The following is a 55,231-nucleotide window of genomic DNA, read 5'->3' on the forward strand; positions in this document are numbered from 1 at the left end:
ATCGCGCCGGCATGCGGCCCGCCCACATGGTTGTGGTACTCGCTCTGGTCGGGCAGCGAGAGGACGGCCTTCTCCGGAGTGGTCTCGAGATACTCCAGCTTCAGGGTCCGCACCATCGGAACCGTGGCGGCGAGCATCTCGCCGATCGACATCTGGTCTGCGCTCATGGCGGGCACGTTACCCGCGAGTAGCCAGCCGTGACCAGTGGCGAAAAGTGATCGCCGCGAACACCGGGGAACTCGCCCGCGGGGCACGGATGTTCGCGTTCGAGAATGCCGCAGGGGCTTCGTTCGTACGGTACGTCTCCATAAGGACCCATCTGAACCCGGATCCGGTACGTCCCTGACGAAGGGCGGTGACCCAACCGTGTCCGGGGCGGCACTAGGGTTACTGCCCATGTGGCCAGGAAACCAGCCGCCCGGGGGCGAGCAGAACCCGCAGGACCCGAACCAGAACCCGTACCAGCAGCCGGGGTACCAGCAGCCGAATCCGTATCAGCAACCCGGATTCCAGCAGACCGGACCCCAGACGCCGAACCCGTACACGCAACCGGGGCAGCCCGGCTGGAGTGCGCCCGGTGTGCCGCAGACCCCTCAGCCGCCGCAGGGCGGCGGCGGTGACGGGAACAGGACGAAACTCGTCGCCATCGTGGCGGCCACGGCCGTCGTGGTCGCGGCGGGTGTGACGGGCTTCCTGGTCCTGGGCGGCGACAAGGACGACGAGGCCGACGGCGACAAGGGCGGCAAGACCAAGCAGTCACCCTCGGCGAGCGCGTCGAAGGACCCGAGCGCCTCCCCGTCCACCGGCGAGGACAACCCGCGCGGCACCGACGGCGAGAAGGCGACCATCGCGGGCTGGAAGGTCGTCATCAACCCCCGCTTCGGCACGATGTTCGACGTGCCCTCCGACTGGGAGATCGAGAGCACCGACACGAGCGTGGGCTTCGAGTGGGAGGAGAAGGGCAAGACCGACCGCACCACGGTCACCGCCCCCGCCTACCTGAAGTCCAAGTGGTGCACCACGGACAGCGACAAGGACGGCCGCGCCGAGGACACCGCGCTGGCCACCGCCGGAACGCGCGGCGAGAACGGCGCCAAGGACTCGGCCGAGGCGGCCGAGACCCGTGTCCCGTGGTGGATCTTCGGCGGCTACACGCAGCCGGACAAGAAGAGCGTGAAGTTCGACAAGGCGAAGGCGTACACCACGAAGTCGGGCCTCCAGGGCAGCATCGCCACCGCGTACTCGAAGAACACGCCGCAGAACGGCAAGTGCGACAGCGAGGGCAAGGCCATCACCTTCGCGTTCAAGAACGGCGCGGGCGACTTCGTCACCTGGAACCTCTACGGCGCCAAGGGTGTCGGCGACGAGATCCCCGAGGCGACCGTCCAGAAGATCCTGAGCACCGTACGCCTCACCGAGGCCGCGCCCACGGACACGTGACGTCCGACGCGCGACAGCCGACGCGGGCGGAACGGCCTGAGCGGGCGGCACAGACTGAGCGGGACGAGTCGGCAGAACAGGCTGAACAGGCTGAACAGGCGGCAGGAAGAGGCCGATAAGTCGTTTGGCAAGCCGGTCCCGCGGCGGGGATAGTCGCCGGGTGAACCCCGCCAGAGACTCCCCCGCCCGCCTGCGCCGCCCTTCCTGGGCGGGCCGCAACTACACCCTGCTGACCGCCGCCGCGGTGGTGACGAACCTTGGCAGCCAAGGAGCGTTGATCGCGGCGGCGTTCGCCGTCCTGGACGAGGGCGGCGACGGCGGCGACGTGGGTCTGGTGGCGGCGGCCCGCACCCTCCCGCTGGTGCTCTTCCTGCTGATCGGCGGCGCGGTCGCGGACCGGCTCCCCCGGCACCGCGTGATGGTCGCGGCCAACACCCTCAACTGCCTCTCCCAGGCGGCCTTCGCGGCACTCGTCATCGCCGGCGAACCGCAGCTCTGGCAGATGATGCTGCTGACCGCGCTCGGCGGCACGGGTCACGCGTTCTTCAGCCCGGCCGCCGAGGGCATGCTGCTCTCCTCCGTCAGCGGCAAGCAGGCCGGCCGTGCCTTCGCGCTGTTCCGCCTCGCGATGCACGGCGCCGGCCTCGGCGGCGCCGCGCTGGGCGGTGCCATGGTCGCCGTGGTCGGCCCCGGCTGGGTACTCGCCGTGGACGCGCTGGCGTTCGCGGTCGCGGGAGCCCTGCGCGCCTTCCTCGACGTGAGCCACATACCGTCCCGCGCACCCGGTGGCGGAATGCTCGCCGACCTCCGCGACGGCTGGCGGGAGGTCATCGGCCGGCCCTGGCTGTGGTCGATCGTCGCCCAGTTCTCCGTCGTGGTGGCCGTCGTCGGTGCCGCCGAGGCGGTGTACGGCCCCCTCGTCGCCCGGGACAGTCTCGGCGGCGCGGCACCGTGGGGCCTGGCCCTCGCCGCGTTCGGCGCGGGCACCGTCGGCGGCGCACTCCTGATGATGCGCTGGAAGCCCCGCAGACTCCTCCTCGCGGGCACCCTCTGCGTCTTCCCGCTCGCCCTCCCCTCGGCCGCGCTCGCCGTCCCGTTCCCGGTGGGCCCCCTGTGCGCGGTGATGTTCGTGACCGGCGCCGCGATCGAGGTCTTCGGCGTCTCGTGGATGACCGCGCTCCACCAGGAGATCCCCGAGGACAAGTTCTCCCGCGTCTCGGCGTACGACTGGTTCGGCTCGATCGCCATGGTGCCGCTCGCCACGGCGCTCGCGGGCCCGGCGGAGTCCGCGTTCGGGCGTTCGGCGTCCCTGTGGGGGTGCGCGGTCCTGGTCGTGGTGGTGACGGCGGCTGTGCTGTGCGTTCCCGACGTGCGGAATCTGACGCGGCGTACGAAGGAAGTGGCCCAGGGAGTACCGGCCAGGAGCGAGCCGGCGCACTCCGAAGGCTGAGCCGAGGCCGACCGCCGCGCGCGTACCGGCAAGGTCCTCAGCCGATCCGGATCAGTCCTCAGCCGATGCTGAACGCCCCGTCGGGCGGCTCGGGCGACGGCACCGCGTCCTCGTCCCGTACGGGCCGTGCGTCGCCCACGAAGACCCGCAGTGTGTCTCCGCACTCGACCCGGGCCGGAAAGGCGTCGGCGGCCGTACGGCGAGTGAGGGCGGGGGTGTCGAGCGGGTGGTGCGAGGCGACGAGCACCGCGTTGCCGAAGCGGCGGCCGCGCAGCACGCCCGGCTCGGCGATCAGCGCCAGCTCGTCGAAGACCGTGGAGAACGTGGCCAGTTGGGAGCGCAGAAAGGCGAAGGGCGTGGCGTCGGCGAGGTTGGCCAGGTACACGCCGTCTGCGCGCAGGACCCGCTCGGTCTCACGGGCGTACGCCACCGAGGTCAGGTGCGCGGGGACCCGCGAACCGCCGAAGACGTCGGCGATCAGGACGTCGGCGGAGTCGGCGGGCGCGGCTTCGAGCCAGGCGCGGGCGTCCGCGCCGTGCACCGTGATGCCCGCGTCGGCGGGGACGGGCAGATGCTCGACGACGAGGTCGAGCAGCCCGCTGTCGGCCTCGACCACGTCCTGCCGGGACCCCGGCCGGGTCGCCGCGAGATACCGGGGCAGGGTGAGCGCGCCCCCGCCGAGGTGCAGCACGTCCAGTGGCCGCCCCGGTTCCGCGAGGGTGTCCAGGACGTGCCCGAGGCGTCGCGCGTACTCGAACTCCAGGTGCGTCGGCGCGTCGAGATCCACGTACGACTGGGGTGCCCCGTCGACCGTCAGGAGCCACGCCCGCTGCCGGTCGACGTCCGGCATCAGCTTGGCGGTCCCGTGATCCACGGCTCGCGTCACGGGTATCGGCTCGTCCACGGGTCCATTGTGCCCGTACGGGCACGGCCGGGCCGGGCTCCGGCCGATCCCCGCCCCGTGCCACTCGCCCTGCCCATCGCCCTGCCCATCGCCCCGCGTCGCCGCCTCACACGCCGATCGCTCCGTCGACGCGCTCGCGGAGCAGGTCGGCGTGGCCGTTGTGGCGGGCGTACTCCTCGATCATGTGGATGAGGACCCAGCGCAGCGACACCGGCCCGCGCCAGGGGTCCTCGCCCGCCAGGTCCAGATCGGGCGCTTCGGCGACGAAGCCGTCGGAGAAGGCCACTTCGGCGCGCCAGGCCCGCCAGGCCTCGGCGATCACGGCGGGGTCGGCGGACGCGCCGTCGAAATCGTCGTCCGGGCACGCCTCCGAGGAGAAGAGCGCCGGCGCGTCCTGCCGGGCCAGCGCCCGCCGGAACCAGCGGCGCTCCATGTCGGCGAGATGCCGGACGATGCCGAGCAGCGAGAGCGTGGAGGGTTCGACGGACCGACGGGCCAACTCACCTGTCAGACCAGCGCACTTCATCTCCAGTGTCACCCGCTGGGCGCCCAGGATGTCGACGAGGAGTGTGCGTTCGTCGGCGGTGGCGGAGGTGCTGAAACGAAGGTCCTCCGCCTCGTCGACGGCGAAAATCTCGGCTCTTCGGCGGGGCTGCTGGGTCGTCATGGTCCCCATCCTCGGCCGCCGCCGGGCGCGGGCGCACCCACGTTTCGGCAGCTTGCCGGTGCCCGCGGACACGCGAGTGCCCGCCTCCCGTGCAGAGCGAGAGGCGGGCACTCACACCATCCGCGCCGGAGTCAGCCCACAGCCGTCACCGTCCCGGCGCCGACCGTGCGGCCGCCCTCGCGGATCGCGAAGCCGAGCCCCGGCTCCAGCGGCACCTCGCGTCCCAGCTCGACCGTCATGGTGACGGTGTCGCCGGGCCGCGCGACCGCCCGCTCGCCGAGGTCGACATCGCCGACGACGTCCGCGGTGCGGATGTAGAACTGCGGCCGGTAGCCGGTGGACACCGGTGTCGTACGACCGCCCTCGCGCGCCGACAGGACGTACACCTGCGCGGAGAAGCGACGACTCGGTACGACGCTGTCGGGCGCCGCGACGATGTGTCCGCGGCGCACCGCGTCACGTGGCACGCCGCGCAGCAGCAGCGCCACGTTGTCGCCGGCCTGCGCCTCGTCCATGGGCTTGCCGAAGGTCTCCAGGCCGGTGACGACGGTGTCCACGGCGGCGCCGAGCACTTCGACACGGTCGCCCACGCGAATGGTGCCGCGCTCGACGGCGCCCGTGACGACCGTGCCCCGGCCGGTGATGGTGAGCACGTTCTCCACCGGCAACAGGAACGGGGCGTCCAAGTACCGCTCGGGCATGGGCACATACGTGTCCACGGCGTCGAGCAGCGCGCCGATCGCCTCGGTCCACCGGGGGTCGCCCTCCAGCGCCCTGAGTCCGGAGACCCGTACGACCGGTACGGAGTCGCCCCCGTAGCCGTGCGCGGAGAGCAGCTCGCGGACCTCCAGCTCGACGAGGTCGGTGAGCTCCTCGTCGCCCGCGTCGGCCTTGTTGAGCGCCACCACGATGTGGTTCACGCCCACCTGCCGGGCGAGCAGCACGTGTTCGGCGGTCTGCGGCATGATCCCGTCGAGCGCGGAGACGACGAGGATCGCCCCGTCGAGCTGCGCGGCCCCGGTGACCATGTTCTTGACGTAGTCGGCGTGGCCCGGCATGTCCACGTGCGCGTAGTGCCGGGTGTCGGTCTCGTACTCGACGTGCGCGATGTTGATGGTGATGCCGCGCGCGGCCTCCTCCGGGGCGCGGTCGATCCGGTCGAAGGGAACGAACGTGCCGGAGCCGCGCTCGGCGAGGACCTTGGTGATGGCGGCGGTCAGGGTGGTCTTGCCGTGGTCGACATGACCCATGGTGCCGATGTTCAGATGCGGTTTGGTGCGCACGTAAGCCGTCTTGGGCATGGCAGTACCTCGAAGCCTCTTCGGTGTCAGCGGAGCTGAGTGATGGCCCCGGCGTCAGAACGGCCGGGACAGGGACCCCAAGGACTTGCCGACCCTCCCCCTGCGGGGTCCGCCGGACGATCCGGGAAGGGTCAGCTTCGGGCGCCGTCTGCGGCGGCCAAGTTGATCAGGACGGCAGCCTTCGGCGCGTCCGCGACTGCGGATGCTGCGAGGTGGAAGGCGTACCGGAACATGAGGAGATCATCGCCGACGCGCATGACCGCGTCGAATGGTTTTTCGCGGCCGTGGCCCGCGGTGAGCCGGGTGTTTCCGCTGGTGCGTGAGGTGCAGATGTTCCGGTGTGCGAGGTGCCGATGACCGGGTGCGTCAAGGGCCGGCGATCCGGTGTGTCAGGGGCCGACGTTCTTGAGCGCCTCACGCACGGACAGCGGTGAGAGCCGGTCCCGCTCGCCTGCGACGAAGTCCCGTACCGCCTGCGGATCCGTCTTGGCGTACTCGCGCAGACACCAGCCGATCGCTTTACGGATGAAGAAGTCGGGGTGCGCGGACTGGCGGACGCAGTACCCGAAGAGGCGTTCGGTGTCGGTGGCGTCCTTGAAGCGGAGCTGGTGGAGGAGGGCTGTCCGGGCGACCCACAGGTCGTCGTCCTCGATCCAGCTGTCCATGTCGGACTTCAGCTTCGGGTCGGCCGCCACGAGGCCTCCGACGACATGGGCGGCGAGTGCGTCGACGGTGTCCCACCAAGGGACCGTGGACACGAGATGGCGTGCCACGGGAAGGAAGCCGGACGAGAGACGCCTCACATGCCGGCGCAGATAGTCGACGGCGAAGTACTGGTACTCGCGCTCCGGCAGCCGCCAGCAGCGCAGCGCCACCGCCGTGCAGTCGGCCTCGTCCGGACGGGGGGTTCCGTCGAGGACACCGCGGGAGAGCGCGCGGCGATCGGGCGTGGTCAGGCCCAGGAAAGGAGCGATGTCCTTCATGTACGCGCGCATCTCGCCGGCCCGCCGCGGATCGGCCGCCGCGGCGTAGGTGACGGTGAGCCGCTCCAGCACGGTGTCCGCGAGGGCGCTGCGCGGCAGCTCCAAGTGGCCATCTGACGTTCCGGAAGCTGTGACGCCCATGAGACGAACCATACGGCGATCACACACATTGGTCAGTTAGTGTCACCGGATGCTCGATGCCACCACCCGCTCTGGGGGCACCGCCACGGCCGTTCCCCCGGTCCCCGCAACGGAACTCGTCCCCACCGAGTTCACCACCGAGTTCGCCACCGCGCCGAGAGGTCTGGCGGCCCGCTGCACGAGAGCACTGCTCTCTCCGTGGTCCCGGCTCTCGCTGCTGGTGTCGCTGCTGGTGTCGGCGGGCGCGACGGTGCTGCTGTTCGAGCCCCAGAAGCTGCTGGCCGACGGCTGGCCGCCGCAGCTGAACGGCGCGGCTGCCTCCGTGGTCTTCGCCGTGGCGTACGGGCTGTGCACGGTCGCGTTCGTGCCCCGGCCGCTCCTCAATCTGGCGGCAGGCGCCCTGTTCGGCTCGCAGCTCGGGCTCGGCGCCTCGCTCGCCGGTACGGTGCTCGGGGCCGGGATCGCCTTCGGACTCGGCCGGATACTCGGGCAGGACGCGCTGCGGCCCCTGCTCCGCGGCCGGTGGCTGCTGGCGGCGGACGGCCAGCTCAGCCGCCATGGCTTCCGCTCGATGATGGCGGCGCGGCTCTTCCCGGGAGTGCCTTTCTGGGCCGCGAACTACTGCGCGTCCGTCTCCCGCATGGGCTGGTTCCCCTTCCTCCTCGCCACGGGCCTCGGCTCGATCCCCAACACCGCGGCGTACGTGGTCGCCGGAGCCCGTGCCTCGGCCCCGACGTCCCCCGCCTTCCTGATCGCCATGGCCTTCATCGCCCTCCCCGCCCTCGCGGGAGCGATCGTCGCCTGGCGCAAACGCCACCACTTCCGGGACCGCTGAATCGGCCCCTTGAGGTCTGCTCCTTGGGGTCTCCCCTGAGGGGCTGCCCGGGGGATGTCCGCAACCGCGCGCGCCTACGTACCTGCCTGCAGCCCCTCCAACACCATCGCGTTCGCCAGGCCGCCCGCCTCGCACATCGTCTGGAGTGCGTAGCGGGCGCCGCGTGCCCGCATCGCGTGCACGAGCGTGGTCGTGAGCCGTGTGCCGCTCGCGCCGAGCGGGTGGCCGATGGCGATCGCGCCGCCGTGGACGTTGACCTTGGAGAGGTCGGCGCCCGTCTCCTGCCGCCAGGCGAGGACGACACTGGAGAAGGCCTCGTTGACCTCGAAGAGGTCGATGTCGTCGAGGGTGAGCGAGGCCCTGCGGAGCACCTTCTCCGTGGCGGGAACGACACCGGTGAGCATCAGCAGCGGGTCGGATCCGGTGACGGCGAAGCTGTGCAGGCGGGCCAGGGGCCGCAGCCCCAGCCGGGCAGCGGTCTCGCTGGAGGTGATGAGCACGGCGGAGGCGCCGTCGTTGACGGGGCTGGCGTTGCCCGCGGTGACGTTCCAGTCGATCTGCGGGAAGCGCTCACCGAAAGCCGGGTCGTAGTAGGCGGGCTTCAGACCGGCCAGGACCTCCGTGCTGCTGCCGGGCCGGACGCACTCGTCCCGCGTCACGCCGTCGAGAGGCGCGACCTCGTCGGCGAACAGCCCGCTCTCCCACGCTTCGGCGGCCTTCCGGTGCGACTCCACCGCGAAGGCGTCCATCTCCTCGCGCGAGAGCGACCACTTGGCCGCGATCAGCTCGGCACTGATCCCCTGCGGAATCAGCCCTTCGGGGTACCGCTCGGCGACTCCGGGCCCGAAGGGGTCCTTGCCCGCCGGCACGTTCGACCACATCGGCACACGGCTCATGGACTCCACGCCACAGGCCACGACCAGGTCGTACGCCCCCGAGATGACGCCCTGCGCCGCGAAGTGCACCGCCTGCTGGGAGGAGCCGCACTGGCGGTCGACCGTCGTCGCGGGCACCGACTCGGGGAAGCCCGCCGAGAGGACCGCGTACCGCGTGGTGTTCATGGCCTGCTCGCCGACCTGGTCGACCGTCCCGCCGATCACGTCGTCGATCAGCACGGGATCGACGCCGGAGCGCTCGACGAGCGTACGGAGGGTGTGGGCGAGGAGTTCCACGGGATGGACGTGGGCGAGCGAACCGTTCGGCCTGCCCCTGCCTATCGGGGTTCGTACGGCTTCGACGATGACTGCGTCACGCATGGTCCGGCCCCTCGAAGTCATAGGGTTTGCTTTCCAAACCCACCATGTGACTCCACGGTAACCCAGTGGGTTGGAAGAACCAACCCACCCCCATAGACTGGTTCGCATGAAGGACGCCCGCCCCTGCTCGATCGCCGACACCCTCGCGCTCGTCGGCGAGAAGTACTCCCTGCTCGTCCTGCGCGAGGTGACCCTGGGCGCCACGCGGTTCGACCAGCTGGTCCGCAACATCGGCGCCCCGCGCGACGTGCTGACGAGCCGCCTGAAGCGGCTGGTGGACGCCGGAGTGCTGGAGAAGGTCGCGTACAGCGGGAAGCCGCCGCGCTTCGAGTACCGGCCCACACGGGCCGGTCTGGAGCTGGAGCCCGTGCTCCTCACGCTCATGGCGTGGGGCGACCGCCATCTCAACGACGGCGATCGCCCCATGGTGCTCGAACACGTCGGCGGCCCCGGACACGCGGGCGGCCACGAACTGGTCCCGGTCGTCACCTGCGCCGAGTGCGGCGAGGCGGTCCGGCACGACGACCTGACGGCCCACCCGCAGGCCCCGGGCTGGACGGCGACGGGCCCCGCGGCGGCGTAGCCCGAACACCGCCACTCACGTGCCCCGCCGGAACCGGTGCTACGCCCCCCGGTACACGTCGAGCCGCCCGCACATCCCGAACTTCCCGTACGCGGAAGGCTGTTCGGCCCGCACGACGGCGTCGGCGAGGTGGGACACGTCCCCCCGCTCCAGCCGGTCGAGCTGTTCCCCGGTCACCGCGGCCGCCGCCTCGGCACCCCGCCGCCACCGCTCGCGCCACTCGGCGAGCCGGGGGCGTACGAGCTCGGCGGCGGCCCGCTGGAACGCGGCGAGCGGCTCGGGCCCGTCCGCCCCGCGCAGCGCCCGGTAGCCCTCCAGGGCGAGGTCCCGCCGGGCGCGGGCGAACCGCTCCTTCTCCTCCTCGGGCGCGTCCGCCGGAATGACGGTCGCGGCGGCGTACGTCTCCGGGTCGGTCAGGTACTTCGGCGGCAGGGTGAGCACCGCGTCCCCGGCCTCCGGAAGCCCGCTGTTCTGCATGAGGACGGTGATGCGCAGTTCGTCCTCGTTGACCAGCCGGTGGATCGTGCCGGGCGTGAACCAGGCGACCGTGCCGGGCGCGAGCGGCGTGACCTCGTACCCGGACGTGGTCAGGGTCTGCACCGCGCCCCGCCCGCCGGTGACGACGTACGCCTCCGAACAGGTCAGGTGCAGATGGGGAGTTCCGCCGCACACCCCGTCGTCGGCGGGCCAGTCGTAGACCGACAGATGCGAGACGGCGACGCCCCCGGGGAGTCCGGCGAAGCCCTCGGCCGCGCTCACCACGGGTGCACCGCCAGGTACTTTGCGATCTCCTCGCGCTCCCAGGCACCGTCGGCGACGACGACGCGGTAACGACGGGTGAGGGTCTCGCCCGGCGCGAGTTCCAGCTCGTCGAAGAAGGCGAAGGAGGGGGCGACCGCCGCGAACGGTTCGTTGCGTACGAACCAGTGGGCCGGGTGTGTGCCGCCCTCACCCGTGTGGTCGTTCTCGGGGGCGTGCGCGAAGACCAGCGTGGCGTACCCGTCGGCGACGTCGTGCTCCGCCGAGTACGCGAGCCAGGGCGCCTGCTCGCCCATCAGGTCGGGACCCTCGCCGTCGGGCCCGATGATCCGGCCGTCCCGGAAGCCGCGCGGGCCGCGCCAGAACAGGCCCGTGTAGCCGGCCATCTCCCGCCCCGCCGTCGTGGGACTGCCGAACCGCAGGGGCTCGTCGCGGCGGTTGGTGACGGAGGTCGAGAAGGTCAGCGCCCAGGATCCGGACACCGGGTCCACGTCGTGCACCTCGACGCGGCGCTCCTCGTCCGCCCAGAGCGAGCCGTCGTACGGATGCCAGGTGAGCCGCTCGGCGATGACCACGCGGTCGCTGTCGGCGCGCACCTCGTCAAACTTGACGTGTGTCATCGACCCGACACGCTCAGGGAGTTCGAGATACCCCTCTCCGTGAACGTATGTGTTGCCGCCCCACAGGTTCGCCCCCGACAGATGCGAGGCGGTCATCTGCAGACCCTTGTGCCAGCGGTGGTCGTTGGGCCGGTAGTCCGTGACAACGTTGCCCGCGAGCGTCCTGAGCGGGTGCAGATACGGCTTCGGGGCCTCCCAGGCCGCCTCGGGGCCGTACACATAGCTCAACAGGTCGACGCCGGTGGTGGGTTCGGTGATCGTGATGCGGTCGCCGTGGGCGTGGACGATGCGCAGGCCGTCGTGTGCGGTCATGCCGATGCCTCCTCGTGCGTCGTGGGTGCCCAGCCGGGCGCGCCGCCGTGCAGGGCGGTGTAGTAGGGGTCGCCGGGCCCGATCTCGCCTGCGCGGACGGTGACGTCCGTGAACGCCGACTTGTAGAGCGCGGTGATCAGCTCCAGGCTGGTGCGCCCGTCGGCGCCGCTGCTGCGCGGCCGCTCGCCCGCGCGCATGCTCGCGACCAGGTCACGCAGCTGGGCAAGGTGCGAGCTCGGCACGTCGGCGCCGAAGTTCTGCCAGGCCGCCACGTCCTCGAGTGGCGCGTCCGGTGCCGGGGTGATGCGCCAGTTGTCGTTGCTGTGCCCATAGAGGTGGGTGAGTTCGACCGTCGCGTGCTCGCAGTCGATGCGGATCCGGCTGACCTCGTCCGGGCTGAGCACGCTGTTGACCACGGTCGCGAGCGCGCCGCTCTCGAAGCGTACGAGCGCGGTCGAGACGTCCTCCGTCTGCACGTCGTGCACCAGCCGCCCGGCCATGGCCCGCACCTCGCTCCACGGCCCGAGCAGATCGAGCAGCAGGTCCATCTGGTGGATGCCGTGTCCCATGGCGGGCCCGCCGCCCTCGGTCTCCCACTTTCCGCGCCAGGGCACGGCGTAGTAAGCGGCGTTGCGGTACCAGGTGGTCTGGCAGTGCGCCACGAGGGGCCGCCCCATGGCCCCGTCGGCGATCAGACGCCGTACGTGCCGGGCGCCCGAGCCGAACCGGTGCTGGAAGACGATGGAGGCGTACGGACCGCCCTCGGTCCCCTCCTCCGCCTCCACGGCGTCGAAGTCGGCGAGGGTCGGCACGGGCGGCTTCTCGCACCACACCCAGGCGCCGGCGCGCAGGGCGGCGACGGTCTGGTCGCGGTGGAGGGTCGGCGGGGTGCAGATGGAGACGAGGTCCGGGCGCTGTTCCGCCAGCATCCGGTCGAGGTCGGTGTAGCCGTGCGGAACACCGCCGTCCGCGCAGAAGCGCTTCACCGCGTCGGCGTCGATGTCGACCGCGGCGACGATCTCCACCTCGCCCTCGGCGGCAAGCGCGGCGAGCGCGGGCAGATGGCTGCCGGAGGCGATGGCTCCGGTGCCGATGACGGCGGCCTTGATCCGGCGGCCGTCCAGCGGAACGGCCGGCCGGCTCTCGCGCTCGGTGCTCTCGTACTGGTTGCTCGGGTGCTCGATGTCCTCGTGCTCGGTCGTCTTGCTGGTGGTGGCGTCGCGTGAGGTACGCATGGACGTGATCAGCACTCCATCGGACGTGACAGCGGTTCTGGCGGACGCCTGCCTCCTCGGTGGCCATGAGATCGCCATCGATGGCAGCAAGCGCTTTCACTCCTCGCGGAAACGTAAGCGTCGGCATCGCGGCGGGTCAACACCCTGGTCACTGTGGCGAGGTCCGTGAGGGGGAGGCCCTGTCGTCGCGCGCTCCCCGGGGGGCGCTACGCTGCCCCGGGCGCGCCTGATCACCGCAGACGACAACACGGCACGTCCGTCCGGCCATTCACTCCGCTCCCGCCATCAGCACTTGGATCACGTAACTTCATGTCTTGGTTTGAATCCCTCATCCTCGGACTCGTCCAGGGGCTGACCGAGTTCCTTCCCGTCTCCTCCAGCGCGCACCTGCGGCTGACCGCGGCGTTCGCGGGTTGGGAGGACCCGGGAGCGGCCTTCACCGCGATCACCCAGATCGGTACGGAGACGGCGGTACTGATCTATTTCCGCAAGGACATCGCCCGGATCGTCTCGGCGTGGTTCCGCTCGCTCACGAACAAGGCGATGCGGAGTGATCACGACGCGCAGATGGGCTGGCTCGTGATCATCGGCTCGATTCCGATCGGCGTGCTGGGCGTCACGCTCAAGGACCAGATCGAGGGGCCGTTCCGCGATCTGCGCATCACCGCGACGACGTTGATCGTGATGGGCATCATCCTCGGTGTCGCCGACCGCCTCGCGGCGCGCGACGAGACGGGCGGGAAGCACCGGGCCGCCAAGGAGCGCAAGTCGCTCAAGGACCTGAGCGTGAAGGACGGCCTGATCTACGGCGTCTGCCAGGCGATGGCCCTCGTCCCCGGCGTCTCCCGCTCCGGCGCCACCATCAGCGGTGGCCTCCTCATGGGCTACACACGCGAGGCGGCGGCCCGCTACTCGTTCCTGCTCGCCATCCCGGCGGTCCTCGCGTCCGGCGCCTTCGAGCTGAAGGACGCGAGCGAGGGCGGCCATGTCTCGTGGGGCCCCACGGTCTTCGCGACGATCGTCGCTTTCCTGGTGGGTTACGCCGTTATCGCCTGGTTCATGAAGTTCATCACGACCAAGAGTTTCATGCCGTTCGTCTACTACCGCATCCTGCTCGGCATCCTGATCATCGTGCTCGTGAGCATGGGCGCACTGAGCCCGCATGCGGCCGAGTCGGCGGGCTGACCACCGCCGTCCGCACAGACGCTCCCGGCATCCAGACATGACGAAGCCGCCCGCCTGATTTCCCCCGTGGCGGGCGGCTCCGTGCTCGGCGTCCGGAGATCGGTCTCGGCGGCGGCGACGTAAGTGTCCTCGGCCGCTGGACGACACCGGCTCGCGCCGGCGACGGGATTCGAACCCGCGTCTCTCTCTTGAGAGGAGAAGTAGCCGCAGCCTTCGCACCTGGACGTGAACCACCGTAGCGGGGCGGGCTGTTGAGGGCACTCGTTTATCCGCGGGGGTCAGCGGCTGCCGGCGGGGTTCCACGGCTGTCCGCGGCGGTCGCGGCCCCGGTCCGGCTCACCCCTCCGGGAACGCCCGCGCCCACGGCTCCTGTTCGATCTCCAGCCCGTTGGCCACGTACGCGATGGTCCGGTACCAGCCCGCCAGGACCAGGAACTCCAGGGCTTCGAGTTCGTCGAGATGGGCGCGGAGGGCGGTCCAGCCGTCGTCGGACAGGCGGGCCGTGTCGTGGAGTTCGTCCACGGCCCGGAGCAGGGCGCCCTGCCGGGGCGTCCAGGCCGGATCGGCCGGGATCCCGGTCACCGTCAGGGGAATCCGCTCCGGCCCCAGACCCGAGGCTTCGGCGTACGCGGCCATGTGGACGCCCCACTCGTACGCGCAGCCGGAGCGGGCCGCGACCCTGGCGATGACCAGCTCGCGGTCGGCGTCGGAGAGCCGACCGTGGACGAGCAGGCCCGCACCGAGGGTCCGCATACGGGAGGCGAGGTCGGGGTGGCGCTGCAGGACCTTGAAGAGCATCAGGGGTTCGTGAGTGACGCCGGGCGGCATCCAGCGGCGCAACTCGCGTTCGGATTCGGGGTCGTAGGGCGGCGTGACGCCCTCGATGCGTTGCTTCATGCCTTGCGACTCTTGCGCTTCTGAAATCGAAGCGCAAGGGTGGGAACGCAAAGGAACGCACCGGCAGTTGTCGGTTCGGTGAGGAACAGTCGCCGGTTCGCCGAGGCACGCCGAGCTATGCGAGGGCTGCGAGTCGTGGCGAGGCAACCGACGGGGAGGAAGGCACTTTGGGCACGGAACCCCGTCCCGGCCGGCCCGTGCGCGGTTCGGCCACCGGCCGTCCCGTCATGGCCGCTTTGGACCTCCTGGGCCGCCGCTGGACGCTCCGCGTGATCTGGGAGCTTCACCGGAGCGGTGCGCCGATCGGCTTCCGCGACCTCCAGCGCCGCTGCGACGCCATGTCGTCCAGCGTCCTGTCCGCCCGCCTCACCGACCTCCGCGAAGCGGGCATCGCGGCGCCCACGGACGAGACGACCTGGCGCCTCACACCCCTCGGCGAGGACCTCGTGACGGCGATGGGGCCCCTGCTCGACTGGTCCCGCACCTGGGCCGAACAGCGGTGAAGCGGAGCGGCGGCCAGCTCTTTTCCCAACCCACCGGCCCTCAAACGTTTTTGGCGTGACCAACCACATACTGCATGGGTAGCCGTTTGGTAGCGCACTGTCAGTCCTTGGCCCTACGCTTGTGCGCATGTCCCCCAATTCCGTGAGCCCTGGTTCCGCGCGGTCTGCCGCCGTGCTGAATGAGCAGATCCGCGCGTTATGGATACGCGCCGGCGGTTCCCTGTCGGCCCAGGAGAGGGCCGAGTACGAACTGCTGGTCGTGCAGTGGGCCGCGGCGATACGTCACGAGGTCATCGAGGCGGCGTGAGGCCCGTGGAGTGACGCCCGAGAAGTGACGCCTGCGGTGTGACGCCCGCGGAGTGAGGACTTCCTGAGCGTGCGGGCCCGCCTCGGCGGCCGGATCCACGACTCGGCAGAGGCCACCCGAGCCCCACGCTCCGCGGCAACGGCAACGGCAACCGCAACGGCCGCACCAACCACCCGGCCGCCGGCTCCCCTCGCCTCACCGACCCCCTGCCACCCGCAGCACCGCCCCCGTCGCGTACGACGACTCCGGTGACAGCAGCCACGCCACGGCAGCCGCGATCTCCGAGGGATCCCCCGGCCGCCCCAGCGGAATCGACGGCGCAAGCCGGGCCGGGCGGTCCGGATCGCCCATCGCCGCATGCATCTCCGTGTCGATGAGGCCCGGGGCGACGGCGTTGACGCGGATGCCGTCGGGGCCGAGTTCCTTCGACAGACCCACCGTGAGCGCGTCCACCGCCGCCTTCGTGGCCGCGTAGTGGACGTACTCCCCGGGACTGCCGAGTGTGGCCGCCGCCGAGGACACGTTGACGATGACGCCGACGCCCCGGAGCGCCATGTCTCGCGCGGCCCTGCGCGAACACAGCAGCGTGCCCAGGAGGTTGACCTCCACGACCCGGCGCAGTTCGGCGGTGTCCGTGTCGGCGAGCCGGCCGAGCAGGCCGGTCACGCCCGCGTTGTTCACCAGGCCCGTCACCGCCCCGAGCCGCTCCGCCGCCGTGTCGAAGAGCCGCTCGACGTCCGCCTCCTCAGAGGTGTCCGCACGTACGGTCACGCATCGCGCCCCGGCCTCGCGCACGGCGGCCGCGGTCCGCTCGGCGGCCTCGTCGTCGCGTGCGTACCCGACCACCAGGTCGTGACCGTCCGCCGCGAGCCGCAGACAGGTCGCGGCACCGATCCCCCGGCTGCCACCCGTGACGACCGTGACGGGACGAGACATGTTTGCTCCTTCATGATCCTTGATGCGTGATCCGCAGGTTCTGCCCATGTCGGGACGGGACAGGACCGCTGATCGTCTCCCGGGACCGGGTTCGTACGTCCATACGGCGCACGACCGGTGAATATCACTGCACGCCCCTTGGCTCGGACCTCCCCGTGGCCAACACTGAGCCGATGACGCAGCGCGTGGAACTGGCTACGGTAATGGACCGGCTCGCGGTCGACGGACTGGTCACCGAGTACGCGGTGGCGGTCGACGACGGGGACTGGGAGGCGTACCGCGGACTGTTCGCGCCGGACGGGCGGGCGGACTACCGGTCGGCGGGCGGTATCGAGGGGGACGCGGGGCAGATCGCCGGATGGCTCGCGCAGACCATGGAGCTGTTCCCGATGCGGCAGCATCTGATCGTCAACCGGCGGGTGCGGTTCGGGGCGCTGGAGCAGGACACGGGCGACACGGCCCGGATCCAGGCGGACTACGTCAATCCCATGCGGTTCGCGGGACACGACGGCGGATCGACGGAGCCCGACTTCGTGTGCGGCGGCCGGTACGACTTCGGGCTGGTGCGTACGTACAACGGCTGGCGGCTGCGTGAGGTGGTCGTCCACGAGAAGTGGCGCCGGACCACGCAGGCGCGGCAGGAACCCGCCGCCCATTGAGCCCACGGTCGGCCTGTTCGCGCGTGCCACCTGAGTGGATGCCCCCTTACGTAGATCGTCCCGGTGCGCGCACACTGGAGTCACGCACCGTGCTTCGGGGGTCGAGGGAGGCGCTGCATGAAGCTGTCCGCCGCTGACTGGCGCCGACGCCTCGACTCCCGCTGGTGGCGCGGCCTCGCGGCCGTGCTCGCCGGTGCGCTGCCGATGCTGAGCTTCCCGGCGCCGTCCCTGTGGTGGTTCGCGTACGTCGCGCTGGTGCCGTGGATCCTGCTCGTCCGCTCGGCTCCGACGGCCCGGCGGGCGGCGTACGACGGCTGGCTCGGCGGGCTCGGTTTCATGCTGGCCGTGCACCACTGGCTGCTGCCGAGCCTGCATGTCTTCACCATCCTGATAGCGGCGCTGCTCGGCGCGCTCTGGGCACCGTGGGGCTGGCTGACCCGCAGGTTCCTGGCCGGTGTGCCCTCGGCGGGCCAGGTCGTCGCCGCCCTGTTCGTGCTGCCCTCCGCCTGGCTGATGGTCGAACTCGTGCGCTCCTGGGAGGGGTTGGGCGGCCCCTGGGGGCTGCTCGGTTCGAGTCAGTGGGACGTGGAGCCCGCGCTGCGGCTGGCCTCGGTGGGCGGGGTGTGGCTGCTGAGCTTCCTGCTCGTCGCCGTGAACGTCGCGGTCGCCGTTCTCGTCGCCGTACGGCAGTCCCGTGTCCCCGCGCTCGCCGGCCTTGTCGCGACGGCCGCGGCCACCTCGGCTGCCTGGGTGTGGTCCCCCAGGCCGGACGTCGACGGCAGGGTCCGCATCGCCGTCGTGCAGCCCGGCGTGATCGACGGCGTCGGCGGCGCGGAGAAGCGGTTCGCGCGCGAGGAGACGCTGACCCGGCAGCTGGCCGGGCAGGACGTGGACCTCGTGGTGTGGGGCGAGAGCAGCGTCGGCTTCGACCTCGCCGACCGGCCCGACCTCGCGGACCGGCTCGCCGCGCTCTCCCGCCAGGTGGACGCGGACATCCTGGTCAACGTGGACGCGCGCCGCTCCGACCGGCCCGGCATATACAAGAGTTCGGTGCTCGTGGGGCCCGAGGGTCCGACCGGCGACCGCTACGACAAGATGCGGCTCGTGCCCTTCGGCGAGTACGTTCCGGCCCGTTCCCTCCTCGGCTGGGCCACGTCCGTGGGCAAGGCGGCGGGCGAGGACCGGATGCGCGGCGACAAACAGGTGGTGATGAACGTCGGGGACGGGCTGCGGATCGGCCCGATGGTCTGCTTCGAGTCGGCGTTCCCCGACATGAGCCGTCATCTCGCGCGGGACGGCGCCGAGTTGCTGCTCGCCCAGTCGGCGACCTCGTCGTTCCAGCAGAGCTGGGCGCCCGAGCAGCACGCCTCGCTGGCGGCACTGCGGGCCGCCGAGACGGGCCGGCCGATGGTGCACGCGACGCTCACCGGCGTCTCCGCGGTCTACGGCCCGAGCGGCGAGCGCGTCGGCTCCTGGCTGGGCACCGATGCCAGCGCCTCCGAGGTGTACGACGTACCGCTGGCACACGGTGTCACCCCGTACGCGCGGTTCGGGGAGTGGCCGGTGTACGCGGCGCTGCTGATCCTGGCCGCCCTGGGCGCCACGGAGGGTGCCCGGTCGCTGCGGGTCAGGCGGGCCGGTCCGTCACCGCGCGTACCACCCGCTCGCACAGCTCATGGGTCGCCAGCGCGTCCCGGGCGCTGAGCACCTTTCCCGCGCGCACCGCGTCGAGGAACGCGAGTACGACCTGCTCGATGCCGCGCTGCCTGGCCACGGGCACCCAGTCGCCGCGCCGGCGTATCGTCGGCTGGCCCTTGTGGTCGATGACCTCGGCGAGGTTGACGACCTGACGCTTGGTGTCCTGCCCGGAGACTTCGAGGATCTCCTCGTTCGAGCCGCTCAGCCGGTTCATCACGCCCAGCGCCGTGAACCCGTCCCCGGCGAGCTGGAGCACGACGTGGTGCAGCAGTCCGTCCTCGACGCGGGCCCGCACGGTCACGTCGTCGACCGGCCCCGGCGCCAGGAACCGCAGGGTGTCCACGACGTGGATGAAGTCGTCGAGGATCATCGTGCGGGGCTGTTCCGGCAGGCCGATGCGGTTCTTCTGCATCAGGATCAGCTCGCGCGGGTGGTCGGCGCACTGCGCGTACCCGGGTGCGTAGCGCCGGTTGAAGCCGACGGCCAGGCTGGTGTTCCGCTCCTCCGCGAGCTTCACCAGGCGTTCGGAGTCGCCGAGTTCGTACGCGATCGGCTTGTCGACATAGGTGGCGACACCCGCTTCGAGGAGGCGGGTCACGATCTCGGGGTGCGCGTGCGTGGGGGCGTGCACGAACGCCGCGTCGAGGTCCTGTGCGAGCAGCTCGGAGAGGTCGGTGTGGCGCTGCCCGGCCGGGAGATGGAGGCTGTCGGCGACCCTGGTGAGGGTGGCGGGCGTCCGCGTCTGCAGATGCAGTTCGAGCCCCGGCCGGGTGGTGAGCACCGGCAGATAGGCCTTCTGCGCGATGTCTCCGAGTCCGATGCAGCCGACCTTCACAGGGGTCTCCTCCGGGGAACCGACATGTCCAGGGCGCGCTCACCCGTGTCTCCTCGGAAGCATACGGCGCCTGTGGCGGCCGCCAGGATTGGGTCGCCCGGGCGGTGCTCCGCGATGATGCGGGCATGACGATTGAACGCAGTGAACCCGCGATCGACGCCGACGAACGCACCATGCTGGAGGGCTGGCTCGACTACCACCGCCAGACCCTCGCCTGGAAGTGCCAGGACCTGGACGACGCCCAGCTCAGAACCGCCTCGGTGCCGCCGTCGGAACTCTCCCTGATGGGGCTCGTCCGACACATGGCGGAAGTGGAGCGCAGTTGGTTCCGCAGGGTGCTGGTGGGCGACGAATCCGGCCCGATCTACTACAGCGACGAGGACCGCGACGGCGAATTCCACCTCACCGAGGAGGACACCTGGGAGGAGGCGTACGGCACCTGGCAGCGGGAGATCGAGGTCGCCCGCCGGAACGCGGCACGCCTCGCACTCGACGACCTGTCCGCGGGCAGGAGCAGGTCCACCGACAAGCCCTTCAACCTGCGCTGGATCTACACCCACATGATCGAGGAGTACGCACGCCACAACGGTCACGCCGACCTGATCCGCGAACGGATCGACGGGGGCACGGGCGACTGAAGCGCGTGGGTGCGCCCCTTCAGGGGCGCGGGGAACTGCGCGACCGGCCCCCACCGACCAACAGACGACGCACAACCCTCCCCGGGCCGCCGCGGGCCAGCGCGCCGGTCGTTCACCCATGCGGGGCATCCTCCGCTCGTCAGCTCCCCAAATGGGGGCGGACGCAGCAGAGTTGCGCGGGTGCATCGAACCGCGACCACCGCAACGCTCCTGGTCACCGTGGCTGTCTCGGCCGTCTCCGGCTGTGTGACCGTCCAGCGACCGCTCGCTCCCGGCGCCCCGTCCGGGCCCGTTCCGTCCTCGGAGCCCCTCCCTGGCGGCAGGGCCGAGCCCCAGATCGTGCAGGCGCCGGCCCGGGAGGCCCTGGAGATGATCGGCCCGTCCCGGCGCCCTTCGGCACCCGCGTCCACACCCCGCCGTACGGTCCCTTCAGCGCCCGCCGCGGCCCCGGCGGCTCCGGCAGCCCCTCCGCGTCGTGCCGCCGCCGATCCGCCGCGGCACCCGGAGCCCCAGCGGCCGGAGCGCCCCGCGGTTCCCCGTCAGCCCAGGGCGACGGCTCCGGTGACCGCGGATGTGTGCGCCTTGGGCAGGCAGTACGGCGGCTGGAACCCGGACAGCCCGCAGGCGACCATCTGCAAGGACGTGTACGGCCGTTGACCGACTGGGCGCGGATGCACGGGAACGGCGACGCACGGGGCGGTGATCCACGAGGGCGGCCGGCGGCGTACAGGCCCGGACCGGAGCGAAGTACAAGCCCGCATCGACCGCGCGACGACATCTAGGGCCGCTGCCGCGGCGGCCCCAGCGTCTCGCCCCCCGGCCCTCTCCCCTGCCCCGGCGTCTGGCCCGGCGTCGGTTCGGGCGCCCCGCCCGACGGCCCCTCCTCGTCGAGCCTCAGTTCCAGGCGGCCGATGCCCGCCCGGACACCGTCCCCGTACGCGTCGTCGCCGAGGACGCCCACGGTGTCGCGGGCCCGGCGCAGATGGCTGCGGGCGGCCTCGGAGCGGCCGAGGTTCGCGTAGTCGACGGCGAGGCTCAGATGCAGGGAGGGGTAGAAGGCCCGCACCGCGGGCGACTGCTGGTGCTCCGCGATCCGCGCGTCCGTCGGTCTGTCCGTCGGTGTGTCCGTGACTGTGTCCGCCGCCGACAAGGCCCGCAGGTCCCAGGCCAGTTCGTCCGAGGGGTCGTCCTGGGCGTCGGCCATGTAGTGCGCGAGTGTGCAGCGGTGCAGCGCGTCGCCGTCCTCGCCGATCTCGGTCCACAGGTCCAGGAAGCGGCCCCGGGCCTCTTCGCGGTCACCGCCGTGGAGGAGCATGGCGACCTGTCCGATCCTGGTCATCATCGCGTCCGCCGCCGCCTGCTCCTGTTGCTCCGCCACCGGATCGTCCTCCACGCTCATCCGCCGGCCGCAGCGCCCGCGCCGGTCGTTCCGTCACCTCTCCCGACGCTAACGGCACACACTGACAATCGAGCTCAGGCAGCCCCGGGGGCCCCGCGCGCCACTGGGCCAGGACGGTGAAGAACGGTCCGACGACCCGCCGAACCTCCTGGCGGCGGGTCGTGGCACGCGTCGTCGTGACGTGCTGACGTGGTGACGTGGTGATGTCAGCCCAGGTCGGGGATCCGCCAGTCGATCGGCTCGTGGCCCTGCTTCGCGACCGCCTCGTTGATCTGCGTGAACGGATGCGAGCCGAAGAACTTCTTCGCGGACAGCGGCGAGGGATGCGCGCCCTTCACCACGATGTGCCGCTCCTCGTCGATGAGCGGGAGCTTCTTCTGCGCGTAGTTGCCCCACAGGACGAAGACCGCCGGGTCGGGCCGGTCGGCCACGGCCCGGATCACCGCGTCCGTGAACTTCTCCCAGCCCTTCCCCTTGTGCGAGTTGGCCTCGCCGGAGCGGACCGTCAGCACCGCGTTGAGCAGCAGGACGCCCTGCTCGGCCCACGGCATCAGATAGCCGTTGTCCGGGATCGGCGTGCCCAGCTCCGCCTGCATCTCTTTGTAGATGTTGCGCAGCGAGGGCGGGGTCTTCACACCCGGACGGACCGAGAAGCACAGGCCGTGCCCCTGGCCCTCGCCGTGGTACGGGTCCTGGCCGAGGACGAGTACCTTCACGCTCTCGTACGGCGTCGCGTCGAGTGCGGCGAAGACCTCCTCGCGCGGCGGGTAGACGGGACCCTTCTCGCGCTCCTCCTCGACGAACTCGGTGAGCTCCTTGAAGTAGGGCTTCTGGAGCTCTTCGCCCAGGACGCCGCGCCAGGACTCGGGCAGCATGGCGGTGTCGGTCACGTCAACTTCCTCCGGTGTGCGCTCACTTCACGGCCGCGGAACACACGGCCGTGGGCGGCCGCGCGAGGCGCGGCCACCGTCAGAGCACAGAACCTACAGGCGCCCACTGACAATCGGGCCCGAGTGCCCAAGTGCCCGCGCTACCAGCTGGTCTTCCAGTACAGCTCCCACATCGCCATCATCGTCGCCGGGTCGATGGCGTTCTCGGCGCCGCCGATCTCCTCGTTCGCGGCGACGTGCTGCTTGCCCTGCCACAGCGGCAGCAGACGGGCGTCGTCCAGGAGGATCTGCTGGGCCTTCTCGAACTCCGGGGCCACCGCCCCGCGGTCGCTCTCCCGGCGCGAGTCGGGAATCAGCTTGCCGGTGATCTCAGGGGTGTCGTACGGCGTGCCGAGCGCGTTCTGCTCGCCCACGAAGGGGGCGATGAAGTTGTCGGCGTCCGGGAAGTCGGGGAACCAGCCGCGCCCGAACACCGGGTACTCGCCCTTCTGGTAGCCCCCGACGTACGTCTTCCAGGGGCGGCTCTTGAGCGTGACCTTGAACAGGTCGGAGGCCTCCAGTTGCCGCTTCAGCTCCTCGAAGGCCGGCTTGGTCTGGGAGCCGTAACGGTCGCTCGTGTACCAGAGGGTGAGCGGTACGGGCTCGGTGATGCCGTCGTCCGCGAGTATCTGCTTGGCCTTGGCGGCGCTGGGGTTCCCGAAGTCGTCGAAGAAGCCCGTGGTGTGGCCGACCAGGCCCTTGGGGATCATCGAGTACAGCGGCTCGACGGTGTCCTTGTAGATGTTGTGGGCGAGCGCGGGCCGGTCGACGATCTGGGCGATTGCCTTGCGGACCGAGACCTTCTTGGCCCACGGGTCCTTGGGGTTGAACACCAGGTAGCTGATCTCGGTGGTGGGGTTCTCGACGAGCTGGAGACCCTCGTCCCCGCTGTTGTCCTGGATGTCCACGATGTCCGAGGCGCGCAGACCGCGGTAGACGACGTCGATCTGCTTGTCCCTGAGGGCGTCGGCCATCGCGGCCGAGTCCTGGAAGTAGCGGATGGTGACGGCGTTGTTCTTCCGGTCCGCGATGCCCTTGTAGTTGCCGTTCTTGACGAGCTCGGCCTGCTTGCCCTCTTCGTAGGACTCCAGGTTGTACGGGCCCGAGCCGGTGACCTCGCCGTCCTTGCGGAGCTCGTTGGCGGGGTACTCCTCGGGGTCCACGATCGACATGGCGGGCGTGGAGAGCACGAAGGGGAACGTCGCGTCGGGCTGGTTCAGATGGAAGACGACCTCCTGGTCGCCCTTCGCCTCGACCCGGGAGAGGCTGTTCAGCAGACCGGCGGGGCCGCCGTTGACGTTGATCTTCTTGATCCGGTCGATGGAGTGTTTGACGGCCTTGGCGTCCAGCGTGTGCCCGTTGGAGAACTTCAGCCCCTCGCGCAGCTTGCAGCTGTACACGGTGCTCGAACCGTTGGTGAACCGGCAGCTCTCGGCGGCGTCGGGTTCGGGCTCGGACGCGCCGGCGGGGAAGTTCAGGAGAGCCTGGTGAACGTTGCGGAACAACTCCCACGAGTTGTCCCAGGAGGCCGCCGGATCCAGTGTGCTGGGCTCACTGGTCGTCCCCACGAGGATCGACTTCCCCTCGTCGGAAGAGTCCGAGGAGAATACTCCGCATCCGGCGACCAGGGATATGGACGTGATCGCCCCCATCTGACGCAGGTATCTGTCCCGCTTGAACACGCGCACGCTCCTCGATCGGCCATACCACAAGGGTGGGCGCACGATACCGCAGCGCCCGGCCGCATGGGCCTTCCCACTGGCAGGGCCCTTGATCAGCAAGTATCGCGGAACGTGTCGGAACGGTCTCTTTCCTGGTAGCACTCTGGACAGGCGGACGCCCGGGCGTTTTTCGGCCAAGCCGCCCGGGCGTCCGCGATCGAGATCCGTTGTCAGACTCCGGCGTTGAGGAACTTCCCGCCGTCGACCACGAGCGTCTGCCCGGTGATCCAGTCCGACTGCTCCGAGGTCAGGAAGGCGGCGGTGCCGCCGATGTCCGACGGAACGCCGAGCCGGCCGAGGGGGTAGCCCGCGGCCGCCTCCTCCTCGCGGCCCTCGTACAGGGCCTTGGCGAACTGCGTCTTGACGACGGCGGGCGCGATGGAGTTGACCCGCACCCTGGGCGCGAACTCGTGCGCCAGCTGAAGAGTCAGGTTGATCATCGCGGCCTTGCTGATGCCGTACGCCCCGATGAACGGCGAGGCCTGGACGCCCGCGAGCGAGGAGATGTTGACGATCGCGCCGCCGTTCTCGCTCTGCCACGCCTTCCACGTCCGCTGGGCGAAGCCGAGGGCGGAGACGACGTTGGTCTCGAACACCTTGCGTGCCACGTTGAGGTCGAGGTCGGCGATCGGCCCGAACACCGGGTTCGTACCGGCGTTGTTGATGAGGAAGTCGATACGGCCGAACGCCTCCATGGTGCGCTCGACGGCGATGGCCTGGTGGGCCTCGTCGTGGGCCTTGCCCGCGACGCCGATCACGCGGTCGGCGCCGAGCACCTCGACGGCTTCCTTGAGCGCGTCCTCGTTGCGGCCGGTGATACACACCCGGTCGCCGCGGGCGAGCAGTGCCTCGGCGACGCCGTAGCCGATGCCGCGGCTCGCGCCGGTGATGAGGGCGACCTTGCCGGAGAGTTCCACAGTGGTCATGTTCCTGTCCCCCGGCCCTAGTTGAGCGGTCCGCCGGCCACGTACAGCACCTGGCCGGAGACGAAGCCGGCCGCGTCACCCGTGAAGAAGGCGATCGCGTTGGCGATGTCGTCCGGGTTGCCGACGCGCTGGACCGGGATCTGGGTGGCGGCCGCGGCCTGGAACTCCTCGAAGCCCATGCCGACCCGCTCGGCGGTGGCGGCGGTCATGTCGGTGACGATGAAGCCGGGCGCGACGGCGTTCGCGGTGACGCCGAACTTGCCGAGCTCGAAGGCGAGGGTCTTGGTGAAGCCCTGCAGACCGGCCTTGGCGGCGGAGTAGTTGACCTGGCCACGGTTGCCGAGCGCAGAGGAGGAGGAGAGGTTGACGACACGGCCGAACTTGGCGTCCACCATGTACTTCTGGACGGCCCGCGTCATCAGGAAGGAGCCGCGCAGGTGCACGTTCAGGACCGTGTCCCAGTCCGACACACTCATCTTGAACAGCAGGTTGTCGCGGAGCACGCCCGCGTTGTTCACCAGGATCGTCGGCGCCCCGAGCTCCTCGGCGACGCGCGCCACGGCGGCCTCGACCTGCGCCTCGTCGGAGACGTCGGCGCCCACCGCGATCGCCCTGCCCCCGGCGGCGGTGATCTTCTCCACGGTGTCCTTGCACGCGGCCTCGTCGAGGTCGATCACCGCGACGGCACGGCCCTCGGCGGCCAGTCGTACGGCGGTCGCGGCGCCGATGCCGCGCGCGGCACCGGTGACTACGGCGACGCGCTGCTCTGAGGTGGACATTGCTGGTTCTCCTCGCCCTTGGGAAGCCCTTGAAAGACCAAACCTGCGGCTCTCACGGTACGCCCCTCTGGTGAGCGACCGCTTAGTACCTTCAGCAGACGAGACGCTAGAAGCCTTGGCACCCAGTGTCAACGGCCTGCTCGGCCGGTGTGATCCATTACCTGACCAGCAGGTCGAGCAGCCGCACCGCCTCGGCGGCGGGATCCGCCGTGAGACCGGTGTGCACGGGCCCCGGCTGAACGACCGTGGAGCGGGGCGCGATCAGCCAGCGGAAGCGCCGCCCGGCGTCGTCGCGCGCGGCCTGCCCCGCCGCCGCTCCCCCGGCGCAGACCCCCTCGACGGCCCGCAGAGCGGCTCGAATCCCGGGCGCGTCCGCCTCCGGGTCGAGGGCCCGCAGCTTGGTCTCGTCGAGATGGGTGTGGGCGGCCACGAAGGACTTCGCGCGGCAGTACACGAGCACGCCCGCGTTGAAGTACTCGCCCCGCTCGACCCTCGGCACGACGCGCAGCAGCGCGTATTCGTAGACGTCACGACCGTCGCGGCCCTCACGCTCGCTCACTTCGTGCCCTCCTGGCTCGTCCGGACGCGCTCGTGAATGGTGGCGGCGCGGGCGAGGAGCGGCTCCGCGTACGCGCGCCTGAGCGCGTCCGCCGACTCGAAGCCCGGCTCGTCCCGCAGCCACTCCTCCGGGATCGCCGCGGTCACCTCGGCGAGCAGTTCCTCGGTGACCCGTGGCGCCAACTCCGCGGCGGCGGAGGCGATGTCGGGGCGAAACGGCGCGAGGGCATGGTCGGAGGCGTCGTACGGCTTGGCCGCGGAGGCCGTCGCGCCGGGCCAGTTGTGGTGCCAGATCATGGTGGCGCCGTGGTCGATGAGCCACAGATCGCCGTTCCGGACCAGCATGTTAGGGTTCCGCCACGATCGGTCGACATTGTTGACCAGCGCGTCGAACCAGACGATTCTTCCGGCTTCTTCCGGGCTCACCTGGTGCGCGAGGGCGTCGAAGCCGATCGCCCGGGAGAGAAAGTCCATCCCCAGATTCAGCCCCCCGCTCGCCTTGAGCAACTCCTGCACTTCCTGGTCCGGTTCACCGAGCCCGATGACCGGATCGAGCCCGATCGTGACCAGACCGGGTACGCGCAGGCCCAGGCGACGGGCGAGTTCACCGCAGACGACCTCCGCGACGAGGGTCTTCCGCCCCTGTCCGGCGCCGGTGAACTTCATGACGTACGTCCCGAGATCGTCGGCCTCGACGAGCCCCGGCAGCGAGCCGCCCTCACGCAACGGCGTGACATAGCGGGTCGCGCTGACTTCCTTGAGCATCGCCCCAGGTTACTGGGGCGTTCCCCGTCCACTCGCACGAAGGGATCACCTGTGACCGCCGAAGACCTGCCCCTGCAGCACGCCCGTACGAAACGCTTCTCCCTCGGTGTGCCGCGCGGCTTCACCGTCTCGCCGGACGGCGACCGCGTCGTCTTCCTGCGCACCACGAGCGGCCGCTCCACGACGAGCCTGCTCTGGCTGCACGAGAACGGCGAGGAGCGGCTGCTCGCCGACCCGCTCGCCCTCGGCGACGGCGGCGAGGTCCCGGAGGCCGAGCGGATCCGCCGCGAGCGGGCCCGCGAGACCAGCGCCGGCATCGTCTCGTACGCCACCGACGCGGCCGTCCGCCTGGTCGTGTTCGCCCTCTCGGGCGCCCTGTGGGCCGTACGCACGGACGAGGGCGTCCCGCGCCGGATCCGCACCGCGGGCCCGGTCGTCGCCCCGCGCCCGAGCCCCGACGGCTCCCGCATCGCGTACGTGAGTGACGGCGCCCTCCGCGTCGTACGCATCGACGGCACGGCCGACCGCGCGCTGGCCAGGCCGGAGGGCCCGGAGGTGACGTACGGGCTCTCCGACCACGTCTCGTCGGAGTCGCTGGACCGTACTCGGTCGTTCTGGTGGTCGCCGGACGGGGACGCGCTGCTGGTGGTGCGGGTCGACAACTCACCCGTCCAGCAGTGGTACATCAGCGATCCGGCCGAGCCCTCGCGTCCGCCGCGCGCGATCCGGTATCCGGCCGCGGGCACCGCCAACGCCGCGCTGTCGCTGCACGTGGTGGGCCTGGACGGCGAACGCGTCGAGGCACGGCTCCCCAAGGAGGCCGCCGAGTCGCATCCGGCGGGTGAGTGGACCGACCCGGCCTTCGAGTACGTCGTGCACGCGGCCTGGGACGACGACGGGCCCTCCGCCGTCGTGCAGACCAGGGACCAGCGCTCGGCGTATCTGCTCCGGATCCACCCCGAGACCGGCGCGACCACGACGCTCCGCCACCTCCGGGACTCCGCCTGGCTGGAGTTCGTACCCGGAACGCCTGCCACCACCGCCACCGCCGGTCTCGTCCTCACCACACAGGAGGGCTCGCGCGGGCTGCTGATGACCGGGACCGGAGTGCGCACCCCGGAGGGCATGTACGTCCACGAACTGCTCGGTGTGGTGGGCGACCTGCTCTACTTCACGGCGTCCGAGGAGCCGACCGAGGTGCACGTCTGGTCGTACGACCCGGAGAAGGGCTTCGAGCGGCTGACCGACGAACCGGGTGTGCACAGCGCCACCGTCGGGGGCGACACCGCCGTCCTGGACAGCACCACCCTCGACGGGCAGACGGTGACGGTGCATCGGGACGGCGGACCGGCCGGGCGGATCCGGGTGCTGGCCGAGCGGCCCGTGACCGAGCCGCGCCCCCGCTTCCTCACCCTCGGCGAGCGGGAGCTGCGGGCGGCGCTGTACCTGCCGGCGTCGTACGAACCGGGAGCGGGCCGTCTGCCCGTGATCGTGCACTCGTACTCGGGGCCCGGCGCGCAGAAGGTCGTGAAGGCCGCCGCCTGGCACCACGCCGTGAACCAGTGGTTCGCCGACCAGGGCTTCGCGGTGCTGTGCGTCGACGGACGGGGCACTCCGGGGCGCGACCGGGCCTGGGAGACCGCCATCCACGGGGACCAGCTCATGCCCGTGATCGAGGACCAGGCGGACGCCGTACGCGCGGTCGCGGAGCTCTTCCCCGAGCTGGACACGGGACGCGTGGCCATCCGGGGCTGGTCCTTCGGCGGCTATCTCGCGGCGGGGGCCGTGCTGCACCGGCCCGACGTGTTCCACGCGGCGGTCGCGGGCGCGGCCCCGACCGATCTGCGGCTGTACGACACGCACTGGAAGGAGCGGTTCATGGGCCACCCGGACATCCAGCCGGAGAACTACGAACGCTGCTCCCTGGTGGCGCACGCACACAAGCTCACGCGCCCCTTGATGCTCGTCCATGGGATGGCCGACGACAATGTGGCGCCCGTACACATGCTGCGGTTCTCGGCGGCCCTGCTCGCCGCGGGCCGGCCGCACACCGTGCTCCCGCTGCCGGGGGCCACCCACCTGGTGACACAGGAGGGCGTGATAGACACCCTGCTCAGGCTGGATCTCGATTTCATCAAGAAGTCGCTCAATTCCTGAACCGCCTGAACTCCGCGGGTGACGAGCCCGTACCCCCTGTTGGATCAACACATAACTTCACAAACGCGCATCTGCACATCTGTGGAAGGGACCGCCACTATGTCCAGCGAATCGCTCAAGCCTGCGCCGGCGCTCTGTCGTCGCACCCTCCTGGCGGCACTGGGCGGGGCGGGTATCGCCGCCACGCTCACCGCCTGCGGAGGCTCCGACGACAGCTCGTCCGGCTCCTCCGACGCTTCCAAGTCGTCGGGCTCCGGCGCAGGTGCGGCGCTGGCCAAGACCACCGACATTCCGGAGGGCGGCGGCAAGATATTCGCCGAAGAGGGTGTGGTCGTCACACAGCCGACGGCCGGTGAGTTCAAGGCCTACTCGACGGTGTGCCCGCACCAGAAACAGCAGGTGAACAGCGTCGCCGACGGCACCATCACCTGCCCCGCCCACGGCAGCCAGTTCAACGTCACGGACGGCAGCGTCAAGAAGGGGCCCGCGACCAGCGGCCTCACCGCCGCCAAGATCACCGTCAGCGGAGACTCGATCACGCTCGCCTGACCCGGCGGGGTCGCTTGAGGCAGGCCAGTACCTCGTCCGTGGTGGCCACGGTGGCCACCAGGGCGAGCGTGTTGCGGATCATCGCGGGGGTGTAGTCGGAAGGCACCCCCGCGATGGCATCGCTGGGGACGACGACGGTGTAGCCGCGGTTCACCGCGTCGAACACGGCGTTGGGCACGGCCACGTTGGCGGACACGCCGGTCACGATCAGCGCCCGGCAGCCGAGGTTGCGCAGCAGCGCGTCGACGTCGGTACCGGCAAGGGGCGACAGACCGTGCAGTCGGCGTACGACGAGATCCTCCTCGGCGACCTCGATGGGCGGCGCGACACGTACCGCGGTGGTCCCGGACAGCTGCCGCACCGGCAGACGTTCGGCCGCGCGGAACAGCCGGGCGTTGTGGTTGGCCCCCCGTCCGTCGGGACGGCGCTCCGCGATCGCGTGCATCACCTGTACGCCGCTCTCGTGAGCCGCCGTGACCAGACGGGCGACCTGGGCGAGCGCGCCCGAGGCACGGAACTCCTTGGCCAGTTCGGGCAGCGCGCTGTCCGGGCCGACGACACCCTGCTGGCACTCGACGGTCAGCAGGACCGTGGTCGCGGGGTCGAGGAGTTCGCTGAGCTGCTCGTACGACGGCATGGGCTCCCCCTGTCACGGGCGGTCCCCGGGCCCGGCGCGGCCCGGTCGACCTGGTCTGCGGTGGCGGGCGAGCGTAGCCACCATTGCGTACGGACGGAAGACGGCCCATGCTTTTCTGACGTCACGTCAGAAACGAGGGAACCGTATGGCCGTCACTCAGCGCCGGGGCCGAAGGATCATGATGACACCCGACGAGCAGGACGAGTTCCTGACCACCCAGCGCACCTGCCGGGTGGCGACCGTGTCGGCCGACGGCGCGCCGCACGTCAGCACGCTCTGGTTCGCCTGGGACGGCAAGTCCCTCTGGCTGTACTCGATCACACGCAGCAAGCGCTGGGCCGACCTGCGCCGCGACCCCCGAGTCGCCGTGGTCGTCGACACGGGCGAGGAGTACGACGACCTGCGCGGCGTCGAACTCTCAGGCACCGTCGAGTTCATCGGCGAGGCCCCACGCACGGGCGAGCCCTGCCCCGAACTCGACTCCGTGGAGCGCCTGTTCGCCCGCAAGAACTTCGGCCTGACCGAAATGCCCCACGACGGCAGACACGCCTGGCTCCGCCTGACCCCAGAAGCAACGGCGTCATGGGACTTCCGAAAGCTGGCTGCACTGTGAGCGCCCCTTCAGGGGCGCGGGGAACTGCGCGACAAGCCACAACCAACCCGCACCCAACAAACCGCCCTAAGAAACCCGCACCCCCGCGGAGCGCAACGAATCCACGGCGGCCCGAATAGCCGGCCGCCGATCCGCATCCGCCCTCCACACCGCATACACATGCCGCGTCACACGCGGCCGCACCGGCACGGTCCGCACCCCGGCCGGAACAGGATCCCGCCCGAGGCGGGGCGCAACGCACACCCCGAGCCCCGCCGCGACCATCGCGAGCTGCGTGTGATGCTCCTCCGCCCGATGCGCGATGACGGGCTCGATCCCCTTGCCGCGCAACGTGAAGAGCAGCCACTCGTGGCAGAACTCCCCCTCGTCCCAGGCGATCCACTCGTCGTCGGCGAAGTCCTCCAGGTCCACCTCGGACCGATCGGCGAGGCGATGCCCCACAGGCAGCGCCAGATCGGTCGGGTCGTCGAGGAGCGAGGCCTTGACCAGACCGTCCGGCAGCGGCAACGGCTTGTTGTACCAGTCGAGAACGACGGCCAGATCGAGATCACCGCGTATCACCCAGGCGACCCCGGTCTCCGGCTCCAGCTCACGCGAGCGCACCCGCAGCCCGGGATGCTCGGCACGCAGTGCGGCAAGCGCCGTGGGGAACAGCCCGCGCGCCGCCGTGGGGAACGCGGAGAGCCTCAACTCCCCCACCACCTGCCCGCGCTGCGCCTCCAGATCGGACTGGGCGAGCTCGACCTGGGACAGGATGCGCGCGGCATGGTCGGCGAGCAGCCGCCCCGCGTCGGTGAGCCGCACCCCCCGCCCGTTCTTGGCGAGCAACTGCTGCCCCACCTCCCGCTCCAGCTTGGACATCTGCTGGGACACCGCCGAGGTCGTCACATGCAGTCCCTCGGCCGCGCCGCTGACCGAGCCGTGCCGTGCCAGGGCGTCGAGGGTACGCAGGCGCTCCAGGTTCAACATGTAAGCAATACTACGAGGTACCACAAGAAAAATCTCGCTTGTGCTACGAGATCGAGATCCGTCATCGTGGTCGGCATGAGCGCCGCGATCGAGCCCAGGACTACTCCCGTCTCCTTGCCCACCGCACCTCCGGGCTCGCTCCGCACCACCCCGCCTCTTCGCCCTCGCCGGACCCTCGACTGGCGCCTCCGCTTCGCCGGTCTGTCCCTGGTCTGGGGATTCAGCTTTCTCCTCATCAAGGTCGGCACGAATGGCTACGCCCCCTTCCAAGTGACGTTCGGCCGCCTGCTGTTCGGCACGTTGGTGCTCGCGGTCGCGATGGCCTGGAAGCGGGACCGGCTGCCGCGCGAAGCACGCACCTGGGGTCACCTGACGGTCTCGGCCCTGCTGCTCAACGCACTGCCGTTCTCACTGTTCGCGTACTCCGAACTGACGATTCCGTCCACGCTGGCGGGCATCTGCAACGCGACCTCACCCCTGTGGGGCATGGCGCTGTCGCTGGTCGCGCTCTCCGAGGACCGGCCCACCCGCCGCCGGGTCGCGGGCCTCGGCCTCGGCTTCCTCGGCGTACTGACGGTGCTCGGCGCCTGGCAGGGTTTCCACGGACTGGACGCCGCGGGCACCACGATGGCCCTGCTGGCGTCGCTGAGTTACCCGATCGGCTGGATCTACATCCGCCGCACGCTGGCCGGCTCCAGCCACTCCAACCTCTCGCTGACCGGTGCCCAGCTGCTGCTCGCGACGGCCCAACTGGCAGTCGTCACCCCGCTGTTCACGACACTGCCGACGCACTTCCCGCTCATACCGCTGCTGGCGGTCATCGCGCTGGGCACGCTCGGTACGGGCCTCGCCCTTCTCATCCAGTACGGCCTGGTCGCCGAGGTCGGGCCGACGACGGCCCAGATGGTCACGTACTTCATCCCGGTCATCGCCACCGCCGCGGGCGTCGCGATCCTCGGCGAGTCGCTGGCCTGGTCGACACCGGTGGGCGCGGTCATCGTGCTGGCGGGCGCGGCACTCACCCAGTCCCGGCCCACCAAGGCCAGGCCGACCCGGGCCAAGCCCAGCCGGGCCAAGCCCTGAGCCCACCGCGCGACCCCGTCACCTCGTAACCAGCCCACCGCGTCCCGGACTCAGACATAGCGGCGCTCGGGTGCCGGCCCGACCGCCGCGGCGACCGCCTCCGCCACCACCCCGAACTCGTCCGGCGCGAGGGTCGATACGGTGATCCGCAGCCCTGGAGGCGCGTTCATCCGGAAGCGGGCCCCCGGAGCGACGGCCCAGCCCGCGTGCAGCAGCCGCGCGACGGCCCCGGTCTCGTCCGGCACGGGCACCCACACGTTCATCCCGCTGCGTCCGTACGCCTCGACGCCCCGCTCGGCGAGCGCCCCGATCAACGCGTCCCGTCGCCGTCCGTAGGCCGCGGCCACGGTCCGCGTGTCCACCGCGCCTTCGGCCCACAGCCCGGCAACGGCCCGTTGCAGCAGCCGGCTCACCCATCCCGGCCCCAGCCGCTGCCGCCCCTGGACACGGTCCATGGTGACGGGGTCGCCGGTGAGCACGGCAAGCCGCAGATCGGGCCCGTACGCCTTGGCGACCGAGCGCAGGAACGCCCAGTGCCGGGTCACGCCGGCCAGCGGACGCAGGGGCAGGTCGACGATGCGATGCCCGTGGTCGTCCTCGACGAGCAGGGTCTCCGGGTGGTCGGCCAGCACGGAACGCAGGGCACGCGCGCGCGTGGCGCTCACTGCGGCGCCGGTCGGGTTCTGCGCGCGGTCGGTGACGATCAGGGCCCGCGCCCCGCCCTCCAGCGCGGCTCGCACGTCGTCAGGCAGCGGCCCTTCGTCGTCGACGCCGACCGGAACCGCCCGCAGCCCGAGCGCCGGGATCAGATCGAGCACACTGCGCCAGCCGGGATCCTCGTGCGCGACGGCGTCACCGGGCCTGAGGTGCACGGCCAGCACCCGCTCGATGGCGTCGAGCGAGCCCGAGGTGACCACGACCGGCCCGTCCGGCACGCCGTCCGCGTCCAGGTCCGCACGTGCCAGACGCCCCAACTCCGGCTCCACGGCGGCCTCTCCGTAGAGCACCGGCTCCCGGTCGGCGTGGGCCGCGGCCGCCGCGAACACTCCGGCGAGCGCGGGCAGCAGGGCCGGGTCCGGATTGCCGTCCGACAGGTTCCGTACCCCCGGCGGCACATCCAGGCGGGAGATCTCCCGAGCGGTCGTCACCGGCTTGGACCGTACGCGACTGCCGCGACGGCCCGCCGTCTCGATCACTCCGCGCTCACGCAGGGTGCGATAGGCGGCCGCGACGGTATTGGGATTCACCCCGAGCCGGCCCGCCAACTCCCGCATCGGCGGCAGCAGTTGACCGGGCTCCAGCTCCCCCGAACCCACCGCGCGCTCGACGCTGGCCGCAATCTCGGCTGCGCGTCTACCTTCGATCCGATACTCTTCTAGCACAAAGCAGAGTATGCACTAGTGCAATAAGCCGCGCAAGGCGAGCACGGCGTACGTGCGAGAACAGACGACGACACACAGACCTGGAGAGCACGATGACGGAGACGTCCGCCCCGCACCCCGCCACCTACACCCCGACCGACCGCACCGTCCCCACCCGCTCCAGGGAGCGTGCCGCGTACGACCACGAGATGGTGCACTCGATCCTCGACGAGGGGTACGTCTGCCATCTGGGCTTCGTCCGCGACGGGGCGCCGGTCGTGCTGCCCACGCTGTACGGGCGGGTCGGTGAGCATCTCTATCTGCACGGCTCGACGGGTTCGCGCCCGCTGCGGATGGCGGGACAGGCCGACCCGGGCCTGCCGGTGTGCGTCACCGTCACGCACGTCGACGGGCTGGTGCTGGCCCGCTCGGCCTTCCACCACTCGATCAACTACCGCTCCGTGGTGGTGCACGGCATCGCCCACCAGGTGACGGACCCCGACGAGAAGCGGGAGGCCCTGGACGCGCTGGTGGACCACGTGGTGCCCGGCCGCTCCTACGACTCCCGGCCCGCCAACGGCAAGGAGCTGGCCGCCACCGCCGTGCTCCGCCTGGACCTCGCCGAGGTCTCGGCCAAGCTGCGCACCGGCGGCCCGAACGACGAGCCCGAGGACCTCGGTCTGCCGCACTGGACCGGAGTCCTCCCGCTCCGCAAGGGATACGGCGCCCCGGTCCCCGCCGCCGACCTCGCCCCCGGGATCGAGGTCCCCGACTACCTGGCGGTCCTGTGATGCTCATACACCCCTGGGACGCGCCCCACGACGACGCCGAATGGCAGCAGTGGCTGGCCGCCCACGACTTCGGCCAGCTCTCCGTGAACGGCCTGCCCGGCGAGCCTCCGCACGTCCAGCCGATGCACTTCGCCCACGAGCCCGAGCCCGGACCGTACGGACTGGTCCTCGCCCACCTGGCCCGCCCGAACCCGGTGTGGCCGGCCCTCGACGCGAACCCGGTCGTGACCCTGAGCGTGGTCGACGACTATGTGTACGTGCCCGGCCCCTGGCAGGCTCCACCGGACTCCCCGCCCGAGCACGGCACTCCGACGAGCTTCTACGCGGCGGTCCAACTCCGGTGCACCGCCCATGTGGTGGACGACCCGGCCGAGAAGGCCGAGCTCCTCAACCGCCAGCTCGGCCACTTCCAGCCCGAGGGCGGTTCCGCCCGTGCGGCGGTCGGCGAGGCCCCGTTCGGCCGCCTCCTCCCCGGGATCCGCGGCCTGCGGCTCGAAGTGACGGACGTACGCGCGAAGTTCAAGTACGCGAATCACCGGCCGGAGGAAATCCAGAACCGCGTTCTGACCGAACTGAGCACAAGAGGCGGTCCGGGTGACACGGCGGCGCGGGAACACCTGCTGCGGCGACGCGGCAGCAGGTGACGCCGAGGTGGCACGTGCCGCTTCACAGGTGACCGGCCGTGTGGACCCTACGGGGCCGGGCCCACACGGCCGGTACCGACGTTCGCCGGTGCCCGCGGGTCCTCAGCCCAGCGCCGGCTCCTCCTCGGGTGCCCGCCTCGCGGTCCCCGTGCCCCGTGCCTCCGCGAGCGCGAGCCCCGCCACCGAGCCGAGCATCAACAGCGTGCCCGCGACCGTGGCAGCGGTCAGCCGCTCGCCGAGCAGTCCGACGGCCAGGACCGCCGCGCTCACCGGTTCGAGCAGCATGATCACGGAGACGGTGGCCGAGCGGACGACGGCCGCGCCCGCGAAGTACAGGGCGTAGGCGAGGGCCGTCGGGACCGCCGCGATGAACGCCACCAGCGCGACGACGCGGGCAGGTTCGGCGGTATGCGGTACGAGCCCCTCGATGATCCCGAACGGCAGCAGACACAGGGTCGTGACGGCGAACGCCCCCACGGTGGTGGACGACACGTCGGTGCCGCCGTCGCGCCCCCACCAGCGGGTCAGGAGCGTCATCACGCTGTACCCGGCAGCGGACACGACCGCGAGCACGACGCCCGACGGCCGGACCGACGCACCACCGCTGCCCAGCACGAGCACCATGAGCCCGGCGAGCGCCCCGGCGACGGCTGCGTATCCGGCGCGCCCGAGCCGTTCGCCCATGGTGAGCCGCGCCCCCAGCGCGATGAGTACGGGACCGGCGCCGAGGGTGACGACGGTGGCCACGGCGAGTCCGGTGGCCTCGACGGCGGCGAAGTACGCGGTCTGGAACACCGCGAGCCCCACACCCGTGGCTCCGGTCCGCAGCAGCCTCGTACGGAGGGGGCGTGCGGTGGGGCGTGGCCGGCGCCGGAGCGACCGGACGGCGAGCAGCAGCGCGAGGCCGCCCGCGCAGCGCCAGAAGGACAGGGCGACGGGGCCCATGTCGCTGGCGCGGTAGACGAGTGAGGCGACCGCGCCCGCGGTGCCCCAGGCGGCGCCGGCGATGGTCAGATAGAGGAGGCCTCGCCCGATGGGCAGGCCGGAAACAGCATGCGACACGTGTTCTCTCCGCAGATCCGCAGAAGTTCGGGAAAGGACCACGTCGCGCCGTACGAGCGGCACGTCGCCCGGACCGGGCGTACGAGCCTCGTCAGGCGGGTGAGTCGCCGCGACCAGGTGGGTCGTCTCGGCGCGGATGGTCCTCGGACTTCATCCGCGGGCAGCACCGTTCCGCCCGGCCGCTGGCCGGGCGGGAATTCCGGAGGGCCCGCCTCAGGCGGCCGGAGGCGGAAGAACGAGCGCGTCCGAATGCATGATCAAGAGCCTAGACGGCGGTGCCTCGCGCCGACAACTCCCTTTCGGCGTCGCCCGTGCCGCCTGCCACCGGTGTCTGCGAGGCCTTGGCGGGCGTGGACGACTGGGCGATGAACGCTCCGCACAGGACGACCGCGCCGCCGATGATCTGCGGCGCCGACAGGTGCTCACCGAGCAGGACCCAGGCGAGCACGGTCGCGATGACCGCCTCCAGACAGGCCACGACGCCTGCCACCTGCGGGGAAAGCCTGCGCACGGACTTGACGCCGGTCACGTAGGCGACGACGGTCGCGATCAGCACGATCCAGCCCAGCAGCAGGGAGGCCGCGACCGCCGTGCCGTCCATCTCGGCGGTGCCGCCGAGCACCGACCAGTCCATGCCCCACGGCCGCGCCACGACCGTCAGGACGAGGGCGCCGACCAGCAGTCCGTACGCGATGACGCCGAGCGGATCCGGGGCCTCCTCGCCCGCGTCGCTGCCCTGGTCGGACAGGACGAAGTAGCCGACCTGGCAGCAGGCGGCGCCGAGCGCGAGCAGCAGCCCGAGGACGTCGAAGCTCAGCCCCGACCACACCTCGACGACACAGGCGAGACCGCCGACGGCGAGGACGACCCCGAGGGCCGCGGCACGGGTCACCGGCCGCCGCTGGACGAACCGCACCCAGCCGAGGACGAGTGCGGGCGCGAGGTACTCGACGAGCAGCGCGACCCCGACGGGTATGCGCGAGATCGAGGCGAAGTAGAAGGCCTGGACACCGGCCACGGCGAGCAGTCCGAACCCGGCGAGCAGCGCCGGCCGGCTGCGCACCAGCCCCCGGTGGCGCACGGTCAGCGGAAGCATCACCAGCGCGGCTCCGGCGACCCGCAGCCACACCACGTCCAGCGGGTCCAGCCCCGCCTCGATCAACGGCTTGGCCGCGACACCGGATCCCCCGAAGGCGACCGCTGACGCGAGCGCGAGGCCGAGCCCGAAGCCCCTCCCGCGGTTGCCCTGACTGCTCTCAGACGTATGCACCGGCACATGATGACAGGCGACGACATGAGCGTCATCCCCAATGACACCTGTCTCACCGAATGGACCGCCGACACCCCCGCACGCCCCGGTCCCGGCTCAGGCCTCGATGCCCCGACCCGTCGCGGCATCGATCCGCGCGAGCAGCACCGGTACGTCGACCCCCGCGCGCCCCAGCACCTCCACCGCCCGCGACTCGGGCTCGGCGACGATCGCCGCGAGCAGGTCGACCGCGCCCGCGCGTTCGTCGCCGCGTCGCAGGGCCCGCTCGCCGGCGACCTCAAGGGCGCCCGCCGCCACCGGCGACCATCCGTCCTCGGTCACCACGGGTATGGCACCGGAGTCCTCGACGGAGCTCTGCCAGCGCAGTCCGTAGCCGATGCTGCGCTGGACGAGGTAGCCGAGCAGCCGGGCGACCTGAGGGCCGCTCTCGAAGGTCTCGCGCACCTCCGGGTCGGACTCCAGGAGCGCGTGCAGCAGATGGGCCGTGTCGATCTGCCGGTCCCCGTCCCGCAGCGCCCGTCTGCGCGCACCCATGACCACCGCTGCCAGCTCCTCGCTGAGCCGGGCCTCGATGTCCACGCGGACCGGGTCGTGCCCGGCGGCCTGCTGGTGGGAAGTACGGGATTGCACATCCCTTACCCCATCAGTCCCTTCGGATCGAGTCATCCTCGCGGGGAAGCATTTTCGCGTCCGACACAGGGTGGGCATGACTGTCCGGCTCCTCCTCCTTACGGATGACATCGCGCCGTTTCCCCCGACGGGCGCGCGCCGCCTTGCCCTGCGCCCCTCGCGCAACCGCATCGCACCGGCGCTCGTCCAACGCAGCATGGAGAGCAGGTGCTGGCTGGTGGTCCTGCCGGCCATCGACGGCAGGCATTACGTGTACCGGGTCTACGCCCCCGACGACGCGCTGCCCGCCGACCTGTTCTGGGACGCCTGGCACTGCCACGACGAAGGGCCGTACCCACGCGCCTGGGACCTGTTCGACGCGGCGGTGATACGGCGCGTCGGCTGAGCGCCCGCCGGGAACCCCTTCCCCTGCCGTCTCCCCGTCTCCCCGTCTCCCCGCCTCCACACTTCCTGACGGTTCATCAGTATTGAATGTTGAGGGCCCTGCGGCTACGTTCCGCGACACCGTAGCCAGCTGCGCCCGGCGCAGCACCCGAGACGAGGGGTAATCGCATGGCCGAAGTCAGCGCGGAAGCACGGATGGAGGCGCCCGCCGAGAAGGTCTGGGCACAGCTCACGGACTTCTCCTCGTACGGCGAGTGGAACTCCACCCACACCAGCTTCCCGAAGGGCGGTCCCGAGTCCCTCGAAGTCGGCGGCACCTTCGAGGAGAACATGAAGATGATGGGTTTCCCCGCCGAGGTCAACTGGACCATCGAGGAGGTGGAGGCCGCCCGCACGCTCGCGATCCGCGGCAAGGGCCCGATGGCCGTGATCGTCGCCACGCGATACACGCTGACCCCCGACGGCGAGGCCACGACCGTCCGTATCGACGGCGAGTTCACGGGCGCCGCCGTCTCGCTGATGGCGGGCAAGCTGAAGGACTCGGCGACGGCGGCCCTGAACGAGTCCCTGCGCAAGCTGGGCGGGCTGGTGGCCTAGAGCGGGCCCGGAACGGGCTGTCACACGCTCGACGCCACACACCGAAGGGGGGTACCTCGAAGTCGAAGTACCCCCCATTGGCGCACCATCAGTCCTCGTCGGCGAGGATCAGATACAGCTTCTTGCGCGCGTCGTTGATGACGGTCAGCGCCTTCTCGCGCTGCTCCTTGCTGCCGGTCTTCCAGACCTGCCCGAACGCCTCCATCAGACCGAAGCCGGCCTGCCGGATGTCGCTCAGCGCCTCCCAGTCGACCCCGCGCCCGGCGTCCTCCCAGGGCGCGTCGGGGCCCTCGTCGGCCGCGGTACGGCCGGCGTCGGTGAGCGAGAAGAGCTTCTTGCCGCCCTCGGTCGCACTGCTGATCAGCCCCTCGTCCTCCAGAAGCTGAAGGGTGGGGTACACCGAACCGGGGCTGGGCTTCCACGCCCCGCCACTGCGCTCGGCGATCTCCTGGATCATCTCGTAGCCGTGCATCGGCCGGTCCTTGAGCAGGGCCAGAATCGACGCGCGTACGTCGCCGCGCCGTGCCCTGCCGCGCGGTCCGCCCCGGCCTCCGCGCCCGCCCCAGGGGCCCGGGCCGAAGCCGGGACCACCGAAACCGGGTCCGAAGGGACCGAAGGCGGAACGCCTGCCCTCGAAGCCACCCCGACCGGGGTGTCCGGGTCCGCCATGTCCGCGGCCACGTCCTTCACCGGGGCCGAACCCCGGTCCGTATTCCTCTCCATGGGAACGCATCGCAATCACTCCATTCGATCGTTGATCTGTCGCGATGCGTCAACGATATATCGGAACTGTTCGGCTGACAAGGCCCGCCGACGAAAGGCCGACAAAAGAGGGCGCCGCCACCACGCACGCACGCCCACTAGCCCCAGAGCCCCCATGGATCCCCGCACGCCCCGCCACCGGTCCACCCGCCCCGGATTGGCCTTGGCCCGAGCCTCTGACCAGCGCCTAGCGTCTGCGTCATGCGGATTCGAATCGTCGACGCCTTCACCGACCGCCCCTTCGCCGGCAACCCGGCCGGGGTCCTCCTCCTCGACGCCTCCACGTCCTTCCCGGACGACGCCTGGCTCCAGAACGTGGCCCTGGAGGTCAACCACGCCGAGACCGCGTTCGCCCACCCCCTCCCGGCGGGCGGAGAGGCCGACTGGGCGCTGCGCTGGTTCACGCCCGCCGCCGAGGTGGCGATGTGCGGCCACGCGACACTCGCCACCGCGCACGTACTGGCCACGACGGGCGCCGCCCAGGGGCCCGTACGGTTCGCGACCAGGAGCGGCGTGCTCATCGCCACGGCGCACGGGGACGGCTCGATCACGCTGGACTTCCCGACGGCCCCGCTCACCCCGGTCAAGGTCCCGCAGGGTGTCGCCGAGGCGCTGGGGGCCGAGCCGCTCAGCGCGCATGACACGGGCCCGAACGTCGGCGACCTGCTGATCGAACTCGCCGACGAGAAGACGGTCCTGGGGCTCTCCCCCGACCTCGCGTCCCTCGCCCGTTACTCAGAGCGCGGCATCATCGCCACGGCCCGCGCGGGGGACCCCTCCGGGGGCTACGACTTCGTCTCCCGCTGCTTCTTCCCGAACATCGGCATCGACGAGGACCCGGTCACCGGCAGCGCCCACACGGCCCTCGCGCCCTTCTGGTCCGAGCGCCTCGGCCGCACCGGCCTCACCGGCCGCCAGGCCTCGTACCGCTCCGGCCTCGTACGGACCGAACTACGCGGCGACCGCACGCTGCTCACCGGCCGCGCGGTCACCGTCATCGAGGGCGAACTCCTCGCCTGAACAGCGCGAGGGGGGCGTACGAGATCTCGTACGCCCCCCTCGCGCTGTCCGCGCTTCCCGCTGTCCGCACTTCCCGCTTCCCGCTTCCCGCTGTTCACGCGGTGGGCAGCCAGTCCACCTTCCCCGCCAGCAGCGCGTACCCCACGAACGCCCCGATGTCGAGCAGCGAGTGGGCGACCACCAGCGGCCCGACGCGGCCCCAGCGGCGGTACAGGTAGACGAAGACCACGCCCATCACCATGTTGCCGATGAACCCGCCGATGCCCTGGTAGAGGTGGTACGAGCCGCGCAGCACCGAGCTGGCCACCAGGGCGCCCACCGGTGTCCAGCCCAACTGGTCGAGGCGGCGCAGCAGATACCCGACGACGATGACCTCCTCCAGGACCGAGTTCTGGATCGCGGAGAGGATCAGCACCGGGTACTTCCACCACACCTCGGGCAGCGCCTCGGGCACCACGGTGAGGTTGAAGCCGAGGCCGCGGGCCGCCAGATAGAAGGCGATCCCCGAGCTGCCGATCACCGCGGCGATCGCGGCACCCCGGGCAAGGTCGGGCCACGGACGGGTGCGGTCGAAGCCGAGCGTGCGCAGCCCCTTCCCCTCACGCAGCAGGAAGTGCGCGACGAGGGCGACCGGCACCAGCGCGGAAGCGATCCCGAACAGCTGCCACGCCAGATCGAGCCAAGGCCGGCCGGGCGCGGCCGAGGCGTTGAGCGTGGCCGCCTGGTCCTTGAGGCCTCCCGGTTTGGTGACCGAGCCGACAAAGCTGATCAGCGCGGAGACCCCGCTGGCCCCGAGCGAGACGCCCAGTACGAGCAGTGTCTCGTCGCGGAGAATCCGCCGTGCGGGCCGGTCCTCGGGAATTGAATCAGCCACCGACCCTGCCTCCACGTGCACTCCTGCCTCCAGTTGAGCAATCCCGCCTCATCCCCATCTTCGCCCCGCTAGGGTCTCGAAAGAAGTTGCGAAGATCGTGCGCGACAAGCCGTCGGGGGGACGGACACCCTGCGGGCACCCCTCCCCCGATGCCATAGCATTCGGCCGTTTCACGGCTTCAACGACTCCGGCTCGACCAGGGAAGGGCACAACCGCCATGGGACGTCACAGCTTGCCCGACGGGTCCCGGACGGGAGCCACCGGCCCCCGGCGGCGCGCGCGGCGCCGCAACGTGGCGCTCACGACGGCCCTCGTGTTCGCCCTCGCAGCGGGCACGGCGGCCGCGGTCGAGGGCGGCGTGCTCTCCTTCGGCTCGTCCTGCTGGGACAGTGCCGTACGCCTGAGGGTCGCCGCCGCTCCCGACATCGCGCCCGCGCTCAAGGACGCGGCCGGCTACGCCCGGGACAACGACGTGACGTCCGACGGCAGTTGCCTCGACGTCCAGGTGACCGCCCGGGAGGCGTACAAGGTCACGGACGCCCTGCGGTCGAAGGAGAAGAGTGCCACCGAGTTCGAGGCATGGGTGCCGGACTCGGGTGTGTGGGTGAACCGGATCGTGGCGGACGGCAGGTCGACTCCGGTGACGGCTGCGGGCAACGTCGCCTCGTCACCCGTCGGCGTCGCCATGATCCCGACGGCGGCGAAGTCGCTCGGGTGGCCCCTGAAGACGTACAGCTGGACCGAACTGGCGGACGCGACGACGACGAGCGAGCGGCTGAGGCTCGGGGCGGGCAACCCGTCGCGCAGTGCCACCGGTCTGCTCGCTCTGACCCGGCTGACGCACGCGGTGGGCAAGGCCAAGGACGGCGACATCCTGGCGGCGGCCACCGCGAAGGCCCTCTCCCTGCGCGCCTCCGACAGCGACAGCCAGGTCCTGGACACCCTGCCGCGCGACCTCTCCAGCACCGAGCAGGGCAACCCGAAGCGCAACCAGGCCCTGATCCTCTCCGAGCAGGCGGCGTACGCGTACAACACGACCGCGGACAGCGGCGACGACCTCGACCTCTTCTACGCGAAGGACGGCTCGCCCCTGCTCGACTACCCGTTCGCGCTGGTCGACGAGCCGGCGCTGACCACGGACGAGAGCCGGGCCGCGCTGCGGTTCATGACCCTCCTCGGCGAGCCGGACGGACGCCGGATCCTGGAGAAGCACGGCTTCCGTACGGATGACGACAACATCCCGGACAGGCTGGTGACCCGCGCCGGCGGCCGCGCCCCGCAGCCGTACAAGGAGCTGCCGGAGGAACCGGTCACGGACAAGGAGATCGAGGAAGCCCTCGGCATGTGGACGATCACCGTGCGGAGCACCCGGCTCACCACGGTCGTCGACATCTCCACGTCCATGTCGAAGCCGGTGCCGGGCACCAGCGAGTCCCGTATGGAGGTGACCAAGGCGGCGCTGTCGCAGGCGCTGGCCACCTTCACCCCTCAGGACGAGGTGGGGCTCTGGACGTTCTCCAGGAAGGTCGACGGCAACCGCGACTACCGCGTGCTCGTCCCGACCGAGCGGCTGGGCGGCCGCGCGGCGGGCAGCACCCAGCGGGACCTTCTGTCGGCGGCCTTCGACAGCCTGAAGCCGGTCGAGGACGGCGCCACGGGCCTCTACGACACCACGCTGGCGGCGTACAAGGAGGCCACGGCCTCCTACACGAAGGGCAAGTTCAACGCGCTGGTGCTGCTGACCGACGGCGTGAACGAGGATCCGGGGAGCATCTCGCGCCCCGCCCTCGTCGCCCAGCTGCGGCAGCTGACCGATCCGGACCGCCCGGTACCGCTGATCGCGATCGCGGTGGGCCCTGAGGCCGACAAGAAGGAGCTCGACGAGATCGCCGAGGCGACCGGAGGCTCGGCCCACCTGGTCACCGACCCGTCCCAGATCCACTCGGTGATCCTCAAGGCCGTCGTACGGGCCGGCGACCAGAACTGAGCACCCACCCACCGCACCACCACCACGCGTCCACTCACCGCACCACAACACGTCCGCCCACCGGACGGCCACACGTCACCCCGCCGACCTCACCCGAGCGAAACGGCGGGCGCCGGTAACCCGACCGGCCAGGTGTGCACGGGCTCACCGAGGTGCATCAGCTCGGCGTACCGTTTCGTCGTGGCGGCCAGCGCGGCATGCCGCCCCATGCCGCCCTCCAGCGCCTTGTGGAACGTACGGGACTGCCAGGAGGCCCCGTTGACGCCCCGCTTGCAGCGCTCCTCGATGACGCCGAGGTAGAGGTCCCGGTCGGCCGGCTCGACGCCCCACGCTTCCAGGCCCGCGGCCGCTAGCGGCAGCAGCTCGTCCAGCACCAGCTGTGGCGCGGGAATCCGCGTGGTCCCGCCGTACCTGCCGCGTCGCGGCCACTCCAGCCGCGCGTCGATGCCGTACCGGCAGGCCTGGTCGAAGTTGGTGGCCGCGGCCTCGAAGGGCAGCCGTGTCCACACCGGCCGCGCCTCGCTCGCGAGGGCCCGTACGAGCCCGTAGTAGAAGGCCGCGTTGGCGATCACGTCGGTGACCGTGGGGCCCGCGGGCAGCACGCGGTTCTCCACGCGCAGATGCGGGACGCCGTCGTCGATGCCGTACACCGGGCGGTTCCAGCGGTAGATGGTGCCGTTGTGGAGCACGAGTTCGGCGAGCTTGGGCGTGCCGCCCTTGTCGAGGACAGTCTGCGGATCCTCCTCGTCGCAGATCGGCAGCAAGGGCGGGAAGAAGCGCAGGTTCTCCTCGAACAGGTCGTACGCCGACGAGATCCAGCGCTCCCCGAACCAGGTCCGCGGGCGGACCCCCTGTGCCTGGAGTTCGGGCGGACGGGTGTCGGTGGACTGCAGGAACAGCGGGGGCCGCGACTCGCGCCACAGCTCGCGGCCGAAGAGGAAGGGCGAGTTGGCGCCCACCGCGACCTGGACGGCGGCCACCGCCTGCGCCGCGTTCCACACGTCGGCGAAGCGTCCCGGCGTGACCTGGAGGTGCAACTGCACGGAGGTGCAGGCGGCTTCGGGCGCGATGGACGCCGAGGTGCAGCTGAGCCGCTCCACGCCCTCGATGTCCAGCCTGAAGTCCTCGCCGCGTGCCGCCACGATCTGGTCGTTGAGCAGCGTGTAGCGGTCCACGTCGGAAAGGTTCGCGGAGACCAGGTCGTCGCGGGCGATCGTCGGCAGAATACCGATCATCACGATTCCGGCGTCGACCTCGTTCGCCTTCCGGTGGGCATATGCGAGTGACGTGCGCAACTCCTCGGCGAGCCGGTCGAATACACGGCCGCCGAGCCGATGGGGAGCAATGTTGACTTCCAGATTGAACATGGCGAGTTCTGTTTGGAAATCCCGGCTCGCGATGCGCTCAAGTACTTGCGCATTCATCATTCTCGGCATGCCGTCAGGACCGGCGAGATTCAGCTCGATCTCCAGGCCCATGAGATTCTTGGGGCGGTCGAACCGCTTCTCCGCCAGCAACCGCGCCAGCCCCGCCAGACACTGCTGGAGCTTTTCGCGGTACCGCTGCCGATCGGACAGCCCGATCGGCCCCGCCACGACCTTCTCCCCCATCGAAGTGTCCCTCCTCGACTGGGCAGCCCGACGAACCGGCCGCTGATGTCCCGGGTCACGTGGGATGATGCCCAGGCAGTGTGATCGATAACGCCCTGGAACAGACCCCCCGGGCGCTACTCTGAACGCAGATACCCGCAGGCACATTCACTGGGCATGGGTCAGTGCACGCTTTCGACGATCGACCCTGTCGTGAAAAACGCCGACAGGAACCGGCCGTCCACCCCGGTGGCATATTCCGAGGTCATCGACGGGTACCCCTGGAGAACCAGGACCAAACGCACGTCACGCCGACCGAATTGTCTCTTGCCCTTAATGCGCGGAACGGCTAGACGAAACACCGTCAGAACACGTGTCGTATAAACTCCGCGAACGAGGCAGAGAGTTGGCGTTCGCCATGGTAGGTCCTGCCGTCAAAGTGCCGCCCGCCACGCGGCCGACCCTTCGGGCGAACGACGTCACTTTGACGACCGGATCTTGGGCCCTCGCTCCTCTGACCCGAGAGCTGACAGCGCCGTCCGCCCCCGCCCTCGCGCCATCATGCCTGTCGAATGAGAGGCGACCCACCATGCCGCTGCATGTTCCCCCGGCTCCCGCGCCCGCGTTGCGCACCGTCCTCACCGCCCTCGGTTCCCCCACCGCGGTCCGTGAAGCGCGTACCCCGTCCCTGCGCAACGCGCAGGGACCCGCCACACCCGATCTACCGCTGCCCGTCCACGTGCTCGACCGGATCGCCCCGGCGGGCGCCTCGGCCACCCGCCTGGCCGGGTGGCGCTTCCTGATCCGCTGCGGCGAACGCGCCGTGGCGGCCGCGGAAACGAGGCTGACCCCGGACGGCTGGGCCTTCTCGCACTTCTTCGAGGGCCCGTACGTCACCGCCACCGAGCGCGCCCTGCGCCAGGCCGAGACGATGACCGGGTCGTACCAGGCCCGTCTGCTGTCCGTACCCGAGCTCTACATGCTCACACTCTGGCTGCACGGCGACTGCGCGGCCGACGGCGCTCAGGGCCATCCCGCGGCCACCGACCTCCTGGTGCCACTGGCTCCCGCCCCGCCCGGCATCGCCGCGCACCGACCGCACCGTGTGGCCGAGCTGTTGCCCGTCCTGACGCATCGGCTCACACCGACGCCGACGCCCGCCCCGCTGCTCGGCTCACCCGCCTGAGCGCACCCCGGCTTCCGTGCCCCGCGGCCCCACCCCGGCCGCGGGGCACGCTGCCGTGTGGGACGGTATTGCTTTGGGGGCGGTATTGCTTTGGGAACGGTGTTGCGCGGAGTGACGCCCGGGGGACGCAGCGCACCCCCGGCCCGTCCGGACTAGCCCCATCCGACCATTACTAACCACCCGAAGAGGCAGCCCAGTTGGAATGAACCGTCCGCACGGGTGATGCGTCATCAACCTGTGAGGAGCGCTGACGCCAAATCCCTGCGGATTGACGCCCGTAGGGCAACACTGGGTTCCGGACCATCTGACAAACGGGGGGCGGCAATGAGCATCAGTTCGAGCCGCGGAACAGACACGACACCGATCACCGACCTCACACCAAAGCGAAAGATCCCATCAATGTGCCAGCACCAGCCACCGTGCCCGACAGCCGACTCCGCCGACCGGGAGGCCGCGCTTCTTGTGGCGCACCACCCGGAGCAGGGATGGAGCCTGCTGTGCAACGGCGTTCTCCTCTTCGAGGACACCGGTGAGCTCCTGCCGGACGGCCGGATCATCGCTCCACATCGCCCTGTGGCCCTGGACGTGATGACCGCCGCCTGAGCGGCGCGGTGCACCGAGGGCGGCGGGGGCAAGCCGTCCGGACATATGAGGGGCCGGCCCGGGAAGGAATCCCGAACCGGCCCCGACTCATGTCCGTCGGTGATTACTCTTCGTAGGCGTCCAGCGGCGGGCAGGAGCAGACCAGGTTCCGGTCGCCGTAGGCCTGGTCGATCCGGCGCACCGGCGGCCAGTACTTGTCCGCGGCCGAGACACCGGCCGGGAACACCGCCTCCTCGCGGCTGTACGCGTGCTCCCAGGCGTCGCCGAGCGCGGCGGCCGTGTGCGGGGCGTTCCGCAGCGGGTTGTCGTCCGCCGCCCACTCGCCCGAGCCGACCTTCTCGATCTCCGCACGGATGGCGATCATCGCGTCACAGAACCGGTCGATTTCGGTCAGATCCTCGCTCTCCGTGGGCTCGATCATCAGCGTGCCGGCCACCGGGAACGACATCGTCGGCGCGTGGAACCCGTAGTCGATCAGCCGCTTGGCGACGTCGTCGACGCTCACACCGGTCGCCTTGGTCAGCGGCCGCAGATCGATGATGCACTCGTGCGCCACGAGCCCGCCGGGACCGGTGTAGAGCACCGGGAAGTGCGGCTCAAGACGCTTGGCGATGTAGTTGGCGCTGAGCACGGCGACCTGGGTGGCCCGCTTGAGCCCCTCACCGCCCATGAGACGGACGTACGCCCACGAGATGGGCAGGATGCCCGCGGAGCCCCAGGGAGCGGCCGAGATCGGGCCCACGCCCGTCTCCGGGCCCGCGGCGGGCTGCAGCGGGTGGTTCGGCAGATACGGCGCCAGGTGCGAGCGCACCCCCACCGGGCCCACGCCCGGACCGCCGCCGCCGTGCGGGATGCAGAACGTCTTGTGCAGGTTGAGGTGCGAGACGTCGCCGCCGAAGTGCCCCGGCTTGGCAAGCCCCACCAGTGCGTTGAGGTTGGCGCCGTCGACGTACACCTGGCCGCCCGCCTCGTGCACCTGGGCGCAGATGTCGGCGACGTGCTCCTCGAACACCCCGTGCGTCGAGGGGTACGTGATCATCAGTACCGACAGCTCGTCGCGGTGCTGCTCGATCTTGGCCCGCAGGTCCTCGACGTCGATCTCGCCGTCGTCGGCGGTCTTCACGACGACGACCTTCATCCCGGCCATCACCGCACTCGCGGCGTTCGTCCCGTGCGCGGACGACGGGATGAGGCAGACCGTGCGCTGCTCGTTGCCGTTGGCCCGGTGATAGCCGCGTACGGCCAGCAGACCGGCCAGCTCGCCCTGCGAACCGGCGTTGGGCTGCAGCGACACCTTGTCGTACCCGGTGACCTCGGCGAGCCGCTCCTCCAGCTCACGGATGAGCGTGAGATAGCCCTGCGCCTGCTCGGCGGGCGCGAAGGGGTGCAGCTGACCGAACTCGGGCCAGGTCACCGGCTCCATCTCGGTCGTCGCGTTGAGCTTCATCGTGCAGGAGCCCAGCGGGATCATGCCCCGGTCGAGCGCGTAGTCACGGTCAGCGAGCCGGCGCAGGTAGCGCAGCATCGCGGTCTCGGAACGGTACTGGTGGAAGACCGGATGCGTGAGGTACTCGTCGGTGCGCAGCTGCGCGGCCGGCAGCGTGTCCTCCGTCGCCCCGTCCAGCAGGGCCACGTCGCCGTCGACCCCGAACGCGGCCCAGACAGCACCCAGTTGGGCCCGCGTGGTGGTCTCGTCGCAGGCGAGGGACAGGTGGTCGGCGTCGACGAGCCGGAGGTTGACCCCGCCCCGGCGCGCCGCCGCGAGCGTCTCGGCCGCCTTGCCCGGCACCCGCACGGTCAGCGTGTCGAAGTACGCCTCGTGGACGACCTCGACCCCGCCGGCCTTCAGGCCCGCGGCGAGGATCGTGGCGTACCGGTGGGTGCGCCGCGCGATGGACTTCAGTCCCTGGGGCCCGTGGTAGACGGCGTACATCCCGGCCATCACGGCGAGCAGCACCTGGGCCGTACAGATGTTGCTGGTCGCCTTCTCGCGGCGGATGTGCTGCTCGCGCGTCTGCAGGGCGAGCCGGTACGCCTTGTTGCCGTCCGCGTCGACCGAGACGCCGACGAGCCGGCCGGGCAGGCTGCGCGCGAACTTCTCGCGCACGGCCATGTATCCGGCGTGCGGCCCGCCGAAGCCCATCGGCACCCCGAAGCGCTGGGTCGTACCGACCGCGATGTCGGCGCCGAGCTCACCGGGCGAGGTGAGCAGCGTCAGGGCGAGCAGATCGGCGGCGACGGTGACGACCGCGCCGAGCTCGTGCGCCCGCTCGACGACGGGCCTGAGGTCCCGTACGGCACCGGAGGCGCCGGGGTACTGGAGGAGTACGCCGTTGATCTCGCGCTCGGCGAGCTCGGCCGGAATGCCGTCGCTCAGGTCGGCGACGACGACCTCGACGCCGGTCGGCTCGGCGCGGGTCTCGATCACGGCGATCGTCTGCGGCATGGTGTCCGCGTCGACGAGGAACAGGCCCTTCTTGTTCTTGCCCATGCGCCGCGACAGCGCCATGGCCTCGGCGGCCGCCGTGCCCTCGTCGAGCAGCGAGGCCCCGGAGGTCGGCAGTCCGGTCAGCTCGGCGACCACGGTCTGGAAGTTCAGCAGCGCCTCAAGGCGACCCTGCGAGATCTCGGGCTGATACGGCGTGTACGCGGTGTACCAGGCCGGACTCTCCATGACATTGCGCAGGATCACGGGCGGAGTGAACGTCCCGTAGTACCCGAGCCCGATCATGGAATCCAGCACCTGGTTGCGGTCCGCGAGGGAGCGCAGCTCGGCCAGTACCTCGGCCTCGGTGCGGGCGCCCGGCAGTTCGAGCGAGTCGGCGTTCTTGATCACATCCGGGACCGCGGTGGCCGTCAGCTCGTCGAGCGAGCCGTACCCCACGTGCGCGAGCATCTTGGCCCGGGCTTCGAGGTCGGGCCCGATGTGGCGCTGCTCGAAGGGGATTCCCTGTTCGAGCTCTGAGAGCGGAATACGATGGGCGGTCATGTGCGGAGGCCTCCTGGTCTGACGACCTTCGAGGGGCACCACTGCATGGGTGCCCGGACGGCCTCCCCCTCTGTCATCTCAACCTGAGAGCTTCACCGGCCCGCCGTGTAGGCACACCGGCTTTCACCGTCGGTGAGAGCGGAAGCCGTCAAAAACTCGAACACCGCTCTGCTTTCCAGAGTGACCTCGTCCATGCGGTACGTGGGCCTGAGAGATTCCGGGGAGGATTTGCTCCTTCGGCGCCTCCGATGAAGCCTGGAGGACTCTCCCGCACGGGGTCAGCAGCCGTTGCCCAGCGTACCAGCGGGGTTCCCTCGAGTGGCCGCCCTCCTCAAAGTGCTCTTTCGTAGTGCTTACGGATGAGTTGCGAGCAGCTGGAGGGCCCGTGCAGACCGACATCGATCCGCGCAACCTGATAGGCCGCAAGGCGTTCGACCGCAACGGCACCAAAATCGGCACCGTCGACGAGGTCTACCTCGACGACGCGACCGGTGTACCGGAGTGGGCGGCCATACGCACCGGCCTGTTCAGCAGAGACGCCTTCGTCCCCCTGGAGCCCAGCGAGCTGGCCGACGGGGCCCTGCGCGTCCCCTTCGAACGCGCCCTGATCAAGGACGCCCCCGACTTCGGCGTGGGCCGCCACCTCTCCCCCGAACAAGAACTCCAGCTCTACCACCACTACGGCCTGGACGTAGCCCCCCCGCCCCCCTTCCCGGACCGCGACTTCGGCCACCTGGCAGGCAAGGACGAGTCCCCGTAGGGGCAGCCCGGGAGCCGCCAACCAGAGAAACGGCCAGTTCCTTCGCCTCTTAGGGGCACAGAGACCCCGCTGTCTTTTAGGGGCGCGGGGAACTGCGCGCCAAGCCACAACGCACCCGCAGCCAGAAACCCCCCTCAGCCACCCCGTCGTCCAGGGGCGCGGGGAACTGCGCGACAAGCCACAACCAACCCGCACACACAAACGCACCGAGGTCACCCCTCCCCGCCCGCCGCAGGCGACCCCGCAGGCGACCCCGCAGGGGACCCCACACCCCCAGGCCGCCGCTCAACCAACGGCAACGGCTCCGCAACCTCCAACAAAGGATCATCGCTCCGAAACGTCCGCACCCGCCCCGGAGGGGAACCCGGCGTCTCGAACCGCACCGTCACCCGCCCCAGCCCACTCCCCTGCACCCACCCGTGCCCGAACTCGGCATGCCGCACATCGTGCCCCGCATGCCACCGCCGCTCCTCCGGAGGAACCGGCTCCTCGACCGCCTCCTCGGCTTCTTCCTTCTCCGCATGCTCAAGCTCCTCGGCAGAGGCAGCAGCGGCGGCGGCAGCCGTCCGGGCCTGGGCGAAGAGATCCTCCTGCGTGTAGTCGGCAAGCCCCGAGACCCCCACCCCCAGAAGCCGTACGCCGCCCGTGGTGTCCACGGACTCCAGCAACCGCGCTGCGGCCTCCCGCACCACCGCGGGGTCGTCCGTGGGCCCCCTCAGCGTCTCGGACCGGGTCAGCGTCGAGAAGTCGTACCGCCGCACCTTCAGCACGATGGTCCGCCCCGACAGATGCGCACCCCGCAACCGCCGCACACACCGGTCGGCGAGCCGCTGGACCTCCATCCGCACCCGCACCCGGTCATGGATGTCCACGTCGTACGTGTCCTCGACGGACACCGACTTGGTGTCCCGCTCGGCCACCACGGGCCGCACGTCGTGCGCGAGCGCCATGGCGTACAGCGCGACCCCGTGGGCCTTCCCCAGGAGCCGTACGAGCTCGTCCTCGCCCGCCTCGGCGATCTCCCCGACCGTGGTGATCCCGGCCCGCCGCAGATGGTCCCCGGTGGCGGGCCCCACGCCCGGCAGCGTACGCACGGACATGGGGGCGAGCAGCTCCCGCTCGGTGCCCGGCTCTATCAGCACGAGCCCGTCGGGTTTGGCCTGCTCGGAGGCGATCTTCGCGAGCATCTTGGAGGCGGCGAGCCCCACGGATCCGGTCAGCCCTGTGACGGCCCTGATGTCCCCGCGCAGCTTCACCCCGGTCAGCCGCGCCGACTCCGCGTCCCAGGCCGTCTGCCCGGCCTCCAGGTCCACGAACGCCTCGTCCAGGCTCAACGGCTCCACCAGCGGCGACAGCTCCCGCAGCAGGCCCATCACCTGCTCGCTGACCTCCCGGTAGAGCCCGAAGCGCGGTACGAGATACGCGGCGTTCGGCGCCAGCCGGCGGGCCTGCGCCATGGGCATCGCCGAATGCACCCCGAAGACCCGTGCCTCGTACGAGCAGGTCGCCACGACGCCCCGCGGCCCGAGCCCGCCCACGATGACCGCTTTCCCGCGCAGGCTCGGCTTGGCTGCCTGCTCCGCCGAGGCGTAGAAGGCATCCATGTCGAGATGCAGGATCGTGGGCGCGGTTCTCACATGTCCGATGCTGCCCTACGCCACTGACAATGCCCTGCGGACCGGCACGGAGCCGGACGGCCCCGACAGGCCCCCGCCGGGCTCAGACCGCGCGATTGCGCCGCCGAGCCAGCTCGTCCGCCGGATTGGGCCGCACAAGCGTCTCGCCGGTGTCGACCCGCTCCCCGTGCAGCTGTGAGAGGGCGCTCTCCACGTCCCGCCAGACCACGCCGACCGCGATCCCGAAGATGCCCTGGCCGCCCTGGAGGAGCGCGTGGACCTCGTCGGGCGAGGAGCACTCGTAGACCGTCGCGCCGTCGCTCATCAGCGTCATCCGCTCCAGGTCCCGGAACCCGCGCTCACGCAGGTGCTGGACCGTGGTGCGGATGTTCTGCAGCGAGACCCCGGTGTCGAGGAACCGCTTGACGATCTTCAGGACGACTACGTCCCGGAAGCTGTAGAGCCGCTGCGTCCCCGACCCGTAGGCGGCGCGCACGCTCGGCTCGACCAGACCGGTTCTGGCCCAGTAGTCCAGCTGCCGGTAGGTGATGCCCGCGGCCGCGCAGGCCGTGGGCCCCCGATAACCGATCTCCTCGGACGCCACCCCGCCGTCCTCGGGCACCGCTGTCGGCCGCTGTACGTGATCGGCCGCGCTGCTGTGAAGCGGGTACGGGCTGCTCTCCCCCAGACCGGGTCCGGGGGCACCCCCAGCCGTACCGTCGCCGCTGCTTCTCACGCCGACCTCCGTCCTTGACCTGCCTTCTCGACGGTAGGCAGCCACCGGGGGTGCGTCAACGACCGCCACACTCGGCACGCCGAGTGATAATCACCCTAGGAGTGGTTTCCCGTGTCCCACCGCGGGGAAAGGCTAGCCGAATGCTCTCGGGACAATCGCCGTACGGCCTGTCGTCCGGCGGTCCCGGAGGGTCACTGGAGCCCGGACGGGAAGGTCACTGGCTGTTGGTCCCGAAGTCCTCGGGCGAGATCTGGTCGAGGAACTCGCGGAACTTCTCCACCTCGTCCTCCTGCTCGTCCGGGATCGCGATGCCGGCGTCGTCCAGCACCCCGTCGCTGCCGTAGATCGGCGTCCCGGTGCGCAGCGCGAGCGCTATGGCGTCGGACGGCCGGGCGCTCACCTCGACCCCGCTGGCGAACACCAGCTCCGCGTAGAAGACGCCCTCCCGCAGGTCCGTGATGCGCACCTCGGTGAGTTCCTGGCCGACGGCCTCCAGCACGTCCTTGAACAGGTCGTGGGTCAGCGGTCGCGCGGGGGCCATGCCCTGCTGAGCGAAGGCGATCGCCGTCGCCTCCCCCGGCCCGATCCAGATGGGGAGGTAACGGTCGCCTCCCACTTCACGCAGGAGCACGATCGGTTGGTTGGAGGGCATTTCGACCCGGACACCTACGACGTCGAGCTCGTTCACACAGCAACCCTAGGCCGTGCCCGGCATCTTTGGGTAGTCGGGCACGGAATGGGCGCCCGATCCCGCACTCCACGCGACCCGCCGGGTCAGGGCAGCCGCACCCCGAGCGCGGACTGCACCAGCGCGGCGTGCAGCTTCACCGCGAGCCCCGCAAGCTCCTTGGTCTGCGCCTCGGCGTGCGCCCTGGTCTGCGGATTGCGGTGGCGCCGCAGCGGGGCCACGACCTGGTCGACAAGACCGGCCTCACGGTCGGCGGCGGCCTTCACGGCACGCAGATGGCGCGGCTCGATCCCGAACCGCCCCAGTTCCACGACGAGACCGGCCACGGTCACCGCCTCGGCGTCGTAGACCCCCTCGGGCAGCGGTGTGATGAGCCCGTACGACTCCCACTCCTGAAGCTCCTGCTCGCCGATCTCCACGGCGGCCAGCAGCTCGGCACGCCCGATCCGGGCC

Annotated in this window: 57 protein-coding genes and 1 riboswitch (2 of these 58 cut by a window edge); of the genes, 24 read left to right on the forward strand and 33 right to left on the reverse strand. The window is 70.8% G+C overall.

Annotated elements, in window-relative coordinates:
- On the reverse strand, window positions 1-152 hold the start of the coding sequence (locus ACFWXQ_RS21720; protein WP_383941278.1) for a DUF4442 domain-containing protein. Its footprint begins 286 nt before the window's first position; 152 of the gene's 438 nt are visible here — the first part of the coding sequence; it begins with the start codon at window positions 150-152; its stop codon lies off the left edge, out of view.
- Between the two features lie 244 nt (window positions 153-396).
- On the opposite strand from ACFWXQ_RS21720, the gene ACFWXQ_RS21725 reads away from it, so the two are divergent.
- Both ACFWXQ_RS21725 and ACFWXQ_RS21730 read left to right on the forward strand, forming a co-directional pair.
- Window positions 397-1,440 carry a hypothetical protein gene (locus ACFWXQ_RS21725; RefSeq protein WP_383941264.1) on the forward strand — a complete coding sequence of 348 codons (1,044 nt, stop codon included), beginning with the start codon at window positions 397-399 and terminating at the stop codon, window positions 1,438-1,440.
- Between the two features lie 160 nt (window positions 1,441-1,600).
- On the forward strand, window positions 1,601-2,890 hold the full coding sequence (locus ACFWXQ_RS21730; RefSeq protein WP_383941261.1) for an MFS transporter: 1,290 nt from the start codon (window positions 1,601-1,603) through the stop codon (window positions 2,888-2,890).
- Between the two features lie 58 nt (window positions 2,891-2,948).
- Here the strand turns inward: ACFWXQ_RS21730 and ACFWXQ_RS21735 are convergent, their stop codons facing one another.
- From ACFWXQ_RS21735 to ACFWXQ_RS21750, 4 genes are all read right to left on the reverse strand, one after another.
- Window positions 2,949-3,794 (reverse strand): spermidine synthase, encoded by an 846-nt coding sequence (locus ACFWXQ_RS21735; RefSeq protein WP_383941258.1) that lies wholly within the window; start codon window positions 3,792-3,794, stop codon window positions 2,949-2,951.
- A 106-nt stretch (window positions 3,795-3,900) separates the two neighbouring features.
- Window positions 3,901-4,461 (reverse strand): DinB family protein, encoded by a 561-nt coding sequence (locus ACFWXQ_RS21740; RefSeq protein ID WP_383941255.1) that lies wholly within the window; start codon window positions 4,459-4,461, stop codon window positions 3,901-3,903.
- A 131-nt stretch (window positions 4,462-4,592) separates the two neighbouring features.
- Complete coding sequence (gene tuf, locus ACFWXQ_RS21745) at window positions 4,593-5,762, reverse strand: elongation factor Tu (protein WP_383941253.1); 1,170 nt, start codon at window positions 5,760-5,762, stop codon at window positions 4,593-4,595.
- Between the two features lie 389 nt (window positions 5,763-6,151).
- Complete coding sequence (locus tag ACFWXQ_RS21750; protein ID WP_383941250.1) at window positions 6,152-6,886, reverse strand: DNA alkylation repair protein; 735 nt, start codon at window positions 6,884-6,886, stop codon at window positions 6,152-6,154.
- Between the two features lie 49 nt (window positions 6,887-6,935).
- Here ACFWXQ_RS21750 and ACFWXQ_RS21755 point away from each other — a divergent pair, with 49 nt between their 5' ends.
- Window positions 6,936-7,721, forward strand: a complete 786-nt coding sequence (locus ACFWXQ_RS21755) for a TVP38/TMEM64 family protein (protein WP_383941247.1) — start codon at window positions 6,936-6,938, stop codon at window positions 7,719-7,721.
- 74 nt (window positions 7,722-7,795) lie between these two features.
- On the opposite strand, the gene ACFWXQ_RS21760 is transcribed toward ACFWXQ_RS21755, so the two are convergent.
- A complete protein-coding gene (locus ACFWXQ_RS21760; RefSeq protein ID WP_383941244.1) occupies window positions 7,796-8,977 on the reverse strand; it encodes a thiolase family protein in 1,182 nt (393 codons plus the stop codon).
- A gap of 106 nt (window positions 8,978-9,083) precedes the next feature.
- Between ACFWXQ_RS21760 and ACFWXQ_RS21765 the strand changes: the two genes are divergently transcribed.
- Complete coding sequence (locus ACFWXQ_RS21765) at window positions 9,084-9,560, forward strand: winged helix-turn-helix transcriptional regulator (protein WP_383941241.1); 477 nt, start codon at window positions 9,084-9,086, stop codon at window positions 9,558-9,560.
- Window positions 9,561-9,599: 39 nt separating this feature from the next.
- Here ACFWXQ_RS21765 and ACFWXQ_RS21770 read toward each other — a convergent pair whose 3' ends face one another.
- The 3 genes from ACFWXQ_RS21770 to ACFWXQ_RS21780 are packed head-to-tail and all read right to left on the reverse strand — an operon-like array spanning window position 9,600 to window position 12,501.
- Window positions 9,600-10,319, reverse strand: a complete 720-nt coding sequence (locus tag ACFWXQ_RS21770; RefSeq protein WP_383941239.1) for a cupin domain-containing protein — start codon at window positions 10,317-10,319, stop codon at window positions 9,600-9,602.
- Window positions 10,316-11,251, reverse strand: a complete 936-nt coding sequence (locus tag ACFWXQ_RS21775) for a PmoA family protein (protein WP_383941237.1) — start codon at window positions 11,249-11,251, stop codon at window positions 10,316-10,318. The genes ACFWXQ_RS21770 and ACFWXQ_RS21775 overlap by 4 nt, the downstream gene beginning before the upstream one ends.
- Window positions 11,248-12,501, reverse strand: a complete 1,254-nt coding sequence (locus tag ACFWXQ_RS21780) for a Gfo/Idh/MocA family protein (RefSeq protein WP_383941234.1) — start codon at window positions 12,499-12,501, stop codon at window positions 11,248-11,250. Before ACFWXQ_RS21780 ends, ACFWXQ_RS21775 begins: the two co-directional genes overlap by 4 nt.
- Before the next feature lie 294 nt (window positions 12,502-12,795).
- Between ACFWXQ_RS21780 and ACFWXQ_RS21785 the strand changes: the two genes are divergently transcribed.
- A complete protein-coding gene (locus tag ACFWXQ_RS21785) occupies window positions 12,796-13,671 on the forward strand; it encodes an undecaprenyl-diphosphate phosphatase (protein ID WP_383941231.1) in 876 nt (291 codons plus the stop codon).
- Window positions 13,672-14,007: 336 nt separating this feature from the next.
- On the opposite strand, the gene ACFWXQ_RS21790 is transcribed toward ACFWXQ_RS21785, so the two are convergent.
- Window positions 14,008-14,568 (reverse strand): carboxymuconolactone decarboxylase family protein, encoded by a 561-nt coding sequence (locus tag ACFWXQ_RS21790; RefSeq protein ID WP_383941228.1) that lies wholly within the window; start codon window positions 14,566-14,568, stop codon window positions 14,008-14,010.
- Window positions 14,569-14,795: 227 nt separating this feature from the next.
- On the opposite strand from ACFWXQ_RS21790, the gene ACFWXQ_RS21795 reads away from it, so the two are divergent.
- Together ACFWXQ_RS21795 and ACFWXQ_RS21800 are read left to right on the forward strand one after the other, a co-directional pair.
- Window positions 14,796-15,071 (forward strand): helix-turn-helix domain-containing protein, encoded by a 276-nt coding sequence (locus ACFWXQ_RS21795; RefSeq protein ID WP_200401948.1) that lies wholly within the window; start codon window positions 14,796-14,798, stop codon window positions 15,069-15,071.
- 127 nt (window positions 15,072-15,198) lie between these two features.
- Window positions 15,199-15,378, forward strand: coding sequence for a hypothetical protein (locus tag ACFWXQ_RS21800; protein ID WP_055617124.1), 180 nt, complete (start codon window positions 15,199-15,201; stop codon window positions 15,376-15,378).
- A gap of 195 nt (window positions 15,379-15,573) precedes the next feature.
- Here the strand turns inward: ACFWXQ_RS21800 and ACFWXQ_RS21805 are convergent, their stop codons facing one another.
- Complete coding sequence (locus ACFWXQ_RS21805) at window positions 15,574-16,314, reverse strand: SDR family NAD(P)-dependent oxidoreductase (protein ID WP_383941224.1); 741 nt, start codon at window positions 16,312-16,314, stop codon at window positions 15,574-15,576.
- Window positions 16,315-16,487: 173 nt separating this feature from the next.
- Here ACFWXQ_RS21805 and ACFWXQ_RS21810 point away from each other — a divergent pair, with 173 nt between their 5' ends.
- Both ACFWXQ_RS21810 and lnt read left to right on the forward strand, forming a co-directional pair.
- Window positions 16,488-16,973: a nuclear transport factor 2 family protein gene (locus tag ACFWXQ_RS21810; protein WP_383941221.1), complete on the forward strand. Its 486-nt coding sequence runs from the start codon at window positions 16,488-16,490 to the stop codon at window positions 16,971-16,973.
- 117 nt (window positions 16,974-17,090) lie between these two features.
- Window positions 17,091-18,677: an apolipoprotein N-acyltransferase gene (gene lnt, locus ACFWXQ_RS21815; protein WP_383941218.1), complete on the forward strand. Its 1,587-nt coding sequence runs from the start codon at window positions 17,091-17,093 to the stop codon at window positions 18,675-18,677.
- Here lnt and ACFWXQ_RS21820 read toward each other — a convergent pair.
- On the reverse strand, window positions 18,601-19,506 hold the full coding sequence (locus tag ACFWXQ_RS21820) for a Gfo/Idh/MocA family protein (RefSeq protein ID WP_383941215.1): 906 nt from the start codon (window positions 19,504-19,506) through the stop codon (window positions 18,601-18,603). The two genes, lnt and ACFWXQ_RS21820, sit on opposite strands and share 77 nt — an antisense overlap.
- Before the next feature lie 125 nt (window positions 19,507-19,631).
- Here ACFWXQ_RS21820 and ACFWXQ_RS21825 point away from each other — a divergent pair, with 125 nt between their 5' ends.
- Window positions 19,632-20,144 (forward strand): DinB family protein, encoded by a 513-nt coding sequence (locus ACFWXQ_RS21825; RefSeq protein WP_383941212.1) that lies wholly within the window; start codon window positions 19,632-19,634, stop codon window positions 20,142-20,144.
- A 180-nt stretch (window positions 20,145-20,324) separates the two neighbouring features.
- Window positions 20,325-20,801, forward strand: a complete 477-nt coding sequence (locus ACFWXQ_RS21830; RefSeq protein WP_383941209.1) for a hypothetical protein — start codon at window positions 20,325-20,327, stop codon at window positions 20,799-20,801.
- Between the two features lie 121 nt (window positions 20,802-20,922).
- On the opposite strand, the gene ACFWXQ_RS21835 is transcribed toward ACFWXQ_RS21830, so the two are convergent.
- The 7 genes from ACFWXQ_RS21835 to ACFWXQ_RS21865 form a co-directional block, all read right to left on the reverse strand.
- On the reverse strand, window positions 20,923-21,522 hold the full coding sequence (locus tag ACFWXQ_RS21835) for a hypothetical protein (protein ID WP_386268893.1): 600 nt from the start codon (window positions 21,520-21,522) through the stop codon (window positions 20,923-20,925).
- Between the two features lie 227 nt (window positions 21,523-21,749).
- A complete protein-coding gene (locus ACFWXQ_RS21840; RefSeq protein ID WP_328846758.1) occupies window positions 21,750-22,433 on the reverse strand; it encodes a uracil-DNA glycosylase in 684 nt (227 codons plus the stop codon).
- A 140-nt stretch (window positions 22,434-22,573) separates the two neighbouring features.
- Window positions 22,574-24,154 carry an ABC transporter substrate-binding protein gene (locus ACFWXQ_RS21845; RefSeq protein WP_383941202.1) on the reverse strand — a complete coding sequence of 527 codons (1,581 nt, stop codon included), beginning with the start codon at window positions 24,152-24,154 and terminating at the stop codon, window positions 22,574-22,576.
- Window positions 24,155-24,363: 209 nt separating this feature from the next.
- Window positions 24,364-25,119, reverse strand: a complete 756-nt coding sequence (locus ACFWXQ_RS21850) for an SDR family oxidoreductase (protein WP_383941199.1) — start codon at window positions 25,117-25,119, stop codon at window positions 24,364-24,366.
- Window positions 25,120-25,136: 17 nt separating this feature from the next.
- Complete coding sequence (gene fabG / locus ACFWXQ_RS21855) at window positions 25,137-25,898, reverse strand: 3-oxoacyl-ACP reductase FabG (protein ID WP_055618474.1); 762 nt, start codon at window positions 25,896-25,898, stop codon at window positions 25,137-25,139.
- Between the two features lie 157 nt (window positions 25,899-26,055).
- Window positions 26,056-26,457: a DUF3037 domain-containing protein gene (locus ACFWXQ_RS21860; protein WP_383941195.1), complete on the reverse strand. Its 402-nt coding sequence runs from the start codon at window positions 26,455-26,457 to the stop codon at window positions 26,056-26,058.
- Window positions 26,454-27,221, reverse strand: a complete 768-nt coding sequence (locus tag ACFWXQ_RS21865; protein ID WP_383941192.1) for a HipA family kinase — start codon at window positions 27,219-27,221, stop codon at window positions 26,454-26,456. The genes ACFWXQ_RS21860 and ACFWXQ_RS21865 overlap by 4 nt, the downstream gene beginning before the upstream one ends.
- Before the next feature lie 51 nt (window positions 27,222-27,272).
- Between ACFWXQ_RS21865 and ACFWXQ_RS21870 the strand changes: the two genes are divergently transcribed.
- Entirely contained in the window at window positions 27,273-29,378 is a 2,106-nt protein-coding gene (locus tag ACFWXQ_RS21870) for a prolyl oligopeptidase family serine peptidase (protein WP_383941188.1), read from the forward strand.
- Window positions 29,379-29,477: 99 nt separating this feature from the next.
- Window positions 29,478-29,927 carry a Rieske (2Fe-2S) protein gene (locus tag ACFWXQ_RS21875; RefSeq protein WP_383941185.1) on the forward strand — a complete coding sequence of 150 codons (450 nt, stop codon included), beginning with the start codon at window positions 29,478-29,480 and terminating at the stop codon, window positions 29,925-29,927.
- On the opposite strand, the gene ACFWXQ_RS21880 is transcribed toward ACFWXQ_RS21875, so the two are convergent.
- A complete protein-coding gene (locus tag ACFWXQ_RS21880) occupies window positions 29,914-30,564 on the reverse strand; it encodes a cysteine hydrolase (protein ID WP_383941182.1) in 651 nt (216 codons plus the stop codon). The two genes, ACFWXQ_RS21875 and ACFWXQ_RS21880, sit on opposite strands and share 14 nt — an antisense overlap.
- Window positions 30,565-30,709: 145 nt before the next feature.
- Here ACFWXQ_RS21880 and ACFWXQ_RS21885 point away from each other — a divergent pair, with 145 nt between their 5' ends.
- On the forward strand, window positions 30,710-31,177 hold the full coding sequence (locus ACFWXQ_RS21885; protein WP_383941180.1) for a pyridoxamine 5'-phosphate oxidase family protein: 468 nt from the start codon (window positions 30,710-30,712) through the stop codon (window positions 31,175-31,177).
- A gap of 66 nt (window positions 31,178-31,243) precedes the next feature.
- Here the strand turns inward: ACFWXQ_RS21885 and ACFWXQ_RS21890 are convergent, their stop codons facing one another.
- A complete protein-coding gene (locus ACFWXQ_RS21890; RefSeq protein WP_383941177.1) occupies window positions 31,244-32,146 on the reverse strand; it encodes a LysR family transcriptional regulator in 903 nt (300 codons plus the stop codon).
- Between the two features lie 75 nt (window positions 32,147-32,221).
- Here ACFWXQ_RS21890 and ACFWXQ_RS21895 point away from each other — a divergent pair, with 75 nt between their 5' ends.
- On the forward strand, window positions 32,222-33,229 hold the full coding sequence (locus ACFWXQ_RS21895; RefSeq protein WP_383941174.1) for a DMT family transporter: 1,008 nt from the start codon (window positions 32,222-32,224) through the stop codon (window positions 33,227-33,229).
- Between the two features lie 50 nt (window positions 33,230-33,279).
- Here ACFWXQ_RS21895 and ACFWXQ_RS21900 read toward each other — a convergent pair whose 3' ends face one another.
- A complete protein-coding gene (locus ACFWXQ_RS21900; RefSeq protein WP_383941171.1) occupies window positions 33,280-34,611 on the reverse strand; it encodes an aminotransferase class I/II-fold pyridoxal phosphate-dependent enzyme in 1,332 nt (443 codons plus the stop codon).
- A gap of 92 nt (window positions 34,612-34,703) precedes the next feature.
- On the opposite strand from ACFWXQ_RS21900, the gene ACFWXQ_RS21905 reads away from it, so the two are divergent.
- On the forward strand, window positions 34,704-35,381 hold the full coding sequence (locus tag ACFWXQ_RS21905; protein ID WP_383941167.1) for a pyridoxamine 5'-phosphate oxidase family protein: 678 nt from the start codon (window positions 34,704-34,706) through the stop codon (window positions 35,379-35,381).
- Window positions 35,381-36,025, forward strand: coding sequence for an FMN-binding negative transcriptional regulator (locus ACFWXQ_RS21910; RefSeq protein ID WP_383941164.1), 645 nt, complete (start codon window positions 35,381-35,383; stop codon window positions 36,023-36,025). The genes ACFWXQ_RS21905 and ACFWXQ_RS21910 overlap by 1 nt, the downstream gene beginning before the upstream one ends.
- A gap of 102 nt (window positions 36,026-36,127) precedes the next feature.
- Here ACFWXQ_RS21910 and ACFWXQ_RS21915 read toward each other — a convergent pair whose 3' ends face one another.
- The 3 genes from ACFWXQ_RS21915 to ACFWXQ_RS21925 all read right to left on the reverse strand — a co-directional run bounded on the left by ACFWXQ_RS21915 (window position 36,128) and on the right by ACFWXQ_RS21925 (window position 38,987).
- Window positions 36,128-37,087, reverse strand: coding sequence for a DMT family transporter (locus ACFWXQ_RS21915; protein WP_383941161.1), 960 nt, complete (start codon window positions 37,085-37,087; stop codon window positions 36,128-36,130).
- 265 nt (window positions 37,088-37,352) lie between these two features.
- Window positions 37,353-38,363, reverse strand: a complete 1,011-nt coding sequence (locus tag ACFWXQ_RS21920; RefSeq protein WP_383941158.1) for a DMT family transporter — start codon at window positions 38,361-38,363, stop codon at window positions 37,353-37,355.
- A 90-nt stretch (window positions 38,364-38,453) separates the two neighbouring features.
- Window positions 38,454-38,987, reverse strand: coding sequence for a Clp protease N-terminal domain-containing protein (locus ACFWXQ_RS21925; RefSeq protein ID WP_383941156.1), 534 nt, complete (start codon window positions 38,985-38,987; stop codon window positions 38,454-38,456).
- A 196-nt stretch (window positions 38,988-39,183) separates the two neighbouring features.
- Between ACFWXQ_RS21925 and ACFWXQ_RS21930 the strand changes: the two genes are divergently transcribed.
- Window positions 39,184-39,372 (forward strand): hypothetical protein, encoded by a 189-nt coding sequence (locus tag ACFWXQ_RS21930; RefSeq protein WP_383941274.1) that lies wholly within the window; start codon window positions 39,184-39,186, stop codon window positions 39,370-39,372.
- Window positions 39,373-39,539: 167 nt separating this feature from the next.
- On the forward strand, window positions 39,540-39,968 hold the full coding sequence (locus ACFWXQ_RS21935) for an SRPBCC family protein (RefSeq protein ID WP_383941153.1): 429 nt from the start codon (window positions 39,540-39,542) through the stop codon (window positions 39,966-39,968).
- Window positions 39,969-40,056: 88 nt separating this feature from the next.
- Here the strand turns inward: ACFWXQ_RS21935 and ACFWXQ_RS21940 are convergent, their stop codons facing one another.
- Window positions 40,057-40,701: a PadR family transcriptional regulator gene (locus ACFWXQ_RS21940; protein WP_383941150.1), complete on the reverse strand. Its 645-nt coding sequence runs from the start codon at window positions 40,699-40,701 to the stop codon at window positions 40,057-40,059.
- A 230-nt stretch (window positions 40,702-40,931) separates the two neighbouring features.
- Between ACFWXQ_RS21940 and ACFWXQ_RS21945 the strand changes: the two genes are divergently transcribed.
- Window positions 40,932-41,750 (forward strand): PhzF family phenazine biosynthesis protein, encoded by an 819-nt coding sequence (locus ACFWXQ_RS21945; protein WP_383941147.1) that lies wholly within the window; start codon window positions 40,932-40,934, stop codon window positions 41,748-41,750.
- A gap of 94 nt (window positions 41,751-41,844) precedes the next feature.
- Here ACFWXQ_RS21945 and ACFWXQ_RS21950 read toward each other — a convergent pair whose 3' ends face one another.
- Window positions 41,845-42,645: a CPBP family intramembrane glutamic endopeptidase gene (locus ACFWXQ_RS21950; protein ID WP_383950617.1), complete on the reverse strand. Its 801-nt coding sequence runs from the start codon at window positions 42,643-42,645 to the stop codon at window positions 41,845-41,847.
- Between the two features lie 196 nt (window positions 42,646-42,841).
- On the opposite strand from ACFWXQ_RS21950, the gene ACFWXQ_RS21955 reads away from it, so the two are divergent.
- The gene (locus ACFWXQ_RS21955) at window positions 42,842-44,611 is read left to right on the forward strand and encodes a substrate-binding and VWA domain-containing protein (RefSeq protein ID WP_383950620.1); all 1,770 of its coding nucleotides are present in this window, start codon (window positions 42,842-42,844) and stop codon (window positions 44,609-44,611) included.
- 89 nt (window positions 44,612-44,700) lie between these two features.
- Here the strand turns inward: ACFWXQ_RS21955 and ACFWXQ_RS21960 are convergent, their stop codons facing one another.
- Entirely contained in the window at window positions 44,701-46,221 is a 1,521-nt protein-coding gene (locus tag ACFWXQ_RS21960; RefSeq protein ID WP_383950622.1) for a glutamate--cysteine ligase, read from the reverse strand.
- 568 nt (window positions 46,222-46,789) lie between these two features.
- Here ACFWXQ_RS21960 and ACFWXQ_RS21965 point away from each other — a divergent pair.
- Together ACFWXQ_RS21965 and ACFWXQ_RS21970 are read left to right on the forward strand one after the other, a co-directional pair.
- The gene (locus tag ACFWXQ_RS21965; RefSeq protein WP_383950625.1) at window positions 46,790-47,386 is read left to right on the forward strand and encodes a hypothetical protein; all 597 of its coding nucleotides are present in this window, start codon (window positions 46,790-46,792) and stop codon (window positions 47,384-47,386) included.
- Window positions 47,387-47,785: 399 nt separating this feature from the next.
- Entirely contained in the window at window positions 47,786-47,989 is a 204-nt protein-coding gene (locus tag ACFWXQ_RS21970; protein ID WP_055615784.1) for a DUF5999 family protein, read from the forward strand.
- 103 nt (window positions 47,990-48,092) lie between these two features.
- On the opposite strand, the gene gcvP is transcribed toward ACFWXQ_RS21970, so the two are convergent.
- Entirely contained in the window at window positions 48,093-50,978 is a 2,886-nt protein-coding gene (gene gcvP / locus ACFWXQ_RS21975) for an aminomethyl-transferring glycine dehydrogenase (RefSeq protein WP_383950628.1), read from the reverse strand.
- 185 nt (window positions 50,979-51,163) lie between these two features.
- A riboswitch (glycine riboswitch) is annotated at window positions 51,164-51,259 on the reverse strand.
- A 104-nt stretch (window positions 51,260-51,363) separates the two neighbouring features.
- Between gcvP and ACFWXQ_RS21980 the strand changes: the two genes are divergently transcribed.
- On the forward strand, window positions 51,364-51,738 hold the full coding sequence (locus ACFWXQ_RS21980) for a PRC-barrel domain-containing protein (RefSeq protein ID WP_383950631.1): 375 nt from the start codon (window positions 51,364-51,366) through the stop codon (window positions 51,736-51,738).
- Between the two features lie 212 nt (window positions 51,739-51,950).
- Here the strand turns inward: ACFWXQ_RS21980 and ACFWXQ_RS21985 are convergent, their stop codons facing one another.
- From ACFWXQ_RS21985 to ACFWXQ_RS22000, 4 genes are all read right to left on the reverse strand, one after another.
- A complete protein-coding gene (locus ACFWXQ_RS21985; protein ID WP_383950633.1) occupies window positions 51,951-53,375 on the reverse strand; it encodes a DNA polymerase IV in 1,425 nt (474 codons plus the stop codon).
- 82 nt (window positions 53,376-53,457) lie between these two features.
- Entirely contained in the window at window positions 53,458-54,090 is a 633-nt protein-coding gene (locus ACFWXQ_RS21990) for a MerR family transcriptional regulator (RefSeq protein WP_383950636.1), read from the reverse strand.
- A 214-nt stretch (window positions 54,091-54,304) separates the two neighbouring features.
- Window positions 54,305-54,778: a bifunctional nuclease family protein gene (locus ACFWXQ_RS21995; protein ID WP_006123076.1), complete on the reverse strand. Its 474-nt coding sequence runs from the start codon at window positions 54,776-54,778 to the stop codon at window positions 54,305-54,307.
- Between the two features lie 86 nt (window positions 54,779-54,864).
- A protein-coding gene (locus tag ACFWXQ_RS22000; RefSeq protein ID WP_383950639.1) for a MerR family transcriptional regulator crosses the window boundary here: on the reverse strand, window positions 54,865-55,231 show its 3' portion. The gene runs 368 nt beyond the window's last position; 367 of the gene's 735 nt are visible here — the last part of the coding sequence; its start codon lies off the right edge, out of view; its stop codon occupies window positions 54,865-54,867.

It is taken from the genome of Streptomyces sp. NPDC058697 (assembly GCF_042715345.1).
GTDB lineage: Bacteria > Actinomycetota > Actinomycetes > Streptomycetales > Streptomycetaceae > Streptomyces > Streptomyces liliifuscus.

Bases quoted from the DNA above. Each gene is read 5' to 3' on its own strand.
- ACFWXQ_RS21725 (WP_383941264.1), top strand. From the start codon at position 397: ATGTGGCCAGGAAACCAGCCGCCCGGGGGCGAGCAGAACCCGCAGGAC.
- ACFWXQ_RS21740 (WP_383941255.1), bottom strand. From the start codon at position 4,461: ATGACGACCCAGCAGCCCCGCCGAAGAGCCGAGATTTTCGCCGTCGAC.
- tuf (WP_383941253.1), bottom strand. From the start codon at position 5,762: ATGCCCAAGACGGCTTACGTGCGCACCAAACCGCATCTGAACATCGGC.
- ACFWXQ_RS21750 (WP_383941250.1), bottom strand. From the start codon at position 6,886: ATGGGCGTCACAGCTTCCGGAACGTCAGATGGCCACTTGGAGCTGCCG.
- ACFWXQ_RS21755 (WP_383941247.1), top strand. From the start codon at position 6,936: ATGCTCGATGCCACCACCCGCTCTGGGGGCACCGCCACGGCCGTTCCC.
- ACFWXQ_RS21760 (WP_383941244.1), bottom strand. From the start codon at position 8,977: ATGCGTGACGCAGTCATCGTCGAAGCCGTACGAACCCCGATAGGCAGG.
- ACFWXQ_RS21765 (WP_383941241.1), top strand. From the start codon at position 9,084: ATGAAGGACGCCCGCCCCTGCTCGATCGCCGACACCCTCGCGCTCGTC.
- ACFWXQ_RS21775 (WP_383941237.1), bottom strand. From the start codon at position 11,251: ATGACCGCACACGACGGCCTGCGCATCGTCCACGCCCACGGCGACCGC.
- ACFWXQ_RS21785 (WP_383941231.1), top strand. From the start codon at position 12,796: ATGTCTTGGTTTGAATCCCTCATCCTCGGACTCGTCCAGGGGCTGACC.
- ACFWXQ_RS21790 (WP_383941228.1), bottom strand. From the start codon at position 14,568: ATGAAGCAACGCATCGAGGGCGTCACGCCGCCCTACGACCCCGAATCC.
- ACFWXQ_RS21795 (WP_200401948.1), top strand. From the start codon at position 14,796: ATGGCCGCTTTGGACCTCCTGGGCCGCCGCTGGACGCTCCGCGTGATC.
- ACFWXQ_RS21800 (WP_055617124.1), top strand. From the start codon at position 15,199: ATGTCCCCCAATTCCGTGAGCCCTGGTTCCGCGCGGTCTGCCGCCGTG.
- ACFWXQ_RS21805 (WP_383941224.1), bottom strand. From the start codon at position 16,314: ATGTCTCGTCCCGTCACGGTCGTCACGGGTGGCAGCCGGGGGATCGGT.
- ACFWXQ_RS21810 (WP_383941221.1), top strand. From the start codon at position 16,488: ATGACGCAGCGCGTGGAACTGGCTACGGTAATGGACCGGCTCGCGGTC.
- lnt (WP_383941218.1), top strand. From the start codon at position 17,091: ATGAAGCTGTCCGCCGCTGACTGGCGCCGACGCCTCGACTCCCGCTGG.
- ACFWXQ_RS21825 (WP_383941212.1), top strand. From the start codon at position 19,632: ATGACGATTGAACGCAGTGAACCCGCGATCGACGCCGACGAACGCACC.
- ACFWXQ_RS21850 (WP_383941199.1), bottom strand. From the start codon at position 25,119: ATGACCACTGTGGAACTCTCCGGCAAGGTCGCCCTCATCACCGGCGCG.
- fabG (WP_055618474.1), bottom strand. From the start codon at position 25,898: ATGTCCACCTCAGAGCAGCGCGTCGCCGTAGTCACCGGTGCCGCGCGC.
- ACFWXQ_RS21865 (WP_383941192.1), bottom strand. From the start codon at position 27,221: ATGCTCAAGGAAGTCAGCGCGACCCGCTATGTCACGCCGTTGCGTGAG.
- ACFWXQ_RS21875 (WP_383941185.1), top strand. From the start codon at position 29,478: ATGTCCAGCGAATCGCTCAAGCCTGCGCCGGCGCTCTGTCGTCGCACC.
- ACFWXQ_RS21880 (WP_383941182.1), bottom strand. From the start codon at position 30,564: ATGCCGTCGTACGAGCAGCTCAGCGAACTCCTCGACCCCGCGACCACG.
- ACFWXQ_RS21885 (WP_383941180.1), top strand. From the start codon at position 30,710: ATGGCCGTCACTCAGCGCCGGGGCCGAAGGATCATGATGACACCCGAC.
- ACFWXQ_RS21890 (WP_383941177.1), bottom strand. From the start codon at position 32,146: ATGTTGAACCTGGAGCGCCTGCGTACCCTCGACGCCCTGGCACGGCAC.
- ACFWXQ_RS21895 (WP_383941174.1), top strand. From the start codon at position 32,222: ATGAGCGCCGCGATCGAGCCCAGGACTACTCCCGTCTCCTTGCCCACC.
- ACFWXQ_RS21905 (WP_383941167.1), top strand. From the start codon at position 34,704: ATGACGGAGACGTCCGCCCCGCACCCCGCCACCTACACCCCGACCGAC.
- ACFWXQ_RS21910 (WP_383941164.1), top strand. From the start codon at position 35,381: ATGCTCATACACCCCTGGGACGCGCCCCACGACGACGCCGAATGGCAG.
- ACFWXQ_RS21930 (WP_383941274.1), top strand. From the start codon at position 39,184: ATGGAGAGCAGGTGCTGGCTGGTGGTCCTGCCGGCCATCGACGGCAGG.
- ACFWXQ_RS21935 (WP_383941153.1), top strand. From the start codon at position 39,540: ATGGCCGAAGTCAGCGCGGAAGCACGGATGGAGGCGCCCGCCGAGAAG.
- ACFWXQ_RS21940 (WP_383941150.1), bottom strand. From the start codon at position 40,701: ATGCGTTCCCATGGAGAGGAATACGGACCGGGGTTCGGCCCCGGTGAA.
- ACFWXQ_RS21945 (WP_383941147.1), top strand. From the start codon at position 40,932: ATGCGGATTCGAATCGTCGACGCCTTCACCGACCGCCCCTTCGCCGGC.
- ACFWXQ_RS21955 (WP_383950620.1), top strand. From the start codon at position 42,842: ATGGGACGTCACAGCTTGCCCGACGGGTCCCGGACGGGAGCCACCGGC.
- ACFWXQ_RS21960 (WP_383950622.1), bottom strand. From the start codon at position 46,221: ATGGGGGAGAAGGTCGTGGCGGGGCCGATCGGGCTGTCCGATCGGCAG.
- ACFWXQ_RS21965 (WP_383950625.1), top strand. From the start codon at position 46,790: ATGCCGCTGCATGTTCCCCCGGCTCCCGCGCCCGCGTTGCGCACCGTC.
- ACFWXQ_RS21970 (WP_055615784.1), top strand. From the start codon at position 47,786: ATGTGCCAGCACCAGCCACCGTGCCCGACAGCCGACTCCGCCGACCGG.
- gcvP (WP_383950628.1), bottom strand. From the start codon at position 50,978: ATGACCGCCCATCGTATTCCGCTCTCAGAGCTCGAACAGGGAATCCCC.